At 64.9% G+C, this 57671-nt stretch carries 45 protein-coding genes and 3 tRNA genes (1 of these 48 running past the window's edge); 21 read left to right on the forward strand and 27 right to left on the reverse strand.

Annotated features, from left to right (window positions below; translation table 11 throughout):
* The 3 genes from VJV41_RS00850 to VJV41_RS00860 form a co-directional block, all read right to left on the reverse strand.
* Positions 1-580, reverse strand: a 580-nt coding sequence (locus tag VJV41_RS00850) for an FkbM family methyltransferase (RefSeq protein WP_325330123.1), incomplete at its 3' end; no start/stop codon positions are given.
* 81 nt (positions 581-661) lie between these two features.
* Positions 662-1795: a glycosyltransferase gene (locus VJV41_RS00855; protein WP_325330125.1), complete on the reverse strand. Its 1134-nt coding sequence runs from the start codon at positions 1793-1795 to the stop codon at positions 662-664.
* 67 nt (positions 1796-1862) lie between these two features.
* The gene (locus VJV41_RS00860; protein WP_325330126.1) at positions 1863-3416 is read right to left on the reverse strand and encodes a sugar transferase; all 1554 of its coding nucleotides are present in this window, start codon (positions 3414-3416) and stop codon (positions 1863-1865) included.
* Positions 3417-4259: 843 nt separating this feature from the next.
* Here VJV41_RS00860 and VJV41_RS00865 point away from each other — a divergent pair.
* Positions 4260-4925, forward strand: coding sequence for a low molecular weight phosphatase family protein (locus tag VJV41_RS00865; protein WP_325330299.1), 666 nt, complete (start codon positions 4260-4262; stop codon positions 4923-4925).
* A gap of 86 nt (positions 4926-5011) precedes the next feature.
* On the opposite strand, the gene VJV41_RS00870 is transcribed toward VJV41_RS00865, so the two are convergent.
* Both VJV41_RS00870 and VJV41_RS00875 read right to left on the reverse strand, forming a co-directional pair.
* Positions 5012-6328, reverse strand: a complete 1317-nt coding sequence (locus VJV41_RS00870; protein WP_325330128.1) for a UDP-glucose/GDP-mannose dehydrogenase family protein — start codon at positions 6326-6328, stop codon at positions 5012-5014.
* 38 nt (positions 6329-6366) lie between these two features.
* Complete coding sequence (locus VJV41_RS00875; protein ID WP_325330130.1) at positions 6367-6840, reverse strand: hypothetical protein; 474 nt, start codon at positions 6838-6840, stop codon at positions 6367-6369.
* A gap of 472 nt (positions 6841-7312) precedes the next feature.
* Between VJV41_RS00875 and VJV41_RS00880 the strand changes: the two genes are divergently transcribed.
* Together VJV41_RS00880 and VJV41_RS00885 are read left to right on the forward strand one after the other, a co-directional pair.
* On the forward strand, positions 7313-10111 hold the full coding sequence (locus VJV41_RS00880) for an ATP-binding protein (protein ID WP_325330132.1): 2799 nt from the start codon (positions 7313-7315) through the stop codon (positions 10109-10111).
* Positions 10112-10347: 236 nt separating this feature from the next.
* Complete coding sequence (locus tag VJV41_RS00885; RefSeq protein ID WP_414684847.1) at positions 10348-13041, forward strand: helix-turn-helix transcriptional regulator; 2694 nt, start codon at positions 10348-10350, stop codon at positions 13039-13041.
* A gap of 54 nt (positions 13042-13095) precedes the next feature.
* Here the strand turns inward: VJV41_RS00885 and VJV41_RS00890 are convergent, their stop codons facing one another.
* Complete coding sequence (locus VJV41_RS00890; RefSeq protein WP_325330136.1) at positions 13096-13998, reverse strand: NAD(P)H nitroreductase; 903 nt, start codon at positions 13996-13998, stop codon at positions 13096-13098.
* Between the two features lie 392 nt (positions 13999-14390).
* On the opposite strand from VJV41_RS00890, the gene VJV41_RS00895 reads away from it, so the two are divergent.
* Positions 14391-17216: an ATP-binding protein gene (locus tag VJV41_RS00895; protein ID WP_325330138.1), complete on the forward strand. Its 2826-nt coding sequence runs from the start codon at positions 14391-14393 to the stop codon at positions 17214-17216.
* An 8-nt stretch (positions 17217-17224) separates the two neighbouring features.
* Here the strand turns inward: VJV41_RS00895 and rplA are convergent, their stop codons facing one another.
* The 11 genes from rplA to VJV41_RS00950 all read right to left on the reverse strand — a co-directional run bounded on the left by rplA (position 17225) and on the right by VJV41_RS00950 (position 22020).
* Positions 17225-17932 carry a 50S ribosomal protein L1 gene (rplA, locus tag VJV41_RS00900; RefSeq protein WP_325330140.1) on the reverse strand — a complete coding sequence of 236 codons (708 nt, stop codon included), beginning with the start codon at positions 17930-17932 and terminating at the stop codon, positions 17225-17227.
* A gap of 96 nt (positions 17933-18028) precedes the next feature.
* A complete protein-coding gene (gene rplK, locus VJV41_RS00905) occupies positions 18029-18457 on the reverse strand; it encodes a 50S ribosomal protein L11 (protein WP_325330142.1) in 429 nt (142 codons plus the stop codon).
* A gap of 82 nt (positions 18458-18539) precedes the next feature.
* Entirely contained in the window at positions 18540-19358 is an 819-nt protein-coding gene (nusG, locus tag VJV41_RS00910; protein ID WP_325330144.1) for a transcription termination/antitermination protein NusG, read from the reverse strand.
* A gap of 30 nt (positions 19359-19388) precedes the next feature.
* Positions 19389-19835: a preprotein translocase subunit SecE gene (secE, locus tag VJV41_RS00915; protein ID WP_422656553.1), complete on the reverse strand. Its 447-nt coding sequence runs from the start codon at positions 19833-19835 to the stop codon at positions 19389-19391.
* A 68-nt stretch (positions 19836-19903) separates the two neighbouring features.
* Positions 19904-19976: transfer RNA gene (locus tag VJV41_RS00920), tRNA-Trp, on the reverse strand.
* A gap of 154 nt (positions 19977-20130) precedes the next feature.
* Positions 20131-20658, reverse strand: coding sequence for a (3R)-hydroxyacyl-ACP dehydratase subunit HadC (hadC, locus tag VJV41_RS00925; RefSeq protein ID WP_325330148.1), 528 nt, complete (start codon positions 20656-20658; stop codon positions 20131-20133).
* 2 nt (positions 20659-20660) lie between these two features.
* A complete protein-coding gene (gene hadB / locus VJV41_RS00930; protein ID WP_325330150.1) occupies positions 20661-21089 on the reverse strand; it encodes a (3R)-hydroxyacyl-ACP dehydratase subunit HadB in 429 nt (142 codons plus the stop codon).
* Positions 21076-21552: a (3R)-hydroxyacyl-ACP dehydratase subunit HadA gene (gene hadA / locus VJV41_RS00935; protein WP_325330152.1), complete on the reverse strand. Its 477-nt coding sequence runs from the start codon at positions 21550-21552 to the stop codon at positions 21076-21078. Before hadA ends, hadB begins: the two co-directional genes overlap by 14 nt.
* A gap of 55 nt (positions 21553-21607) precedes the next feature.
* On the reverse strand, positions 21608-21775 hold the full coding sequence (gene rpmG / locus VJV41_RS00940; protein ID WP_003887980.1) for a 50S ribosomal protein L33: 168 nt from the start codon (positions 21773-21775) through the stop codon (positions 21608-21610).
* Positions 21776-21812: 37 nt separating this feature from the next.
* Positions 21813-21886, reverse strand: a tRNA-Met gene (locus VJV41_RS00945).
* 61 nt (positions 21887-21947) lie between these two features.
* Positions 21948-22020 (reverse strand) — tRNA-Thr (locus tag VJV41_RS00950).
* A gap of 166 nt (positions 22021-22186) precedes the next feature.
* Between VJV41_RS00950 and VJV41_RS00955 the strand changes: the two genes are divergently transcribed.
* The 6 genes from VJV41_RS00955 to VJV41_RS00980 all read left to right on the forward strand — a co-directional run bounded on the left by VJV41_RS00955 (position 22187) and on the right by VJV41_RS00980 (position 29405).
* Entirely contained in the window at positions 22187-23050 is an 864-nt protein-coding gene (locus tag VJV41_RS00955; protein WP_325330158.1) for an NYN domain-containing protein, read from the forward strand.
* 9 nt (positions 23051-23059) lie between these two features.
* Positions 23060-23770: an MBL fold metallo-hydrolase gene (locus tag VJV41_RS00960; RefSeq protein ID WP_325330160.1), complete on the forward strand. Its 711-nt coding sequence runs from the start codon at positions 23060-23062 to the stop codon at positions 23768-23770.
* 114 nt (positions 23771-23884) lie between these two features.
* Positions 23885-24880 carry a DUF4352 domain-containing protein gene (locus tag VJV41_RS00965; RefSeq protein ID WP_325330162.1) on the forward strand — a complete coding sequence of 332 codons (996 nt, stop codon included), beginning with the start codon at positions 23885-23887 and terminating at the stop codon, positions 24878-24880.
* A 20-nt stretch (positions 24881-24900) separates the two neighbouring features.
* Positions 24901-25581 (forward strand): hypothetical protein, encoded by a 681-nt coding sequence (locus VJV41_RS00970; protein WP_325330164.1) that lies wholly within the window; start codon positions 24901-24903, stop codon positions 25579-25581.
* 79 nt (positions 25582-25660) lie between these two features.
* Entirely contained in the window at positions 25661-26674 is a 1014-nt protein-coding gene (locus VJV41_RS00975) for a DUF2235 domain-containing protein (protein ID WP_325330166.1), read from the forward strand.
* Positions 26675-26801: 127 nt separating this feature from the next.
* On the forward strand, positions 26802-29405 hold the full coding sequence (locus VJV41_RS00980; protein WP_325330168.1) for a helix-turn-helix transcriptional regulator: 2604 nt from the start codon (positions 26802-26804) through the stop codon (positions 29403-29405).
* An 89-nt stretch (positions 29406-29494) separates the two neighbouring features.
* On the opposite strand, the gene VJV41_RS00985 is transcribed toward VJV41_RS00980, so the two are convergent.
* From VJV41_RS00985 to VJV41_RS00995, 3 genes are read right to left on the reverse strand one after another with little or no spacing between them, the layout of a single operon-like run.
* Positions 29495-30586 (reverse strand): DUF2235 domain-containing protein, encoded by a 1092-nt coding sequence (locus VJV41_RS00985; RefSeq protein WP_325330170.1) that lies wholly within the window; start codon positions 30584-30586, stop codon positions 29495-29497.
* Positions 30583-31860 carry a hypothetical protein gene (locus VJV41_RS00990; protein WP_325330172.1) on the reverse strand — a complete coding sequence of 426 codons (1278 nt, stop codon included), beginning with the start codon at positions 31858-31860 and terminating at the stop codon, positions 30583-30585. The genes VJV41_RS00985 and VJV41_RS00990 overlap by 4 nt, the downstream gene beginning before the upstream one ends.
* Positions 31860-33671, reverse strand: coding sequence for a hypothetical protein (locus VJV41_RS00995; protein ID WP_325330174.1), 1812 nt, complete (start codon positions 33669-33671; stop codon positions 31860-31862). Before VJV41_RS00995 ends, VJV41_RS00990 begins: the two co-directional genes overlap by 1 nt.
* A gap of 352 nt (positions 33672-34023) precedes the next feature.
* Between VJV41_RS00995 and VJV41_RS01000 the strand changes: the two genes are divergently transcribed.
* The 5 genes from VJV41_RS01000 to VJV41_RS01020 all read left to right on the forward strand — a co-directional run bounded on the left by VJV41_RS01000 (position 34024) and on the right by VJV41_RS01020 (position 37923).
* Positions 34024-34857, forward strand: coding sequence for a hypothetical protein (locus tag VJV41_RS01000; RefSeq protein ID WP_325330176.1), 834 nt, complete (start codon positions 34024-34026; stop codon positions 34855-34857).
* Between the two features lie 103 nt (positions 34858-34960).
* Positions 34961-35656 carry a crotonase/enoyl-CoA hydratase family protein gene (locus tag VJV41_RS01005; protein ID WP_325330178.1) on the forward strand — a complete coding sequence of 232 codons (696 nt, stop codon included), beginning with the start codon at positions 34961-34963 and terminating at the stop codon, positions 35654-35656.
* On the forward strand, positions 35656-36240 hold the full coding sequence (locus tag VJV41_RS01010; protein WP_325330180.1) for a TetR/AcrR family transcriptional regulator: 585 nt from the start codon (positions 35656-35658) through the stop codon (positions 36238-36240). The genes VJV41_RS01005 and VJV41_RS01010 overlap by 1 nt, the downstream gene beginning before the upstream one ends.
* 85 nt (positions 36241-36325) lie before the next feature.
* Complete coding sequence (locus tag VJV41_RS01015; RefSeq protein WP_325330182.1) at positions 36326-37312, forward strand: magnesium transporter CorA family protein; 987 nt, start codon at positions 36326-36328, stop codon at positions 37310-37312.
* 263 nt (positions 37313-37575) lie between these two features.
* A complete protein-coding gene (locus tag VJV41_RS01020; RefSeq protein ID WP_325330184.1) occupies positions 37576-37923 on the forward strand; it encodes an STAS domain-containing protein in 348 nt (115 codons plus the stop codon).
* A 3-nt stretch (positions 37924-37926) separates the two neighbouring features.
* On the opposite strand, the gene VJV41_RS01025 is transcribed toward VJV41_RS01020, so the two are convergent.
* Positions 37927-39075: an FAD/NAD(P)-binding oxidoreductase gene (locus tag VJV41_RS01025; protein WP_325330186.1), complete on the reverse strand. Its 1149-nt coding sequence runs from the start codon at positions 39073-39075 to the stop codon at positions 37927-37929.
* A 176-nt stretch (positions 39076-39251) separates the two neighbouring features.
* Here VJV41_RS01025 and VJV41_RS01030 point away from each other — a divergent pair, with 176 nt between their 5' ends.
* Complete coding sequence (locus tag VJV41_RS01030) at positions 39252-39989, forward strand: DUF3060 domain-containing protein (protein WP_325330188.1); 738 nt, start codon at positions 39252-39254, stop codon at positions 39987-39989.
* An 8-nt stretch (positions 39990-39997) separates the two neighbouring features.
* Here the strand turns inward: VJV41_RS01030 and VJV41_RS01035 are convergent, their stop codons facing one another.
* From VJV41_RS01035 to VJV41_RS01050, 4 genes are all read right to left on the reverse strand, one after another.
* Positions 39998-40600 carry an HD domain-containing protein gene (locus tag VJV41_RS01035; RefSeq protein WP_325330190.1) on the reverse strand — a complete coding sequence of 201 codons (603 nt, stop codon included), beginning with the start codon at positions 40598-40600 and terminating at the stop codon, positions 39998-40000.
* A complete protein-coding gene (locus tag VJV41_RS01040) occupies positions 40597-41496 on the reverse strand; it encodes a haloalkane dehalogenase (RefSeq protein ID WP_325330301.1) in 900 nt (299 codons plus the stop codon). The genes VJV41_RS01035 and VJV41_RS01040 overlap by 4 nt, the downstream gene beginning before the upstream one ends.
* Before the next feature lie 2 nt (positions 41497-41498).
* The gene (locus tag VJV41_RS01045; protein ID WP_325330192.1) at positions 41499-42662 is read right to left on the reverse strand and encodes a zinc-binding dehydrogenase; all 1164 of its coding nucleotides are present in this window, start codon (positions 42660-42662) and stop codon (positions 41499-41501) included.
* A 177-nt stretch (positions 42663-42839) separates the two neighbouring features.
* Positions 42840-45893 carry a hypothetical protein gene (locus VJV41_RS01050; protein WP_325330194.1) on the reverse strand — a complete coding sequence of 1018 codons (3054 nt, stop codon included), beginning with the start codon at positions 45891-45893 and terminating at the stop codon, positions 42840-42842.
* A gap of 127 nt (positions 45894-46020) precedes the next feature.
* Between VJV41_RS01050 and recC the strand changes: the two genes are divergently transcribed.
* From recC to recD, 3 genes are read left to right on the forward strand one after another with little or no spacing between them, the layout of a single operon-like run.
* A complete protein-coding gene (gene recC, locus VJV41_RS01055) occupies positions 46021-49269 on the forward strand; it encodes an exodeoxyribonuclease V subunit gamma (RefSeq protein ID WP_325330196.1) in 3249 nt (1082 codons plus the stop codon).
* Positions 49269-52556, forward strand: a complete 3288-nt coding sequence (gene recB / locus VJV41_RS01060; protein ID WP_325330197.1) for an exodeoxyribonuclease V subunit beta — start codon at positions 49269-49271, stop codon at positions 52554-52556. Before recC ends, recB begins: the two co-directional genes overlap by 1 nt.
* A complete protein-coding gene (recD, locus tag VJV41_RS01065) occupies positions 52553-54160 on the forward strand; it encodes an exodeoxyribonuclease V subunit alpha (protein WP_325330199.1) in 1608 nt (535 codons plus the stop codon). The genes recB and recD overlap by 4 nt, the downstream gene beginning before the upstream one ends.
* Here the strand turns inward: recD and VJV41_RS01070 are convergent.
* On the reverse strand, positions 54157-54381 hold the full coding sequence (locus tag VJV41_RS01070; RefSeq protein ID WP_325330201.1) for a hypothetical protein: 225 nt from the start codon (positions 54379-54381) through the stop codon (positions 54157-54159). The two genes, recD and VJV41_RS01070, sit on opposite strands and share 4 nt — an antisense overlap.
* 668 nt (positions 54382-55049) lie before the next feature.
* Here VJV41_RS01070 and VJV41_RS01075 point away from each other — a divergent pair.
* Both VJV41_RS01075 and VJV41_RS01080 read left to right on the forward strand, forming a co-directional pair.
* Entirely contained in the window at positions 55050-56684 is a 1635-nt protein-coding gene (locus tag VJV41_RS01075) for a fatty acyl-AMP ligase (protein WP_325330203.1), read from the forward strand.
* A gap of 43 nt (positions 56685-56727) precedes the next feature.
* Positions 56728-57534 (forward strand): GAF and ANTAR domain-containing protein, encoded by an 807-nt coding sequence (locus VJV41_RS01080; RefSeq protein WP_325330205.1) that lies wholly within the window; start codon positions 56728-56730, stop codon positions 57532-57534.
* Here the strand turns inward: VJV41_RS01080 and VJV41_RS01085 are convergent.
* Positions 57531-57671: the final stretch of a GAF and ANTAR domain-containing protein gene (locus VJV41_RS01085; RefSeq protein ID WP_325330207.1), read on the reverse strand. 615 nt of this gene lie beyond the right edge of the window; only the last 141 of its 756 coding nucleotides appear in the window; the start codon falls outside the window, past its right edge; it ends in the stop codon at positions 57531-57533. The two genes, VJV41_RS01080 and VJV41_RS01085, sit on opposite strands and share 4 nt — an antisense overlap.

Genomic DNA, 57671 nt, shown 5'->3' on the forward strand with positions numbered 1-57671 from the left:
GGCCGTGTCGGCCGACGACATCCTCGAGGACCTCGCGTGTTCTGCGGCACTGGACAGTGATGTAGTTGCCGGTTGGTTGCCCGACTCCGCCGTAGCGTCCTGTCGGCTCCCAGCCGAACCGCACTTCGCCTTCCTCCGTTCCTACCGCGGCCCGATCAAGGGCGTAGCGACCTTCGAAAGGGCGCAGATTATGTTGGAGCCGCTCAATGTTGGCGGGAAGTGGCTCGAACAGGTAAGTGAAGGTATCGGCTCCCCGAGACAGAAAGTACGCGGCTGAGATACCGATATTGGAACCGAAGTCCACGACGACCTTGTCGCTGTCATCGGCGAGATAGTCGACTCGGCAGAAGATCTCGTTAACGGTGAGGACGTCGTGGTGGGTATACAACTCGAGGTCGATCGGACCGATCGGGCTGGAGACGCGCACACTGCACGGGTACTCCCCCATGCCCGTCAAGTACCGGCGATACATCTCGAAGGGATGTTCGTACAGCCTCAGCATGTTGCTGGCTGCGACATAGTGTTGTCGCTCGAATACCGCTTTGGCAATCGTGCGGGTATCACGCCCAGCGATCCGCACGGACTGCAGCCCCTCTCTGGCCCATGCCATTTGGCGTCAACGGACCGCAACACACGGCTACTGGAGGCAGTTTGTACGCGCTCAGGCCCGGCACGCTTCATACCCTAACTCGATGGCGACCCAGCCCTGTACGCGTTCGATGAACCGCGCTTCGGAGAACTCCGCTACGTCATCAGTCGTCGGCCGAATGCCGCGATCTATGAGTTCGCGGGTACGGTCGGCAACACTCCTGACGTCGGCGAAATCCGCTACTACGCCAGCCGCTGATTTTCGAGCGCTCTCCTGTGCGCCACCCACGGCGTTAACCACCACCGGTGCCCCTGCCGCCATCGCCTCAACCGGCATCATGCCGAAATCCTCCACAGGGGGGAACACATAGGCGGCGCTACGCGCGTACAGCGCGTGCAGCAACGCATCCGATGGGGAGATGACAAACGTCGCAGGCACCGACGCGCTCGCTGCGATGTCGCGAAGGCGCTGTTCCTCGGGGCCTCGGCCGGCGATCACCACCGGGATATCCAGGAGGGCACCGATAGATATCACCTTGTCGAGTTGTTTGTACGACACAAACCGTGAGGCTCCAAGGATGAATATTGCTGGCAGACCATCGATTACGCGCAGATCGGCGTCGCTGAGGCCGTTGCCTGTTCGCGCCGACTCCGCGATCGCTTCAACCGGAACGGGTGGGTAGATGACCGTTGCGTCGCGGTCCCAGAACCGCCTGATGCGGTCCTGGACGCATGCGCTGTTGGCTGCGATCGCGACATGTTCGGTTGCCCGTCTCTTGTCCATCGATTTGTAGTACGGCGAGACAGCTCGCACGGCAGGATTGCCGCCGCGGAAATCGAGTTCCGGTGTCCATATGTAGCGAGCCGGGGTGTGCGCGTACACGAACTTGGGGATGCCTCGGTTCGCACCCTGGAATCGGGCATGGTGGGCGAACAGATGCGAACTCACAAGCATCCAGTCGTAGCGGTGGCCGCTGCGGAGCGTTCGCCATGTATGGGGCATCAATGGCAGCGCGACCGCTTTGGACCGTCGCAATGGAGTGCGCGAGAACCAGGACTCCGTGATCTTGCGGTCGGCCATCACGGCGCCAGGATCGCGCCACAGCGTCCACAGGTCGGCGTCGGGAAAGGCATGACTCATCGCCTCAAAGACCTTCTCAGACCCGCCATGTGCTGACATCCACTCGTGGACTACGACGCCCGCCACTGTCGGCTTCCCCTCCGGTCGAGACTAGCCCGGTTCAGTACGCACCCCTACGGCTTCACCACCGAGCTCACCTTCCGCGGTAGAACAAGACCTCGCGGAACGTCCGCAAAATGATCTTTATGTCCAGCCAGAGCGACCAGTTTTCTATGTAGAAGTTGTCGTGTCGGGCGCGGTCGGCGATGGACGTGTCCCCCCTGAGCCCACTGACCTGAGCGAAACCGGTGAGCCCGACCTGTACGCGGTGACGGTGGGCATATCTGTCGAACTGTGTCGAGAATTGCTCGACAAAGTGCGGCCGTTCCGGTCTCGGCCCCACCAGCGTCATATCGCCTCGAAGTATGTTCCAGAGCTGAGGCAGCTCGTCGATTGAGGTGCAGCGCAGGAACCGTCCGACTCGACCGACGCGGTTGTCGGCGGCCACACACCAATTCGTCTGCGACTCAATTTCATTGGCCGGCCGCATCGAACGGTACTTCAAAAGCTCGAAGTGCTTGCCGTCGCGTCCCACCCTGACTTGCCGGAAGATGACGCCGGGTCCACCCTCGATCCGCACCGCCAGCGCAGCTGCAGCCAACACGGGCAGCAAGAGGATCAGTGCCATCACCGCGACTGCGATGTCGAACCCACGCTTGATCACCCGCGTCGGCCCGTGAAGGTTGGGATTGCGGATTCGCATGATCGGAATGGAGCCAATGTGGTCAGCCATGCCGGTCTGGGTGTGGAAGTGATGTATTCGCGGAACAACGAATAGGTCTGTGTGTTGACACACCTCTGTACGCACCGCATCGATCAACGCGCGTTCCTCGAAGCTTCCATCAGCCACCAGCAAGGTGTCCGCACCGGTCCTCAACACCGCAATGTCTAGATCGGCAAGGCGACCTAGTCGTGGCAGGTACTCCTCGGCCGGACAGTCGTCACCATCATCGACGAAGCCATCCAATGCGATTCCGTACTCGCGATGCTGGGCAAGGATTCTGGCCAATTCTGTGGCCAGCGGTCCGCCGCCGATCAGCACGGTGTGGTGCTTTGCAATTCCGCTTCGACGACCTATGGCGATGAGCCGTGTGGTGATGACGCGGCCAACAATGACCAGCGCCACGGCCTGGCAAGCGGTTTGGAAGAAGATCAGTACCTCCACCTTGTGATACAGGTAGAGGATCGCGGCGGAAACCGCGGCCACGGCGGCCAGCAGGCGAGTAACGATAGACGGCAGCTCGTCCAAGACACTGAGGTGCAACGGTGCGACGTATCGGCCGCCGTCGGTCAGGAGAAGTGTCGCAAGGATGGCCATCAGCACCATTGCGTGGATCTGAGGTGGCCGCCATGCAAGTGGAGCCAGCATCAGTGCGAAGTCGACGACCGGGACGACCATCCACGCCCGGATGCGGCTGAGGAACCGCATGTCGACGCGCTCACGATCGCCGACCGGACGAAGGACATCTTTGGCGACTTCGAGAACCGGTGGCCGCCCAGCGTCAGCGTTCGCCGTAAGCGGCGCCACCTGTGTTCGACGGCTGTCCAGGAGCCGGACATTATGCGGAATACCGCTCCCAATTTCGAGATCGCGAGCCCGAGATTTCTCAGTGACAGCCGCTGCGGTCGGCTCGAGGACTTCGGTCATGACTGGACACCCGACGCGCCCAATGAATTTCCATTCAGGTGAGTCGGCAATATCCTCGATGAACCGCTAAACGGAAACAACATCGGACGGCCCCCGCGTCCAACCCACGTTGCCCACGCGCGTATGCGCGGGTCGCAATACCGACATCACTTACCCCCTGTAGCCGTCGGTGACGACTTTGCCGGTGAGAATGGCGGTCCCAACGCCAACCAACGGCGAGTGTTGTGGCTATCCACACCCCGCAGCCACGACAATCGTTACCGTTCTTGTCACCCGGTGACCAGCATATTCACAGCGGGGTGCCTGACGGAATGAGGTGTTTCCCTATGATTTCACTGCGCCTACCCTAGGAACCGCTGGTAGATCTGACTTTTCATGTCAGGGGACCCGGTTTCCCTGAATGCTTGACTGCGGTTGCTGTGGTTGCACGGTCAGCCGGACACCCACGACAGTTCCTGCGCCAGACACAGATTCCGCGGCACTTGACTGGCATGCATGGACCGCCGGCCAAGATGCATTCGCTATCTAGGCGAGATTAGCTGATCGGAGAACCGCACCACGGATTGAACCGTCCGGAGATTCCCGACCTTAAGTCAATTCGATGTTAACTAGTCGTGTGACCGAAATTTCCAACGATTTCTACAACCAGATCCAAGACTCGACACCTATTCGTGGTCGATTTCGCGGCTGTTCGGCGCGGTGACCACAGCTGGGAAATTGTACTAATTCTGCGCGAACCGCTATCGCGACACCTTGGATGTAGAGATCGATAACCAGCTACGACACGCGCCGGCACGCTATCGGGCAAATTGGGACCTTCCGACAGCTCCAGTCGCGGAGTCATTGGACTGCACACCCGGTGGCGGCCAGCATCGACAGAGGGAGGCTCAAGGCAGTTCCAGTACGGTTGTACGCGGCCCGATACCGTTCAGGCCGGCGTCGGAGATTCACTGTCGAAGTGAGGAGTTTGCTCTGCACGTCCTGTTTGTTTGCACCGGAAACATCTGTCGGTCGCCAATTGCGGAGCGACTCGCCTCGGCGTATTCCACTCGGATTCGGGTTCCGGACTTCAGAGCTTCCAGCGCGGGTACCCGCGCAGTGACTGCGCATCCGATTCACCCCGACGCGGCGCTCGTTCTTGAAAAACTGGGTGGAGACGCATCCAACTTCGCAGCGCGACAGCTCACATCGCGCATTGCTTCAGATGCCGATCTTGTTCTCACGATGACGAGGGCGCATCGCGATACTGTCCTGGAACTTGCCCCGCGCCAACTCCACAGAACCTTCACCCTGAGTGAAGCCGCCCGACTCGCATCAGATTGCAACGCACGAAACATCGCAGATCTCGCGGCGCTCCGCCCGCACTTGGCAACGCACGAACTTGCGGACATTCCTGACCCGATTGGCCGCGCCGCGGATTTCTTTGCGACGGTGGGTTCACAGATTGCCGAACTCCTGCCGCCAATAGTCGAACTTTGTCAGCGCTCCTCCCCTCTCGCCGCCGATTAGCGGTGCACGCCTGCACAGCGGTGCTGAAATATATCTGAAACCAACGCAATTCGAGCCGCCAGATGGCGACGTCATCTCAAGTGGGGTCAGGTATTCAGTGCGCCCCGCCCGAGCGCGTACACCTGCCAGCCAGCGTCCGACCAGAAGTCATAGTCGACCGCGTTTCTGGCGTCGAGTAGCCGCGGCTCGCGAACAACGGACAGGAACGAGCGGGGATCGATGCTGCGGTACTCGTCCCATTCCGTGGCCAGCACGATCAAATCTGTATTGCGGCACGCGTCTTCGATGATCGGGCAGTACGTCAACGTGGGGAACCGCCTGCGCGCGTTGGGGATGGCTTTCGGGTCGTGCACCCGGACAGCAGCCCCCTTCAGATGCATCGCGGCGGCAACGTTGAGGGCCGGGGAGTCGCGCACGTCATCGCTGTTGGGCTTGAACGCCGCGCCCAGCACGGCGACATTTTTGCTCAGGAAGTCACCTCCGAGCATGGCACCGGCGATAGCGACGACCTTGTCGCGACGGCGCATGTTGATCTTGTCGATCTCACGCAGGAACGTCAGCGCGTCAGACGCCCCCAGCTCGCCCGCCCGAGCGCTGAAAGCGCGGATGTCCTTGGGCAGGCATCCGCCGCCAAATCCGAGGCCGGCGTTGAGGAAACGACTACCGATCCGCTCGTCGTAGCCCAGCGCCCGGCTGAGCGTGACGACGTCGGCGTTGGCCACCTCGCACACCTCGGCCATCGCGTTGATGAACGAGATCTTAGTGGCGAGAAAGGAATTCGCGGCGACCTTGACCATCTCGGCCGTCGCCAAGTCCGTCGTGATGTAAGGCGTGCCGCGATCGATGATCTTCCCGTAGACCTCCAGCAGCGACTTCTCGGCATACTCCGACGTCACCCCGAACACCAGCCGATCGGGGTGCAGGGTGTCCGGCACGGCCTTACCCTCGCGAAGAAACTCGGGATTCCAGGCCAATTCGAGCCGAGAGCCGTCACCGCCCAGGCTGTCGGCCAGCCGTTGGGCGGTTCCGACTGGCACGGTCGACTTCCCGACAATCAGCCCGTCGCAATCTGCGAGGTCGGCGACGGTCTGCACCGCGGCGTCGACGAAGCGCAGATCGGCGGCATCAGACCCCGATTGCTGCGGCGTCCCGACACAGATGAAATGCAGTTTCGCGCCCCGAACGGCCTCCTCGGCGCTGGTGGTGAATCGCAACTGGCCCGTCGCGAGCGCCGATTCCAATAGCACCTCGAACTCCGGCTCGAAGAACGGCGAGACCCCGCGCGATAACGCCTCCACCTTCGCCGAGTCGGTGTCGTATCCGACGACCTCGTGCCCCAGGCTCGACATGCATGCAGCGTGGACGGCGCCCAGATAACCGGTTCCGATCACACTGATTCGCATTGCAACACCTCGGCCCGGGCTACGCGGACGATCGTCGGTCAGATTTCACATAGACCTGTGCGCTTGCAGATTGCCTGGCAATACGTCAAGTTCGAGTCGGACGTTTGACACCACGACGGATTCTTGTTGATCCTTGCCGCCGTTAGTTGGTCCTTTTTCGCCGCCACACCTGCCGGACTCATCACCGAGTTGCCGGGGTTCCCTGGCGAGGCAAGGGGATTATTGCAGTTCAAGTCAAACACGTATTCTTTTTTGTTGTCGTTCCTGCCGCTGGAATCCAGGAATATCGACTTGTGCCAACTGGCGACAGTGCAGGCGCCCGTCTTGACCTGATCGCCGGTCACCGTACCGACGACGGCGGTGCCACCTTTGGAAGAAATCGCCGCTGAAGCCTCGTCGTAGGAAATTCCAATCAACCCGTCCTTAGCCAAGGCGACACCGGACCCGAACATCGTCACCGAAAGTGCCGCAGCACCAACGGAACCCAGGATCCGCACGGCCAAACTGCCCATCAGAAACCCCTCCCTAGCGAAGAATTCTTGCCGATCTCGCACCCGTTGGCTGCATACCGCTCGGCCTGCGCAGCGTCGTCAGCTCGGGGCTGCGACGCCACGAAACTTGCGGGGCCCCCCGACCACCGCGGCACTCTCATGCTCGGCGCCCACCCCCGCAAGCTCTGCCCCCTCGCTCGGCTGAAATCTGCGGCAGGACCCCTCCGATGCCGCATCCTTCGTTGCGAAGTGAATTTAGCTCGGTACCGGTACCCCAGGAATCGGGTGTTTCCCTAAGGTTGCCCCCCACCCCCCCTTCCGATTGGGCGCCGGCGCACCGACTCAGCTACCGGGACCAGGGCGGGCGGTCGTCTTTCTGCGGCCGTTGGCCCCTCCCCGGCCGGGGCGCGCAAGCAGGATTCGACGGTGCAGATAATTTCGATATCACAGGTTTGACCACGAAAAGGGTTTGCCGGATGCGACGATTGTCCCGATGGTCGGGGGGCTCATCGACCGTTCGGTCGAGTGGGGGTTAGTTGTCGACTTCTTGATGTCGACAACTAGGGAGCCGTCTGCCCTCGTGATCGAGGGGGAGGCCGGCATCGGCAAGACCACCCTGTGGTCGGCTGCAGTACAGCAGGCGCGGGAGCGTGGGTTCCAGGTCCTGTCGGCCCGCGCCAGCCAAGCCGAGTCGGTGCTGGCTTATACGGTGGTTGCCGATCTGATCAGCCACGCGGACTCGGCAGCCCTGGGCGGCTTGCCCGAAGTCCAGCGCGCTGCGGTGGATCACGTACTACTGCAGGCCGACAGCGGGGACCCCCCGAGCGACCATCGGGTCGTCGGTACGGCCTTCCTTTCCATCCTCGAATGCCTGGCCGCCAAGTCGCCGGTGCTGGTTGCCATCGACGATGTGCAGTGGGTGGACGCGTCCAGCAAGAGTGTCGTCAACTTCGTTGCGCGCCGGCTTGACCGACGGATTGGCATGCTGGTCACTGAGCGTTCCGGACCCTACACGAGCGGAACAACTGCTTCCTGGCTACAGCTGCCCAGACAGACCGACATTGAGCGAATCTGTCTGGGGCCGTTGAGCGTTAGCGTGCTACACACGTTGATCTGCAACCGATTGGGTCACTCACTTCCTCGCCCGACGACGGTCCGGATCGCCGAGATATCTCATGGCAACCCGTTCTATGCGCTCGAGCTCGCATACGCGGCAAGCATCCAGTCTCCGACCGCCGAACCAGTGCTGCCAGGCACGCTCGCCGAGCTCATGCACGAGCGGATAGGTCATCTGGAAGAGGATGTCGAGGACGTGTTGCTCGCCGCGGCATGCGCCTCCGATCCGACCGTCGACCTGCTCGCTAGCGCCACCGGAACCACCACTGCGCGCACTGTCGAGCTGCTCGAACCGGTCGAAGACAAGGGCCTCATCAGCATTCACGGTAACCGGGTGAGGTTCAGTCACCCGCTGCTGGCGCGAGGTGTCTATACCGACGCCAGTCCGGCACGGCGGCGCCGAATACATCGGGCCCTGGCCGACATTGAGTCGCTACCCGAACTGAGGGCCCGACATCTCGCACTGGCGACCGTCAGCTCGGACCCCGCGACGCTGCACGCCCTCGACGCCGCGGCAGACGCGGCGCGTACCCGCGGTGCTCCGGCCGCCGCCGCCGAGCTCGTCGATCTGGCGATCCGGCTCGGCGGTGACACGCCCCAACGTCAGATCCGTGCCGCCACGCACCATTTCCAGGCTGGCTGCCCCGAACACGCCCGAGCGCTACTCGAACCCGTGATCATCCAGCTGCCCCCGGGCCCACTCCGAGCGACAGCAGTCAACCTGCTTGGGGAAATGCGCATGTACGACAACAGTTTTGCGCACGCCACTGAACTCCTTCGAGGCGCGGTAGACGACGCCGCGACCGAACCCACGGTGCTGGTGCAGAGCTTGCTTCTGCTGGCGCTTGCTCTTGTCAGTACCGGTGGGTACGACGAGTCATTGACCTACGTGCGGCAAGCAGTGACGTTGGCCGAGGAACTCGACTTACCTGCGTTGACCAGTCAAGTATTCGCGATGTGGGTGACTGTCGCCGCTGTGTGCGGGCAGGGCGTCGACGAGCCCAGGCTGCGGCGCGCGCTGGACCTCGAAGACCTCGACGTCGACGTGGCACTTCCGTTCAGTGCCAGCGCCGTCAACACGCTGGCTCTGGCCTGGGCCGGACAGCTGGACGAAGCCCGAGCTCAACTTATGGTTGTGCGGAAGCGCCGCATCGAGCGCGGAGCCAACAGCCACATCATCTACATCGACCTCCATGCCATCTTGATCGACGTCTGGCGGGCCGACTTCGCCGCAGCCGCACTCACAGCCGAAGAAGCGATGGAGCGCGCCGCGCAGCTCGGTGGTGATCACCTGGCGGTCATCGCCAAAGACGCCCGGGCTGTCGTTGCCTCCTACACCGGTCGCGAGGAGGAAGCCCGCGCGGATGCTCACGCCGCGATCGACGGAGCTCGCCGATGCGGCTCGCCACGCCTCGCGGACCGGCCGATCATGACCCTCGGGTTCTTGGATGTTTCACTGGGCAAATATGCCGAGGCCTTGACGACCTTGCAGCCGCTGCTCGCAGACTTCGATAACCTGCCCGGCACGGAGATTGTCACTGCGGCTTTTGTCCCCGATGCCGTCGAGGCAATGATCGCACTTGGGCGCATTTCCGAAGCCGGCCCATTGATCGAAGCACTGGAGCACAACGGCCGCCGCCTCGACCGCCCGTGGATGCTGGCAATCGGCGCCCGCTGCCGCAGCATGTGGTTGGCCGCCCAGGGTGACGTAGAAGCGGCCACCCGCACGGCGCACCGAGCGATGAGCGAGCACGACAGGCTGCCCATGCCGTTCGAACGCGCCCGCACCCAATTGCTGCTCGGCCAGCTTCAACGCCGCCAGCGCCTCAAGGAGGCGGCCACAGTAACCCTCTGGGATGCGTTGCGCGCGTTCGAGGACATGGGAACGCCGCTGTGGGCCAACCGCGTCCGCGACGAACTGGCCCGCACCAAGGTCGGCCCAACTCCGCACCTGCAACTGACCCCGTCCGAACAACGTGTCGCCGAACTCGCCGCCTCCGGTAGGACCAACCGCGACATCGCTGCCACGTTATTCATCAGCCCCAAAACCGTCGAAGCCAACTTGGCTCGCATCTACCGCAAACTCGGCATCCATTCGCGGGCCGAGCTCGGCCATCGGATGAGCCACCTGACCGGTGCGGAAGTATCCGACGCCAGCCGCACTGCGCTCCCCTAGCGTTTCGGGCGCTGGGCGACCCGCCCTGCATCTCTCGCCAAAGTTGCCGGTCAACGATCGTCGAATCCAGGTACGGATCATCACAACCCTGGTCTAGCTGGCGAGTGCGACGCCGATGGTGTCGCACTGGCCACTGGTGGCCAGGTAGTCTACGTTTGCTGTCGGCTTTGGGTGGGGATGTCGTGAATGCCGGGCTCGTTGATCGTCCGACCGAATTCAGAGCGATTGCTGCGTTCTTGCAATCGGCCGCTGAGCGAACCTCCGGCCTCGTCATCGAGGGCGAAGCCGGCATCGGCAAGACCACGCTATGGCTCGCGGCGACGGACCAGGCGCGCGAACGCGGATTCCAGGTGCTGTTGGCGCGTGTCGGCGAAGCGGAATCGATGCTGGCCTACGCGGCGGTGGCCGACCTGCTGGGCGGCGTGGATCCGGACATCCTCGACCGCCTCCCCGACGTCCAACGCCTCGCGGTTGATCGAGTGCTGCTGCGAGCCAGCGTCGGCGGTCCCGCCACCGATCAACGCGTGGCCGCCGCGGCGTTGGTTTCCGTCGTCGAACACCTCGCCGCCGACAAGCCGGTAGTGATCGCCGTCGACAATGTGCAGTGGCTCGATTCTTCCAGCCAATCCGTCCTGACGTACGCGGCCCGACGCTTCAGCGGCCGGGTCGGAGTGCTGGTGACCGAGCGGTGCGACCCCAACCGCGGCGAAGCGGTGACTCGGCTGCAGCTGCGCGATCCCGACAGCATCGGGCGGGTCCACGTCGGCCCGCTCAGTCTCGGCGGACTGCATGCACTGATCTCAGCGCGGCTCGGTCGATCGTTCGCCCGCTCAACGATGGTGCGAATCGCCGAAATCTCCTGCGGCAACCCGTTTTACGCACTCGAACTGGCCCGCGCCATTCACGTCGGCTCCGGCAGGGCGCAACCATCGCTGCCGGCGACGCTGGCCGACCTGATGCGTCTTCGCATCGGCACGCTCGAAGGACAGACCGGCGACGTGCTGCTGGCGGCCGCCGCGGCGGCCAATCCGACCGTCGAGTTGCTAGCGCAGGTCGTGCACACCACCGTCGAGGGCGTTGTCGAGCTGCTCGACAACGCCGAAAGCAAAGGCATCATCGCGATCGACGGCAATCACGTCCGGTTTTCCCATCCGTTGTTGGCCCACAGCGTCTACACCGACGCACGTCCGGCCCGGCGTCGGGCCGTCCACCGCGCGCTGGCCGAGGTCGTCGTACTCCCGGAACTCAAGGCGAGGCACATGGCATTGGCGGCTGCGCGCGCGGACCCCAACACGTTGAAGGCGCTCGATACGGCGGCCGACGCCGCCCGCGCCCGCGGTGCACCTGCTGCCGCGGCCGAATTGGTCGAGCTGGCAATAGGACTCGGCCAGGACACTCCATCTCGCCGAATCCGCGCGGCCGAACACCACTTCAAGGCCGGCGATACCGAGCGTGCCCGCGCGCTGCTCGAATCGACCATCGACGAGCTGCGGCCGGGACTGTTGCGCGGAGTCGCCTTGAACCTGTTGGCCGGAATCCGCATGTATGACGACACGTTCATCCAAGCGGCCGCGTACCTGGAGCGCGCACTCGACGACGCCGAAGCGAATCCCGGTCTGTACGTCCAGACGCTGGTGTCGTTGGCGTTCGCACAAGGCATGGCGGGACAGTTCGACGCGTCAGTGCGAAACGCCCGCGAGGCGGTGACACGTGCGGAAGCGTTCGGCTACCCACCGTTGACCAGCCGCGCGCTCGCCATGTTCGTCAACACATCGTTTCTGTACGGCCATGGGCTCGACGAAGCCAGCCTGCGCCACGCAGTGGAGCTCGAAGACCCCGATGCCGATACCCCAATCCCCTTCAGCGCCAGCGCCATCAACGCGTTGATCTGCGCGTGGACCGGTGAGCTGAACATCGCCAGCAGGCAGATGGCCGCGCTGCGTGACCGATGCGTCGACCGCGGGGCCGAGAACGACATGATGGCCGTCAACGGCTACTGCACACTGATCGAGATGTGGCGCGGCAACTACGCTGAAGCCGCTCGATTGGCAGAAGACACCATGCAGCGCGCCGAGCAGAGCGGCGGTTCGCGCACCATTGCGCTGACCGTACGCGCGGCGGTCAACGCCTACATCGGTCAGGAGCGTGAAGCCCGGGCCGACGCCAACGCCGCCACGGCGATCGCCCGCGAGTGCGGGGTACCGCGGTTGGCCGAATGGCCGACCATGACCATGGGATTCCTCGAGGTGTCACTGGGCAACTACGCCCAGGCGTTGACAGCCTTGCAGCCGATGCTGGACGTCTTTGGCTCGCTTCCCGGCAGTGAGATCATGACCGCCACGTTCATCCCTGACGCTGTCGAAGCCATGGTCGCGATGGGTCGGCACGCCGACGCAGTGCCGCTCATCGAGGAGCTTGAGCGGAACGGCAATCGCCTGCGCCGCTCGTGGATGCTCGCCGTCGGCGCGCGCTGCAGGAGCATGTGGCTGGCTGCCACGGGCGACGTCGCTGCGGCAGATCGGCTGGCCCACGATGCCATGACCGAACACGAGCGGCTGCCCATGCCGTTCGAACGCGCACGCACGCTGCTGCTGCTCGGCCAGCTGCAACGGCGTCAACGCCAGAAGGAGGCCGGCGCTGCGACTCTGCACGAAGCGTTGCAGGCTTTCGGAACCATGGGTACGCCGCTGTGGGCCGACCGCGCGCGGGCCGAACTCGCCCGCACCAACATCGGGCCGAGAAGTGAGTTGGCGTTGACGCCATCCGAGCGGCGAGTGGCCCAGTTGGCCGCGTCGGGCATGACCAACCGCGACGTCGCCGCGGCGTTGTTCATCAGCCCAAAAACCGTGGAGGCCAACCTCGGCCGCATCTACCGCAAGCTCGGCATCAAGACTCGGGCGGAACTCGGCCGCGTCATTGACGATCTGTAGGCCGCGATGGAAGCGCGCCACGGCCCCTTCGGCGTCGCCGCCGTGCTGTGGCAGTCAGGCACTGGTAAGCGACTGATGACCCAGCCACTCAGCGACGTCCGTCAATGGGCGACGCGGAGGTGAGGGAAGCGAGTCGGCGTCCACGGGAGGCCACCCTATGCGCAACAACATCTGGGGAAACCCCACGATACTAAACAAGTTGGCTTGCACAGTATCTCGCGCTTCGCTGGTCTCCAGCGGCTCTGCGACAGGGCAACTCGCAAGTCCCAGCGCGGTGGCCGAGAGCAGCACCAGGCTGGTCGCTTCTCCGGCGCGCAGACGGGCGAGCCGGCTGTCGTCTTTGGTGCCTAGAGCCAACACGACAGCGTTGTCGTCTTCCGAGTCGGCGATTGGCGGAGACACCATCGACGCCGTCGAATCGGATTTCGGTGCGTGCCCGTGCGGAGTCGTGTGCCGCCAGACTGCTTGCGCCACAACGTGTTGCAATTCCGCGGTTTCCACTCGCCGTGTCGTCACGCCGGCACGGGCGGCGCGAGCCCCAATCAAAGCCATGTCGGCGGTAGACACTGGCCACGGGCTGTACGGCCGCCAGTCACTGCGCCGCCTCGGTATTGCCGAGGCCAACGCGGCATCGAGTGCGCCGGCGGGGTGCCGCGACAGCTCCAGGGCGGCAACGTGTCCGGGTTCCGCGGGATCGGGCAGCCTCTGGACCTTTGCGCGCCATCCCAGCGCCGCAAGGGCAACGACACAATGGTGCAGCGCAGCACCGCAGCTCAGCAGGACGTCCCGGCTTTGTGGGTCGGTGTCGAGTCCGCCTCGGTCAGGGTCCGCGTAAAGATGCAGACTTTGGGCGCCCACGCGCCACAGCCAAGGTTGGGAGTCATTGATCGACGGTGCGCGCGTCGCAAGCGACAGCGCAGTGTGGATCGTCTCATGATCGGGTCGGCAAGCGATCATTTGCTGGCCTGAATCTCTTGGCCGCCGCGAAGCATCGAAGGGGACCATGGCATTCGCCGACGTTGTTTGCCCTTGGGCTGTCGGTTGGCGGACCGGAAGGCTCCTCGCTTGCTAGATGTGCAAACGCGGTCACCGTGCAATGCCTTAGCTACTGACAGTTTGGCATGTCCAGCTCTCTGTAACTCGTTCCAGTTCGATGGAGTAAATGCACTGGCCACCGGCAATACGGCGCAAAGGCCCGCGATCTGGTTGAGGGTAGCGAGCCGTTGCAAACGCAAAAGCTGGCTACTTGACCTGCGCCCGGGACGCGCCTTTGCCATATTTGCACCTCGATGCGGATTAATTGACTATTTCGTCAATCATACCGATGAACTGCGCCGATTTCGCAGGAAATGCGATTTGCTAGCTGCCATACTCGGGCTGTGTCGGGGGTTGGAGTACACCGCTCTGCCGAAGGGCAAGCGGTTGGGGAATTCTTGTCGGCTGCCGATGCGCAGCCATCGTGTCTCTTGGTTGAGGGCGAGGCCGGCATCGGCAAGACAACGCTGTGGCTAGCCGCGATCAGCCAAGCGCGTGAGCGTGGATTTCACGTGCTGTCCGCCCAAACGGGGCAGGCCGAGTCGATGCTCGCGTATGCGGCGACAGCCGACCTGCTCGCCGATGTCGAAGCGGCCGTTCTTGACCAACTGCCCGACGTGCAGAGCATCGCACTCGACCGGGTTCTATTGCAGACAGACCTCGGCGGTCTCCCCACCGATCAAAGGGTGGTCGCGACTGCGTTTCTGTCCATTGTGGAGGGGCTTGCACGCACTGCGCCGGTGCTGGTTGCGATCGACGACGTTCAGTGGCTAGATCCGTCGAGCAAGGCGGTCGTGGCGTTCGTCGCACGGCGCCTCACGGGCCGCGTCGGCCTGGTTCTCACCGAGCGGTCACAGCGCGGCTCCGAGACCGCGACATCGTGGTTGCGGCTGCGCAGGCCCGACGGCATCGAACGAATTCGCTTGCGTCCGTTGAGTCTCGGCGGCCTACGTCTGCTGTTCGACGCGAAGCTGAGCCGGTCGTTTCCTCGCCCGACAATGACGCGCATCGCCGAGCTCTCTGGCGGCAATCCGTACTTCGCGCTGGAGTTGGCGCGCACAATGGCGAGCGAATCGCCGGGCAGCGAAGTGGCATTACCCGCCACGTTGGCCGAGGTGGTGCGCGCCCGAATCGGACGCCTGGACGACGACGCGCGGGAGATGTTGCTGGCTGCCGCCTGTGCTGCCGAGCCGACGGTGGATCTGCTGGCGCGCGCCACCGGCAACCCTATTGAGCGCACCGCCGAGCTGCTCGCGGAATCAGAGAGTCACGACATCGTCGACATCGACGGAAATCACGTGCGGTTTTCTCACCCCCTGCTGGCTAGGGGTGTCTACGCAGACGCCAATCCGTCGCGCCGCCGAGCAATGCACCGGGCCTTGGCCAAGGTCGAGACGCTGCCCGAGCTGAAAGCCAGGCACCTGGCGCTAGCCACCACCAGTACGGATCCGGCGACGCTTCAGGCGCTCGACGAAGCCGCCACCGCCGCGCGGGCTCGCGGAGCCCCGATGGCGGCGGCTGAGCTGATCGAGTCCGCGATTCGGCTGGGGGGTGACACGCCATCGCGTCGGCTGTCGGCCGCCGAGCATTACTTCCAGGCCGGCGATAACAAGAGGGCCCGTGCCCTACTCGAGCCGACGATTGAACAGCTGGCGCCCGGGACGCAGCGAGCGACCGCCCTCAAGCTGTTTGCCGAAATGCTGGTCGCCGACGGCCGCTTCCAGAAGGCCGTCGATCTGCTGTGGACCGCGCTCGGAGACGCATCGGACGACCACGCATTGCTGGTGCAGACCTTGCTCCTGCTGTCGAATGCTCTGATCAACACCGGCGAGTACGACGAGTGCTTGCATCACACACGGCAGGCAGTGGCGCTCGCAGAAGAACTCGACCGTCCAGTGCTGACGAGTCAGGCACTCGCGATGTGGGTGACGGTGAGCTGCATCTGTGGCCAGGGGGTCGACGAACGCAGTCTCCAGCGTGCGCTGGAGCTGGAAGACCTCGACGTCGACGTGCCGAGCGCCTCGCGCGCCATCTGCACCTCTGCCCTGATTCTGGCCTGGACGGGTCAGCTCGATGAGGCGCGCACGCAGATGCGCGACGTCCGGCGCCGCTGCATCGAACGCGGCGCCGAGAGCCTGATGATATTCGTGTCTCTACACAGTGCCTTGATCGAAATCTGGCGCGGGAGCTTTACCGATGCCGCACAGATCGCCGAGGACGCGATAGAACGGGCCGAGCAGCTCGGCGGTGACCACGTGCTCGCCATCGCCCAGACGGTCCGCGCGGCGGTCGCGGCATACACCGGGTGCGACGATGCAGCGCGCGCCGATGCACGTGGAGCGTTGGAGGCCGCCCAGCGGTGCGCCGCGCCCAGCCTGATACAGCTGCCAACAGCGATCTTGGGGTTCCTCGAAGTTTCGCTGGGCAACTTCGCCGAGGCGCTGGCGACGTTAGAACCGCTGATTTCTGGATTCGACGCAATCCCAGGCACAGAGATCATTACCGCTTCGTTCCTGCCCGATGCGGTCGAGGCGATGGTTGCGGTGGGCCGGCTCGATGATGCCGAGCCGCTCATCGACGCGCTGGAACACAATGGGCGCTGGCTCGACCGCCCGTGGATGCTGGCAGTCGGTGCCCGCTGCCGCAGCATGTGGCTGGCCGCACACGGTGATGTCGTGGGTGCCGATCGGTTGGTCCACCAGGCGCTGCGCGAGCACGAGCGGCTGCCGATGCCGTTCGAACGCGCACGCACGCAGCTGCTGCTCGGCCAATTGCTGCGTCGGCAACGCCGCAAGGATCTGGCGGCCGCGGCCCTGCATGAGGCTCTGCACGCGTTCGAAGAGATGGGCGCGCCGCTGTGGGCCGAGCGTGCCCGCGCCGAGCTCGCACGGATTCGCGTCAGCCCGACCCACGACTTCGGGTTGACCCCCTCTGAACAACGGGTGGCCGAGCTCGCCGCGACGGGCATGACCAACCGCGACGTCGCCGCCACGCTGTTCATCAGCCCAAAAACCGTCGAACACAACCTGGCTCGCGCCTACCGCAAACTCGGCATCCACACACGGGCCGAACTCGGGCAGCGCATCAGTCAACTCAAACTGGGGGAATCAACCGGTTCCCACAGCACCGCGGACCATTAGCCGCGGGCTCAGGCCTCCGCGAAGTTGCGGGTGACCGCCGGGTCGACCGGGATGCCCGGGCCCGTGGTCGTCGAGACGACGACCTTCTTCAGGTACCGGCCCTTTGACGACGACGGCTTGGCGCGCAGGATCTCGTCGAGCGCCGCACCGTAGTTCTCGGCGAGCGCCTTCTCGTCGAATGACGCCTTGCCGATGATGAAGTGCAGGTTGGCCTGCTTGTCGACGCGGAAGTTGATCTTGCCGCCCTTGATGTCGGACACGGCCTTGGCCACGTCCGGGGTGACGGTGCCCGTCTTCGGGTTGGGCATCAGACCACGGGGGCCCAGCACGCGTGCGATGCGGCCGACCTTGGCCATCTGATCCGGCGTCGCGATCGCGGCGTCGAAGTCCAGGTAGCCGCCCTGGATCTTCTCGATCAGGTCGTCGCTACCCACCTCGTCAGCGCCTGCGGCCACCGCCGCCTCGGCCTTGTCACCGACCGCGAACACGATGACGCGGGCGGTCTTGCCGGTGCCGTGCGGAAGGTTGACAGTGCCACGCACCATCTGGTCGGCCTTGCGCGGGTCGACGCCGAGCCGGATCGCGACCTCGACGGTGGCGTCCTGCTTCTTCGACGACGTCTCCTTGGCCAGCTTCGCGGCCTCCAGCGGCGTGTAGAGCCGTTCGCGGTCGATCTTCTCGGCGGCTTCGCGGTATGCCTTGCTGTTCTTGCTCATTCGTATCTCCTGCTTTCAGGGTTGTGGTGCGGTGAGCGCTCGCGCGAAGAGCGTCCATCCAGTCGGGCCGATGCCAGCCCTCCCACGCGTCGAAACTTATTCGACGGTGATGCCCATCGACCGGGCGGTGCCGGCGATGATCTTGGACGCGGCGTCGATGTCGTTCGCGTTCAAGTCTTCCTTCTTGGTCTCGGCGATCTCACGCACCTGATCCCAGGTCACCTTGGCGACCTTGGTGGTGTGCGGGGTACCGGAGCCCTTTTGCACGCCTGCCGCCTTCAGCAGCAGCTTGGCCGCGGGCGGGGTCTTCAGGGCGAAGGTGAAGCTGCGGTCCTCGTAGACGGTGATCTCCACGGGGATGACGTTGCCGCGCTGGCTCTCCGTCGCGGCGTTGTACGCCTTGCAGAACTCCATGATGTTGACGCCGTGCTGGCCGAGGGCCGGACCCACGGGCGGGGCGGGGTTGGCCTGCCCGGCCTGGATCTGCAGCTTGATCAGACCGGCGACTTTCTTCTTCGGGGCCATGGGTGTTGGTGTTCCTCTCTCGTACTCAGTGATTTGTGTGCGTTTTCGAGCGCTCAGCGCTCCTCAACGCACACAAATCGCTCTAGATCTTGGCGACCTGGTTGAAGGTCAGTTCGACAGGTGTTTCGCGGCCGAAGATGGACACCAGCACCTTGAGCTTCTGTTGTTCGGCGTTGACCTCGCTGATCGAGGCGGGCAACGTCGCAAACGGTCCGTCCATGACGGTGACCGACTCCCCGACCTCGAAGTCGACCAGGATCTCCGGACGTTCCAGTCCACCGGCCTCGGCGGCGGCTGCGGTGGTCGATGCGGCCTTGCCGGGCTTCTTCGCGGCGGCGGGCGGAAGCAGGAACTTCACCACGTCGTCGAGCGACAGCGGCGACGGCCGCGACGTCGCGCCGACGAAGCCGGTCACGCCAGGCGTGTTGCGCACCGCGCCCCACGACTCGTCGTTGAGTTCCATGCGCACCAGGATGTAGCCCGGCAACACCTTGCGGTTGACCTGCTTGCGCTGGCCGTTCTTGATCTCGGTGACCTCTTCGGTCGGCACCTCCACCTGGAAGATGTAATCGCCGACGTCGAGGTTCTGCACGCGGGTCTCGAGGTTGGCCTTCACCTTGTTCTCGTAGCCCGCGTAGGAGTGGATGACGTACCAGTCGCCGGGCTGCAGCCGTAGCTCTTTCTTCAGCGCGACGGCCGGGTCCTCGTCCTCTGCCGGAGCCGCGTCGGCGGCGACATCAGACGCAGCCTCAGTGGCCGCCTCACCCTCTGCAACCGCCGGGGCCTCGTCGGCCACGTCGGCGGGCGTCGCGTCGACGTCCTCGGTCACGGCTTCGGGGTTGGCCTCGTCGATCAGGTCGACGCTGTCAGCCGAAGGCGCGTCGCCCTCGAAGCTAGTCACGGTTTCAGTCCTCTTCTCTCAATTCGCTCGTCAGCCGAACACCAGCGTGACGAGCTTGGCCAGGCCCAGATCGACCCCGCCGATCAGCGCCACCATGAATGCCAGGAAAACCAGCACCACGGCGGTGTAGTTGATCATCTGCTTACGGTTCGGCCAGATCACCTTCCGCAGCTCGGCGACTACCTGCTTGAGGTAGTTCCAGACGAATGCGAACGGATTGCGCGACGGCCGGTCGGCCGACTTCTTGGCGGTCTTCGTCGCAGTGCCCGCACCGTTCTTGGTGGGGCCGGCCTTGGTGCCGGTCGCCAAATCGACGGCCTCGCTGTCGACGTCGACACCGCTGCGCCGCGACCGCTTGCCCGTCGGTCGCGTGGGACGGGTCACCACCGCGGTCTGACCGCGGGTGTCACCGGTGCTGTCGGTGACGCTGTCCGTGCCGTCGCCTGGGGAGCCGGCACTATCGCGCTCGTCGCTCACCGCATGCCTTTCGTCTGGTTCTTGTGGGTCACCTTCCAGTGTCCACACTTGTCGAGTATTCAGTTGAGCAGGGGCGACAGGACTTGAACCTGCAACCTGCGGTTTTGGAGACCGCTGCTCTGCCAGTTGAGCTACGCCCCTTTAGCAATGACACAGCTGGCACTGTCGTCACAGTCGCGTCCGGGGCTTACACAATTCGCGCGCTCCCCGATCGGTCGATCTTCAAACCGACGGACAGCGCGCTGGACTGGGAAAACCCCGAGGTCCGAGTGTAGCGCGCGATCCGTCCCAGTTACTAATCCGATCCTTGGCCGTTCTCGCTGACCGCCGTCCGCACGACCTGCCCCGTCTCCGGGTCCCACTTGGCCGAAATCGAGTTGTCACCCTCGTGTCCCATCAGCGTGGTGAAGGACTCCATCACCACTTCGCCGCTCGGGTCGGTGAGCACATTGCGGGTCGTGACGATGTCGGCGCCGAATCGCTCGTCGACGGACTCGATGTACATCGTCCCGGTCAGCGCGTCGCCGTCCTTGATGGGCCGGTGGAAGAGGAACTTCTGGTCGACCTGAACGATCTGCAAAGTTTCCATGCCGAGATCGACGTGCTGGAAGAAGTGCCGCTGGATCAAAATCGCGAAGATCGACATGAAGGTCGGCGGCGCGATCAGCGCGTCGTGGCCCGCTTCGGCCGCGGCGGCCTCGTCGAGAGATACAGGGTCGTGGGCCTTGACGGCGTTGGCGTACTGGCGGATCTGTTCACGCCCCACCACGAACGTGTCGGGGTACTTCCAGACCATCCCCCGGATGTCTGTCTTTAGCGCCATGGCTAGGCCAACTTCGCGGTCGCGATGGCGCGGCCGAAGATCTTCTTCCCCCCGGAGGTGGCCGTCAGCGCGATGGTGATCGACTTCGTCTCCGGCTCAACGGATTTCACACGCCCATTGAACACGATTTCGGCACCCACGCCGTCGTTGGGTACCGGCACCACCGCGGTGAAGCGCACGTTGTACTCGGTGACGGCAGCGGGATCGCCGACCCACGACGTGACGTAGCCGCCGCCCAGACCCATCGTGAGCATGCCGTGCGCGATCGCGGTGTCCAGACCGACCTGCTTGGCGATGTCGTCGTCCCAATGGATGGGGTTCAGGTCACCGGAGACGCCGGCGTAGTTGACCAGGTCCTGCCGCGTCAGTGGGATCACCTGCTCGGGAAGCTCGTCGCCCTTCTTCACCGAATCGAACTCACGCAGTGGCATCTGAAAAACCCTCTTCTCCCTCACCAGTTCGACCCGCCAGGGTCGTGTACGTCTCCTGCACGACGTCACCGGCCTCGTTGGTAACGATGTTCTTGGTCACGATGATGTCGGCGCCGTGAGACTGCCGGACGGAGTCCACGTAGACGTCGCAGTAGAGCTTGTCGCCCGCATGAATCGGCTTGAGGAACTTCAACACCTGGTCGACCTGGATGATCTTCATGTCGGTGACGCCGATGTTCGCGGCCTCGAAGAACGCAGTCTGCGCCTGGTATCCGAACACGCAGATGAACGTCAACGGCGCAGGCAGCGACTTGTGACCGAGCTCGGCGGCCGCCGTCTCGTCGTGGTACGCGGGATCGTCGTTCTTCACGGCGACGGCGTACTCGCGCAGCTTCTCGCGACCGACGACGTAGTGGTCGGGATAGCGATAGTGCATCCCGACGATCTGCGCTGACAACGACACGGTTAGTGAACCTACCTAGTCAACCCTTGGGCAAACGCCCACGGGTTGGCGCGCGCTAGCGCGATTCCTTGTGGGGCTGGTGCTTCCCGCAGTTCGGGCAGAACTTCTTGAGCTCGAGCCGGTCAGGATCGTTGCGACGATTCTTCTTCGTGATGTAGTTGCGGTGCTTGCACACCTCGCACGCCAAAGTGATCTTTGGCCGTACGTCGGTACTGGACGCCACGTCAGCTGCCTCTTCCTGAATGTCTTTATTCGTCTTGTAGCGATGGCCGGACTCGAACCGGCGACCTAACGATTATGAGTCGTTCGCTCTAACCGACTGAGCTACACCGCCATGGTCGGGCGCCGTCGAGCCTCCGCGCTTTCCCTTCGCTTCGCTCGCCCGGTGTCCATCGAGCCCCCTAACGGAATCGAACCGTTGACCTTTTCCTTACCATGGAAACGCTCTACCGACTGAGCTAAGGGGGCCAAACCCGCGCAGCCGTGGCGTGGGCCTTAAAGAGGGTACATTCTCGCGGATATCCGCGCCAAACCGCTGGTCACCGCGGGACACGTCGAGGCTGCGGTGAGATCACGAAATTGCCAAGAATTGCGATCTGTCCGCAGCCCGGACGCCAGGTGATAGGACGGAACCGTGACCGAACCCGGCACGCCACGCGTGGCGGTGTACCTCGACTTCGACAACATCGTCATCTCGCGCTACGACCAAGTGCACGGTCGCAACTCGTTTCAGCGGGACAAATCGGCCGGCTTCCACAAGGTGCCGGGCCGGCTGGCCGCAGCGACTGTCGACGTCGGCGCCATCATCGACTTCGCCTCGTCGTTCGGCACCCTAGTGTTGACGAAGGCCTATGCCGACTGGTCGGCCGACGTCAACGCCGATTACCGCGGCCAACTGGTCGGCCGCGCGGTCGACCTCGTGCAACTCTTCCCAGCCGCCGCATACGCCAAGAACGGTGCCGACATCCGCTTGGCCGTCGATGCCGTCGAGGACATGTTCCGATTGCCCGACCTGACGCACGTAGTCATCGTCGCCGGTGACTCCGACTACATCGCACTGGCTCAGCGCTGCAAGCGCCTCGGTCGTTACGTCGTCGGCATCGGCATCACCGGCTCGATCAGCAAGGCGCTGACGGCCGCCTGCGACGAGTTCGTCACGTACGACGCGCTGCCCGGCGTGCCCGCCGTCGCGCCGGCACCCGCCAAGAAGACGCGCCGCACGAAGGATGAAGAGCCCGACGAGGAGCCCGAGGGACCCGACCCACAGTCCGCAGCCACCGGCCTTCTCGAGCGGGCGCTGCGAATCGGCCACGAGAAGGATGACGCCGAGTGGCTGCACAATTCGGCCGTCAAGGCGCAGATGAAGCGGATGGACCCGTCATTCAGTGAAAAGTCGCTCGGATTCCGCTCGTTTACCGACTTCCTCCGTTCGCGCAGCGACCTGGTGAATCTCGACGAGAGCACCACCACGCGCATGGTGCGACTCAAGCCCTCATAGGGTGGAGCGATGACCGATCGCCTGTACTTTCGGCAGTTGCTGTCCGGTCGCGATTTCGCGACGACCGACATGATCGCGGCGCAGATGCGCAACTTCGCCTACCTCATCGGCGACCGCGAGACCGGCGACTGCGTCGTCGTCGACCCGGCCTACGCCGCACAGGACCTCGTCGACACGCTCGAATCCGACGGCATGCATCTGTCGGGTGTGCTGGTCACCCACCACCATCCCGATCACGTCGGCGGGTCGATGATGGGCTTCGAGTTGAAGGGCCTCGCCGAGCTGCTGGAGCGGGTAAGTGTTCCTGTTCACGTCAATTCGCTTGAAGCAGAATGGGTTTCACGCGTCACGGGCATCGCGCGCAGCGAGCTGACAGCGCACGAACACGGGGATGTGGTCAGCGTCGGAGACATCGACATCGAGCTGCTGCACACCCCGGGCCACACGCCGGGCAGCCAGTGCTTCCTGCTCGACGGCCGCCTGGTCGCCGGCGACACGCTGTTCCTCGAGGGCTGCGGCCGCACCGATTTTCCTGGCGGCGACGTCGACGAGATGTATCGGAGTCTGCAGGCGCTTGCGCAGCTGCCTGGCGATCCCACGGTCTTTCCCGGGCACTGGTATTCGGCGGAACCGAGCGCCTCGCTGTCAGAGGTTCGTCGGACCAATTACGTCTACCGGGCAAGCAATCTCGACCAGTGGCGCATGCTGATGGGCGGCTGACCAGCGCGCGACACGGTCTTTGCGTGAGCAAAAGTCGCGCCACCCCCGGGCGACCTGCGTTATTCTCCCGTTGCTCGGCGCCCTTGCGGCGCGTGACGGGGAGGACCCTCTGCAATGACGACACCCGCTGGCTGGTACCCCGATCCCGACGGCTCTGGCGGCCAGCGCTATTGGGACGGGTCAATCTGGACCGAACACCGCTCCCCCGCCATACCCGAGTCGACCGAGCAACCCACAAGCCATGAGGTAGCCGCCGGCGAGCAGCCGACCGTGGTCGTCCCAACGCGCCCTGCCGAGGCCAGCGGTGGCGGCGCACACCGGGCGCCCGAACCGGACGCGCAGCCCGATCCAGGGGCGACGACCCCGGTGACCTGGCCTCCTTCGCAGGCCGAGCCGACGGCACCTTCGGCCGAGACGACCGCACCGGTGTTCACGGGTGAACCCACGCCTACGGCCACCGGCGCGCCACCCGAACCGCCAGACTCTGGCTTCCCACCGGCGGCAGAACAGCCCGTATCGAATGGCAATCGGCAGCTCATCATCAAGTTCGGTGCCGCCTGCGCGGCTCTGCTCGTGGTGCTAGTGGTTGTGCTCGTCTACGCGTTCTTCATTCACAAGAACGACACCACCCAGATCGGCGCATCGGGTAACACCACGACGTCCAAGTCGGCGTCGCCCACCACGTCGGCCACCAAGACCCAGACACAGAGCGAATCACCCACGGCAGCACCAGGTTCCGAACAAGCGACCGACAGCGGTATCACGTTCGCAGTCGACAGCGTCGAGACCGCCCCGAGCGTGAAGTATCAGGACGCGCCGGTCGAGAAGACGGCGCAGGGCGAATTCGTCATCGTGCACATGACGGTGTTGAACTCCGGCGACGCGCCCGTGACGTTCCTTGGCACGCTGCAGAAGCTCAAGGCCGCCGGCACCACGTATTCCATTGACGACGAAGCGACGTTCTATCTCAATGGCGGTCTGGCAGAACTGAATCCGGGCGATTCGGCCGACGTCGGCCTGGCCTTCGACGTGCCACCGGGGACCGTGCCCGAGACGCTCGAGGTGCACGGCGACCCGATGGGCGCGGGCGTCGATCTGCCGTTGTCGTAGCTTCACGTAAGACTGGAGGCGTGGCAGACACGCTTTATGCCGACGTGTCCGAGTGGCAGGTCGGCGTCAACGACAGTTATCCCTATCCCGTCTTGTGCATCCGGTCCAACGACGGCACGCATCGAGATCGCCGGTGGGTCAACAACTATGACTGGTGCCTGCGCAACGCCGACAGCGGGCACCTGACGTTCTTCATCGTCTACTTCGTCTGGCGGCCGAACTGGCAGCAAACCGTCGACACATTCAAGGACCTGGTTCGCACCCCTCACCCGAAGATGGCGGTGATGCTCGACGTCGAGTCGTGGGGTGGGCAGATCCGTGGCGATCGCTCGGCCGACATCAACGCCGCCTACGAGGCCGTCGGCGCGTTCGTCGGGTCGACGGCGAAGGTGATCGGTTACGGCAACGTCGGCGACCTGAACAACTTGTGGCCACGCAAGCCGCCGGGCATTCGACTGGTCGTCGCCGCCTATGGCTACAACCCGGCATACCCGGGGAAGATCGCCCATCAATACACCGACGGCCAGGGCTACGGAGGCGGCCTGCCTGAGGGTGCACCGCCGTTCGGCCGCTGCGACATGAACTCTGCGGACGGGCTGGCGGCAGACGAGTTCGCACGTGCATGTGGCGTTACACCCACCGATCCCGCAGCCGCCCAGCTTGCGCACTCAAGAATTCGTAGGAAACCTCGAATCGAGTAGTGCAATACGCAGGACACAGCGACTTTCGCCCGGCAAACTATTTCGCAGCAACGTCAATTAATCTTGTCGGGGGTTTGCCGTGAAGAACATCGTGCTGTGCTTCGACAACGCACGAGCGCATCTCGGGTCTTCTGTTGCGACAAATGCCGAGGCACTGCTGGGTCTGCTCGACGAAACGGACGACCAGATCACGTGGTACCACCCGGGTCCGCGATCGGCAAACACTCGGCGGCTGGGCGGTCTGCGCCGGCGGCATGCGCTTGACGACGCACAGGCAGCGATCTCCGAGGCCTACGAGTTCCTGATCGACTCTTGGGAGCCCGGAGACCGCATCTACCTGTTCGGCGTCGGGCGAGGCGCGTATTGCGCACAGTCACTGACCCGGCTGCTCGGAACAGTGGGCTTGTTCCCCCAGCTGATGGACTACGTGCTCGACGCCTATGCGCTGCCTCGCACGCGACGCACCCCGCAGGACTGGAATCGTGTCAGGCGATTGGCGGCGCGGTTGACCGGACGACGCGATATCGGGGTTCCCGTCGAGTATTTGGGGCTGTGGGACACGGCGAAATTGCCGGGGCTGCCGCGAGATTCGGAGCCGCTGACCAACGTCGCCGCCGGTCGGCACGCCGTCGCGATCGACGGTGGCTACGGTCCGTTCGGCGAGCACTTGGTGGCGTCCGGATCCGACCGGGTGGAGGAAGCCTGGTTTCGGGGCGCGCATTGCGACGTCGCCGGGGGCCCGGCGGCGTGCCGGCCGCTGGCCCAGATCGCGCTGGACTGGGTGCTCGACGGCGCCATTCGGGCCGGAGTCGCGGTGCGGCCGGGCAGCAGGCACCTAGGTCCGGCGCCGAGCGAGTTCGACGCGCTCTCCGGAAGCGCGCACACGATTTCGATCCGCAAGCTGCCCGCCAACGCACTGGTGCACGCGAGTGTCGACATCTATCTGCGCGCACATCCGGAGTACTGGCGGCGATTGCCGGCTCACGTCATCTGGGCCGATATGGATTGGCTCGCCCGCAGCGAGCGGCTGGTGCGTGCCGAACCGACGACCGCGCCGGTCCTACCCGAGCTGCTGACGGCCGCCGCGTCGTGAACTAAGTAGCGAATCCCCAGCTACGCGAGAATTTGCGTAGTGCACTACTCATGACCGCTGTGCATCCGCGCAGCAGACTTTGCCTATGACCGCTGCGCTACCGCACAAGGTAGTACCGTCCGAGGTTATGGCCCAAAACTGGCCTGTGGTCCGTCGCGACAACGAATACGCGACGATCCACAACGCGCTGGTCGACAAAAACGGCGGGTGCGGGATCGTCCTGATCGGCGACGCGGGTGTGGGCAAGACGACGCTGGCGCGTCTGGTGACGCAATCGCTGCCCTCGCGCGTGCAATGGGTGGCAGGCACGGAGTCGGCACGCAGCATCCCACTCGGTGTGTTCGCCCATCTGGTGGGGGCCGCGACGTCGCGGGATCCGGTGGCCTTCCTGTCGGCGGCGCGCGAAACGATTATCGCCGAAGGGCATTCGGTGATCGGTGTTGACGACGCCCACCTGCTCGATCAGCTTTCGGCGACGCTGCTGCACCAGCTGGCGCTGGACGGCTCGGTGCGCATCGTCGCGACAGTGCGTGCCGGAGAGGCGGTGCCCGACGCGATCACGTCGTTGTGGAAGGACGGGTACCTGCAGCGGCTGCATCTGCTGCCGTTCACCAGGGATCAGTGCGTCTCGCTGATCGAGGAGGCGCTTGGCGGCCGCGTCGAGGGGTTGTCGGCCGACTTGATGTGGGAGGCGTCCGGGGGCAACGCGTTGTTCGTCCGGCACCTTGTCGAGGGCGCGCTGGAGGCGGGCACGCTGCGCCAGGTCCGCGGGGTGTGGCAGCTTCGCGGCCGTACGGCGGTCACCTCCGAACTGGCGTCGCTGTTGGATTCGCGCGTGGACCAGTTGCCCGATAACGTGCTGCACACATTGCGGTTGCTGACGTTCTGCGAGCCGCTTGCGCTCGACACGCTGTGCGACATCGTCGGAGCCGACGCAGTCGAGGAGGCCGAGAGCCGCGGCCTGATCCGGGTGGTCGAAGACCACTCCACAGTGGACGTACGCTTCAACCACCCGCTGTTCGGTGAGGTGATCCGCCGGCGGCTGGGCATGGCCGGGGCGCGGCGGTTGCGCGGCGAGGTCGTCCGCGCGCTGCGGGGTCAGCCGTTGAATTCGGCTGCAGAACGAATTCGGTTGGCGGAGTTGACACTTGACAGTGACCAGCAGCCCGAGCTCGAGCTGCTCGTATCGGCGGCTCGCGACGCGATCGCGCTGACCAACGTCACCCTTGGCGAGCGCCTGGCCCGGGCCGCGGTGAACCGGGGCGGCGGCCTGGTGGCCAGCGAGCTGTTGGCGCGCTCGCTGCTGTGGCAGGGCAAGGCCGCCGAGGCCGAGGAGACGCTGAGCTCGTTTGATCCGGACCAGATGGACGAGCTCGAGCTGGTGCGCTGGGGTGCAGCGCGCATTGCCAACCTGCATTGGTCCATGGGCGACGCCGAAAGCGCCAACGAAGTCCTGGAACTGCTGCGCGAGAAGGTCACTCAAGACGGTCTGCGGCTGCTTGTCGACGGCGTGGCGTCCGCGTCGCGCACATTCGAGAACCAGCTGCAAGAGGCAGTAACCATGTCCGCGCGTGTGCTGTCGGATTCCGCGGCGCCTCCCAGTGCCGTCGAGTGGGCCGCGTTCGGTGGCGGATGGGCCCTGGCGTTGATGGGCCGCGCGGAGGACGTCGCGGCGGCGGCTGCGCGAAGTCATCAGGTGGAAAGCAGAGTCGACGGGCTGCTGCGCTACATGGCGGCGTTCGGCGAGGTGCGCGCGTTGGTGCTACGCGGCGAGTTCGACACTGCCGCACAACGATCCGCCGACATCGTTCGAATCACCGCGGCGGGCCAGTATCTCGCATGGGGCATGGCCAACGTCCTGGTCGGCACCGTCGGCGTGGCTCGCGGGCTGTTTGCCGACACGGTGCCGCGGATGGAGCAGACCGTCGCCGCACTGACCGCGGAGTCGGCCGCATCGTGGAGTTTTCCGGCCCGGCTCATGCTGGCGCAGTCCTATTGCGCGCTCGGCCGTACGGAACCGGGCGCCAGGATGATGGCCGAGGTGAAGACCCGCTACGGCAGGCATGTGGCGGTCTTCGGCCCGCAGCTGAAGATCGCCGAGTCGTGGTTGGCCGCCGCGGAGGGAAACGTCAGCGCCGCAATCGAACTCGCGTTAAACGCGGCGCGCCTGGCGGCCGAATCGGGGCAGCAGGCCATCGAGATGCTGGCGCTGCACGACGCGGTGCGCTTCGGCGACCAGAGCTGTTTGGACCGGCTCGTCGAGGTGTCGGCGGCGACCGGCGGTCGGCTGGCGGCGGTGATAGCTGCGCACGCCGAGGCGGTGCGGGACCGCGACGCCGCGGGAATCGCCGCGGCAGCCCAGCAGTTCGAGGAGCTCGGCGCGCTGTTGTCGGCAGCCGACGCCGCCGCACAGGCTGCCGTGGCGTACGAGGGCGCCGACGATCGCCGCCGCAGCGTGGAGGCCGCCGCGGCGGCCAACCGGCTCGCGGCCGACTGCGGTGGAATCCGAACGCCTGCACTGGATCTGGCAGCCCATCCGCTGCCGCTGACGGTGCGCGAGCGTGAGATCGCCAACCTGGTCGCCGCGGGTCTGAGCAATCGCGACATCGCCGAGCGGCTGACGGTATCGGTACGCACGGTCGAGGGCCATCTCTATCGCGCGTGTATCAAGCTCGACATCTCCGACCGTGAGGAGCTCGCCGCGCTGATCCGCGGCGGCGGCCAGGGTTGACTTTTCCTGCGCGAGCAGACGTAAAGTGCACCATTTCCGCGGCGTGTCGGGGGCTTTTGCGTCTGCTCGCGATGGCCCAACTCGCGATGTCAACGTCTGAGGTCTGGCCGGTAGTCGCTGTGCTCGATCCGGTACCGCACGCTTCGATGCAGCGCATCGTCCGGCAGCACCGCGCGCTTGAGCCAGCCACCTGCCAACCGCCACACCCATTCATTGGCGTGGATTGTGCCCATCGCCTTGTCAGGTGGCAGCTCGTCTTCGTATGCGACGCCGATGAGATCTTTGTACCGCCGTTTGTCGACTGCGAGACCGGCCGCATCGGCTTCCTTGACCATCCAGGACAACGCGATGTCGGACAGGTCGTGATTGTCCGGAAACTGACCGCCGACATCGCTGTGCACGCCCGCGAACCACATCTCCTGGTAGCGGCCCTTGGCATCCGCGACGGCCTTGGGATCGAACCGATATACCTCGAACGGGCGGCGGCGTTCGTCGATCGCCATGGCGTGGCGGGCGATGTCGACGTTGGTGATCCGCCGGGTGAACGGCCAGTGTGCCATCTCGATACGCGCCTTGAGGTTCAGCCAGCCCACCGACTTCACGGTGTCCCATACGCCGAGGAAGCGCACTTGGTGCTGGCTGGTGTCGAACGGGCCGGGAAAGTCGGGATGGCCGAACTGCCGGTTGAACTCGTCGCGTAGTTTCCAGAAGTCCCGTTCTGCCGCTTTGGCTTTGGCGTCTCGCTCGGTGCCCGGACGCGGCGGTGGATTGCCGCTCTGCGCGTAGAGCTTCAAAGCGTATGGCACTAGATTCTCCGTGCCACGACGCAGTAGTCCGACAGTGCGCAGCATGCCGGTCAACGCGCGCGCCGTGTAGGCCCCGCGCGAAAACCCGAACACATAGATTTGGTCGCCTGCTTGGTATTGCCGCGACAGCCACGTGTAGGCCTCTTCGATGTTGTCCTTGACGCCGAAACCCGCGACGAGGCCGGCCGCCCTGCTCATCGTCTGGCCCAGTTGAGTGACGGCGCCGCGGGCACCCATGGTGCCCACGCCGGGGTCGTAGTACACGAGCTGATCGTCGGCCTTCTCGGCGATGTCGTAGATGCGGGCCACATTGGTGACGCCGTGCTCGGGTTCGTTGTTCGTACCGTCAAGGCATACAACAAGATTCCTGGTCATCGCGGCACCTCGAATGTCAGTTGGGACCACCACTGCGTAGTCTTGAGCTTGCTCGATGGGTGCCCTGCTTTCCGTACCTCGGCCGGCAGGATCACGCGATGGTCTTTCTCGGTGAGAGCGTCGAGCAGTTCCTTCTTCGGAATGGTCTTCTTCCATCGTTCGACGAGACCCCAGGGCACCATCGCGTCACCGGGTTTGACCCACTCGTCGAGGATGAACGGCTTCGGCGTCGCATTGTGCGACCCGTGATGACCGACCTTGTAGAAGTCGACGCTTTCGATCAGCGCCAGGGCCTCAGGGTTGGTCCGCACGTGCTCCCAGGCACCAAACTGGGCGTCGCCGGGGAAGAGCATCCGCAGGCCCGCGACTTCGAGGACGAAGAAGACGCTGGTGTTGTTGACCGACTGTTCGAGGACCGACGCGGCGGCCAGAAGGCCCATGTCGTTGGACAGAGCATGTAGCCGAAGACGAGTCTTGGCCTTTGTCAATGCTTCCGGTATCTGGGTCTTGTCGGCGATGACGTAGTTCTCGTTGAACAGCTGCCAGTCGTCGTCGGCGTGCTCGGTCGATTCGTCGTCCAGATTCAGCGTCAGCCAGCCCGCCCGCGCGGGCGGGTCCATCCTCTTGAGCATCTTCGGGTCCCGCGACGGGCCCAGGACATGGGCCCGCACGCCGCACTTGTCGGCTTTGATCGTGTTTTCGTCCGGCGTCTTGCTGGGCAGGAAGCGCACCTCGGGTTCGTTGGCGAAGCGATGACCGTTGCGGCTCAGCAGCCGGTCCGTCGCCTTCTCGTTTCCGCTTGAGTTGACGGCGAATGCCAAAGCCGCGTTGAGCTTTTCGGCCGCGTCTTTGTCACGCCCGGTCAGCCCGGCCAGCCGCGCGCTGATCAGCCCCTGCAGCTTTTGGGCTGCCACCGCCTGCGCACGGCGCAACTTCTTGGCGTCGGCATCCTTGCTGTCTTCGACGAAAGGCACCCAGACCTCGTCGACGTGCACGGCGGTCCAATCATCTTCGGCGAAGCCGCTGATGTGGTCCTGGTGATGGTGAGTGGCGACGACGACGTCGAGGTGGGGCGGTGCGTCGCCGCAGTCGTCGGTCAGGTCGGAGATGATGTTCTGGACCGACTCGCTGATCGGTCTGGCCATTCCCTGCGAATGCACCCCACAGTCGACGAGCATCCGCCACGTCTGCTCACCGCGGCGAACGGTGACGCGGAACGCATCGCCGAAACCCACGTTGTACATGCGAATTTCGACTGTCGTGGCGCCGGCCATCAGACACCTGCCTGTTCGTAGTGCAAGCTTGCGAAGTCGAGGCGATTGACCGCCGGCTCGTCACTCCAGATGCTCAGCGGGTCGTCGTCCTCGACGGTGCCGAACCATTCCTGCATCTTTCTGAGGCGATCCGACCCGAGCTCGTTGACGTACGCGGCGTCCTCATCAGTCGGCACCGGATCGCGCAACGGCAGCGGCTTGGCGACGATGTGTTCGACATCGCCGTTCACCCGGGTGATCAACGTGGTGCCCGCGCGTAGTGGGGTGCGCTCTTTCTCCGGCACGTCCGGCTGGCATTTCTCTTCGAGGTCGGGCCGACGCTGGGTGTACTGCACGACGACCTCGGGCCTGGGCTGGCGGTCGTCGGCCAACCGGTATGTGACGTGGACGCTGCTCAGCGCAATCGGCATCTTCTCGTCGGGTTCCAATCCGATCGCGATGGCATGCGTTCTGGCCCAACGAGTCAGCGCGCTGTATACCCGCATCGGTTTCTCGCCCGGGTCCCCCATCGGATCGAGGTTCATGGTGGCCTCGAGAATGAGCTCCTCCAGCGGGATCGCGGGATTGCCGTCGCGCAGGCTCAGACCGCGGCCCTCCGGCCATCTCAATGCGTTGTCGGTGAGCGAGCCGACCTTCTCCGGGATGATGCCGCGGCGGCGCAGCGCTTCGATCAGCCCGCCGCGCAGCCCGGCGGCATCCTCGGGATACAGCGCGCAGTCGGCAGTGACGATCGCGCGGATGACGTCGCTGAACGTGACGTCGACCGGTGGCAGGTAGTCGAATGCGCGGACGACCATGGCCAGGAAGCGGTCGGCGGTCAATACCGCCTCCGTCGCGATGCGGCTCACCAGATCGGGAAGCAACCTGCCCTCGGGAAGTACGCCCGTGCCGCTGGTCGCGATCCGCGTGAGATCCGCGATCATCGATTGGAACTTGTCCAGGTATGCGTCGAAGACGGCGGCGACGAAGCAGGCGCCACGCTCGTGTGGTTCGGTGGCGGCCTGGAACCGGTCGGGTGTGCGCTTACGGTCGGCGATCGCGGAGCGCAGCGCAGCGCCCCGGCCGGTGGACTCGCCGAATTCGACGGCCAGGTCGAAAAGCGCGGTGCCGTCGTCGATTCGGCCCGACGACGCCGTGACCGCGTCGAACACGATGTCGCGATAGGAGAAGTGCTGGAACAGTGCGATCAGGTCGGCGAAGCCTTCGTGCCAGGCGAACACATCGCGGTTCGTCGCCTCGGAGTAGTACGGGCGAAGACGGTGCACGATCGCGTGCGTGAGCTCGTGGGCGATGATGTCGGAGGACAGGCAGGTGAAGATCATCTGGCCGGGAAGATTGGCTCCCGGGTCCTTGTCGTCGGCGTGGTAGTAGCCGAACAGCACTGCCTTGCGGCTCGGGTCGAAGAAGGCGTTGCGACCCTCGAACGCGTGGGGAACCATCGCGAGCTTGTCGTCGCCTTTCCACCGGAAACGGCGACCGAGATACCGTTCGAATCGTTCGAGCACGCTCATACCGACGGCGTAGACGATCTGCTGATGCGAGCGCGGATCGCCTTCCGAGGGCTTCAGCCCGTCCTGGGCGAGGATGAACGGGTCGTCGAGATCGACCAGCGCATACCAGTTTTGCCGCATCGGGTCGTAGTCGACGATCTGAAGCAGCTCGCCCTGCGGTCCGGGCGCAAGCTCGGGTTCGTATGGCACGTTGACGGTAAGCAGCCGCCCCGACAGTCGGCTGGACATCGGGTCAAACGCGAAGGTGCGCAAGCGTCGTCGTCGCGGGGTCCGGAGCGCCGGACCTGTCGTCATCCCCATGGGAATGACGCTAAGACAGTACGAGCCTCATTGAACGAGTAATTGACTACGCGTTTTTGCCAACGGTGCTACTCACGGGTTGACATGAATCTTTGTCGAGGTTTTACGGTCGGACGTCGCAATCGCCCATGTGCGTCGCGTCGCGTTGAACGCCGATGGGGAACCGATTCCGATCGACGATGCGTCCGCCTCCGAGCGACAACCTAGCGACGTCAGCGGCAATCTGTCGCAACCGTCCCTTGAAGCACTTCAGTCTCTAATTTCCCACTGGGCAGTGACGCCCCAGCAAATACCGGCCGACATGGCTCGGCGAATGCTGTCGGCACGGACGACCCATGGTTTACTGCGGGGCGTGGACTGGTTCGAAGACCGGGCGCGCGACCTGGCCGACGTATCCGCCGGTGCATGGACCGCGCTCGCGGCCTGGCTGGCAGTCATGGTGGGAGTCGCCGCGCTGCTGTACGCCTGGCGCCAGTATCAGCGGGTCAAACACCAGACCGATGAGCTGATGCAGCCCAACGTGGCGATGTTCATGGAGCCCAGCGCAACGGACTGGCATCTTGTCGAGCTGGTGGTCAAGAACTTCGGCCGCACCCCGGCCTACGGAATCCGGTTCGAATTCGCCAACCCACCCACCGTCGGCAAGTACGAGAACGCCTACGAGGACCGCTACATCGACATCGCGCCGCTGAACCTGCCCGCGGAGATCCCCTACCTGGCGCCTTCGCAGGAATGGCGCATCGTCTGGGATTCGGCGCTGGATCGCCGGGAGCTGGGCGAGGCCATCGCCTCGCGCTTCGACGGCTCCGTCACCTACTACGACCAGGCCACCAACGGCCGCAGCGCCAAGACCGGCCGGCAGCAGTTCCGGTCCACAGCCGTCCTGGACTGGGCGACGCTACATCCCGTCGAGCGGCTCGAGCTGCTGACCACCCACGACCTCGCCCGTCAGGAGAAGCAGAAGCTCGAATTGCTGCGCAGCCTGCTGACCTACTTTCACTACGCGGCGAGCGAGAGCCGTGAGGAAGTCCTACGCAGCGAGATCAATCGCGTCCGCTCGGCCGCCGACGAACTGCGCGAGCGCTACCGCGCGCAATACAACGCGCCCGTCGACAACAACAGCTTCGCCTTCCAGGAGGCGCACACCACCGTGATCAACGGCAGACATCGCCGCGACCTCGCCTAGCACCGATCCGCGGATTTGTATCCCGGTAAGCGATTTCGAGTTTCCGCTCGGGCGTTAGCGCCGTTCTTGGCTTTCGTAACGCTGTTACGTAACATCGCTACGCATGACCGTGAACTATGAACTGAACGAATCCGTCGCCACGATCACACTCGACGACGGCAAGGTCAACGTGCTCGGCCCGGCGATGCAGGCCGCGATCAACGAGGCACTCGACCGCGCTGAGAAGGACTCGGCGAAGGCGGTCGTGCTTGCGGGCAACGGCCGGGTGTTCTGCGGCGGGTTCGACCTGGCCGTGTTCCAGTCCGGCGACGCCAAGGCGGTGCTCGGGATGCTGGCGGGCGGCTTCGAGCTGTCGGTCCGCTGCCTGACCTTCCCCAAGCCGGTGATCATGGCGGCGACGGGCCCGGCGATCGCGATGGGTTCGTTCCTGCTCCTGTCCGGCGACCATCGGATCGGTCAGCCCAAGTCGCGCTGCCAGGCGATCGAGGTGGCGATCGGAATGACGATTCCGATCTCGGCGATCGAGATCATGCGGCTTCGGTTGACGCCGGCGGCATTCCAGCGAGGAGTGTCATTGGCCGCGACGTTCGTCGGCGACGAGGCGATCGCGGGCGGTTGGCTCGACGAGATCGTCGAGGCGGATCAGGTGCTGGCGCGGGCTCAACAGGTGGCGGCCGAGGCGGCGACGACACTGCACGCGGGCGCGCACCTGGCGAGCAAGCTCAAGGCTCGCGAACCCGCATTGAAGGTCATCCAGGCCGGCATCGACGGTCTGGCAACGGAATTCACGCTGGACTGATGCCAAGGATCAAGCAGCGAACGCCCGAACTTCGGGACCGGCTGCTCGAAGTGGCGATCGCGACGCTATCCGAGGAGGGCATCGCGCGGTTCACGACGCGACGCGTGGCCGAGCGGGCGGGCACATCGGTGCCCGCGGTCTACGAGCTGTTCGACGACAAGGCCGGCTTGGTGCGGGCGATGTTCTTCGAGGGCTTCCGGCTACTGGGCCGTGAGCTGGCCAAGGTTCCGGTGACCGACGATCCGCTCGACGATCTCGAGCGGCTGGTACCCGTCTTCCGACTGTTCTGCCGCGCGTATCCGCGCCTGGCCCAGGTGATGTTTTCGCGCCCGTTCGCCGATTTCGAGCCGGGGCCCGACGAGCTGGCCGCGGGAGCGTCCGTGCGGGAGGTGTTTGTCGGCCGCATTCAACGGTGCATCGATGCGGACCAGTTGTCGGGAGATCCGACGGACATCGCGCACGTATTGCTTGCTCTGGCACAGGGTTTGGCGGTGCAGGAGGCCGGGCGGTGGCTGGGCGATGGCCCGTCGATCGAGCGGCGATGGCGGCTGGGGGTGCGGTCTCTCCTGACGGGGTTGCGCTGACGTAGAGCGCCCGTCAAACAGTTGTTGACGCCTCAAAACGACATACACCGCAGTCATTCGCCGGCGCCGCTGACATGATGGTGGAATGACGCACGTCCGCGGTCGGGTGTGGCGGGCCGGAAAGCCGCAGGACGACTTCGACTTCCCTGCGATCTCGGACTACCTCACCGAGGACGACACGTTGGTGTGGTGCGACATCTACGACCCCAACCACGCGATCCTCGCCGACCTGGCGCAGGAGTTGGGGCTCAATACGTGGGCGGTGGAGGATGCCGTCGCCGAAGCGGAGCGCACCAAGGCCAACGTCTACAGCACCCATACGTTCTTCACGGTCTACAGCGTGACCGTCAGGGAACCGGCCGACGAATCCGAGTCGATGCTCGACATCCACCGCATCTCCGCATTCGTGCTGCCGCGGGGGCTGATCACCGTGCGGTTGTCGCCGCATTTCGACATGGATGCGGTGTCGCGACGCTTCGACGAGCTCGACGGCCAGGAGTATGGCGTGGGCTCCCTGGTGCACGGGCTACTCGATGTCGTGGTCGACGGGCACTTCGAAGCGGTCCAGGCGCTCGACGAGGGCATCGAGGGCCTGGAAGACGCCCTGTTCACCAACAGCGGTCCGAAGGGCGGTCTGCAGCGGCACACCTTCCGGCTGCGAAAGGACCTCGTCGAACTGCGCCGGGTGGTTCTGCCGATGCGCGAAGTCGTCAACACCATTCAGCACCGCCGGCTGGACGCCAAGACGGCCCCGCAGCTGGATCCGCTGTTTGCCGATCTGTACGACCATGTTCTGCGCGTGTCCGAATGGACGGAATCGCTGCGCGACATGGTGACAACGGTTTTCGAGACGCACCTATCGCTGCAGGATGCACGGCTGAACATCGTGATGAAAAAGTTGACCGGCTGGGCGGCGATCATCGCGGTGCCCACAGCGATTACCGGGTTCTACGGCCAGAACGTCGAGTATCCCGGGATCAACACAGTCGGCGGTTTCGTGGCGAGCACCTCGATCATCGTGCTGCTGGTGCTCGGGCTGTATTGGATGTTCAAGAGGCGAGATTGGTTGTAATGCAACGGCTTTGAGTGCCACCGCAGTGCGGGCCGGGTTCCGATACCGACAGCGGCGCCCCGAAAGGGGAATGTTTGGCGGTTCGGTGAGAATCTTCTTCGAAATTGTCGCGGGAGGCGCCAACTGACGTAGGCTGTTCACAGGTTGAGTTCCCAGCCGCAGGAAACGTCGCAGAACTGCAGGAAGACTCCCTGATCAGCCCTCTGGACGCGACCTCCTATTTTCATCCGGACGTCACTTTGGAGCCGACCTCAATGACCGCAATGACCACATCAGACCCATTCACGGCAACGAGCCGGGCTGGGCTGAAACTGTCCACCGAATGGCTCAATACCTCCGTCGTGCGCATCAGCGCCTACGGTGATATCGACGCGTCCAATTCCGCCGAAGTGCTGGAGTATGTGTTCCGTCGCGGAGCCAACTGCCGCAGCATGATTCTCGATTTGAAGGACGTCACTTTCTTTGCGACAGCGGGCTTTTCGGCGCTGCAGACCATCGACATGCGGTGCACACGCGCATCGGTCAGCTGGATGCTGATTCCCAGCGCGGCGGTCTCGCGAGTGCTCTCCGTCTGCGACGCGCGACGCAGTCTCCCGTGCGGGCTCGCCTGAGTCCTACACCGTCATCGGGGTGTGGCGGCGCACCAGTTCGTCGGCGTGGCGATAGTCGTCGTCGGCATTCAGGCTCAGCACCCCGACGACTTCGCCGCCGGCTTCGTACCAGGCGGTGAACCCGTTGCGATGCTCGACGAGTCGGCTGTGCTCGTATCCGGTCCCCCAGCCACGGTACTTCAGCGTGGATTCGCCTATGGTGCATGAGAATCCGGGCACCTTGTCCCAACCGGCGTCGTAGCCGGCGGCGGATAGCCCGGCGACGAGCCCCTGTTGGGCGGCGTCGCGCCAGTGCTCGGCGCGGATGCGTCGCCTCGCGGTGACGTTGTACGCCAGCGCGACGTCGCCTGCGGCGTACACGTTGCGTGCAGAGGTGTGCATGCGCTCATTGACGACGATGCGATCGTCTTGCGTTTCCAGTCCCGCTTGGGCGGCCAGATGGGGATCGGGGCGTACACCAGTCGCCGAGACCACGACGTCGGCTTCGATGGCTGCGCCGGTGTCGAGGTGCACTGTGGTGTCGTCGATGGCCGCGACGCTCGTCGAGCCCAGGAAGCGAACACCGCTGTCCGACAAGATCTTTGCGACCCGGTCACCGACGTCAACGCCGAAACGCCGTTGTAGCGGTACGGGTTCGGCGGCAACCATGGTGGTGAGCACGCCGCGAGTGGCCATGCACGCGGCGGCCTCGCAGCCGATCAGCCCGGCACCGATGACGACGGCGGATTCGGCGCTGCGCGCAGCCATTCGGAGGATGACGGCGTCGGCGAAGGACCGCAGGCTCAGCGCGGTATGCGCGCCGGGGATAGTCAGCGGAACAGGTGTCGCGCCGCACGCCAGGACGAGGTGCCAGTAGGGGTAGCGCATGCCGCCGGTGGTGACGACTTCCTGGTTGGCGAGGTCGAGGTGGTCGACGGTGATGCCGCGGATCAGGTCGACGTTGTGGCGGACGAACCAGCCGGGGCTGTGCAGGTCGAGTTTGGTATCGCGGCCGCAGAGGTAGGCCTTGCTCAGCGGTGGCTTGGCATAGGGCAACGCCGGGTCGGAGGTCAGCATTCGCACCGGGATGTGGGGGTGCTTGCTGCGGAACGTCTCCGCCGCGCTCAACCCTGCTGGACCACTGCCGATGGCGATGAAACCCGGTGCCACCACACTTCCTGAGTACCACTTCCGGGGGCCGGCCGTGCCCGTTGTCAGGCTTTGGTCATACTTTCGCGAGCAACCCTGTGGGGGGTTGCTTCAAATGCCGTAGACGAAGTTCTCCGATCATCAAGCCCGGAGTTTCCGCAATGTCGGCGTCGCAAACGGTCATATGGGACTATCTGCGCATGGATCCACAGGACGACCCCGAGGCCCGCATCAGGCAGCTCGAGCAACCGCTCGCCGACGTTGCCAATGCGAGCGAACTGGGTACGAGTCCGTCGGGCGGCACCGGCGCCACGAGACCGATGCCTCCACCGACGTACATTCCCCCGCCGTCGGGAAGCACGACGCCGACGTATGTGCCGCCGCCAACCGGCTATGGCCCACCGCCGGTGGATCCGTATGCGGCGCCGCCGTTCTCGTATCCGCAGGTGCAGCGGAGGGTGTCGGTGTCGACGGGTTTCGGCGCGTTGCCGTTGGTGATCGCGGGCGTCGTACTCGCCCTGATGGTCGGCATTGGTGCATTCGTGTTCTTCACCATCAAGTCGGCGGTGCCCAACGGCATCCCCACGATTCCGAGCATGCCGAGCATCCCCAGCTTCCCTAGCATCCCCAGCGTCGAGCCGCCGAGCACCGCCGCCGGGCCGACGACCCCGCCTCCGGGTGGCTCACAGAGCGTGTCCGGCATGGGCAAGAACGAAGAGCTGGTATGCAACGACAGCCCGGTGAGCGTCAGCGGTGTCTCCAACACCGTCACGATCACAGGACACTGCACGAAGGTGACGGTGTCCGGTATGCAGAATCAGGTCATCCTCGAGACGGCCGACTCGATTGGCGCATCCGGCTTCAAGAACCAGGTCACCTATCACTCCGGTTCACCGGATATCGACGCAGGCGGCGACAACGTAGTACAACAGGGCTGAGCGGCGCGTTAGACCGTGGCGGCGATGGGCGGTCCGATCTCCTCTTCGAGCGTGCGGACCACCCGTCCTAGCTCGTCCACCATCCAGCTGTCGCTTCTGCGGCGGTACACCTCCAGCAGTGAGCGGTAGTACCAGAGATGCTCGTACGGATCGTCGGTGTTGAACCGCTGCCATAGCGACGGCCCGTGCCGGCGCAGGTCCCGCAGGATGGCCCTGGCGTTGTCGAGCTTGTCGGCGATCGATACCAGAATCGCGCTGTCGGACGCCTCGTCCAGATGGGCGATGTACTGCTCTTTGCGCTGGCGCCACGGCGGTTTCGGCGTCACGACGGTGTCGCTGCACTCCTCGACGATCGACGCGACCGTGGCGCCGAACCGCTCCTCGATGTCGGCCAATGTCACGTCGCCGCCTTGGTCTTCGGCGGCATCATGCAGCAGCGCGGCGATCGCCTCGGTTTCGGTGCCGTCCGCCTCGATGACCAGTCCGGCCACGGACAGTAAGTGGCCCACGTACGGGACATCGCTGGCCTTGCGGGTCTGTGTGTTGTGCAGTTCGGCCGCGTAGGCCAGCGCCTCTTGGAATTTCGGTCCCAGACGGGGAGACGCGGTCATGGTGTCTTCCACGCCAAGATCCGTTGAGCCAGCTCTGGACCGCAGTCCTCCTGCACGAAGTGACTGCCGTTGATGCGCGCATGCGGTTGGCCCGCGGCCCCGGGAACGTGCTGCATCAGCGGACGGTCCGCGCGCCCGAGGATCGGATCCTTCGCACCGAAGACACACAGGAACGGTTTGTCCCACTGGCCGAGCTTCTCCCACGCGGCGCGGTTGGCGGGAACGGCCGGATCGTCGGGCGACGTCGGCACGAGTTGGGGAAAGGCGCGGGCACCGGCTTGAAATCGCTTGCCCGGGAACGGCGCATCGTATCCGGCGCGCACGTCGGCTCCCACCTTGGTGACGGTGCCGAAAGAGACAATGCGTCCGCAGGAGAACACGGGTGTGTAGCGCGCGAAGGCGCGCCAGATGCGAAACGCCGGGGGTGTCGGCCGGTCAGCGGTCGGGAGGAATCCGTTCGCGACGACGATGCGGGCGATGCGCTCGCTCTGTTCGGCGGCAATGCGTAAGCCGATCAACGATCCCCAGTCCTGGACGACGATGGTGACGTCGCGTAGGTCGAGGCCGTCGAACCACGCCGTTACCCACTCGACGTGGCGCAGGTAGGTGTAGTCGTCGATGCGGGTGGGCTTGTCTGAGCGGCCGAAGCCGATGAGGTCGGGCGCGAGCACACGATGCCCGCCGTCGACGAGCGGCGGAATCATGGTGCGGTACAGGTAACTCCACGTCGGCTCGCCGTGCAGCAGCACGATCGACGGGGCGTCGGCGGAGCCCTCGTCGACGTAGTGCATGCGCAGCGTGTCGGTATCGCTGGCCTTCACGTCGAGGTAGTGCGGGGCGAACGGGTAGCCGGAAAGATTTTCGAATCGTGAGTCGGGAGTGCGCAGGATCTCCATGGTCACCTCGGGCTCGCAGCGTCGCTCTTGGGGTCGATCAGGATCTTCGCGTGTGTTTCGGGGTCGACCAGCGCATCGAACGCAGCCTCGACGCCGGGGAGACCGACAGTCCCGGTGATGAGCGGCGTGACATCGACCTTGCCGTCGGCCAGCATGTGCAGTGTGTCGCGGAATTCCATTGGCGTGTAACCGAGTACGAATCGCAGGTCGATCTCTTTGTTGATGGCCATCGACGGCCGGAGCCGGTCGGCGCCCATACAGACACCGACCACGACGACGCGTGAGAACAGCGGCGCGCTGGTGATGATTCCGTCGATGATGCCGGGAACACCGACGCATTCAAAGATGACGGGGCGCTTGGGGGTTGCCGCACCGACGGCTTCGGCGGCACGCCAGACGTGCCACCACGGCAGCCGCAACTTGTGCAGAGTGTCGAGGGTGTTGACGGCGAGACCCAGTGCGTCGGGGGCGGTTTCGAGGTGTCCGTGACCCGAGGCGGCTTTGTAGGGTGAGTCCTGCGCGGGGTCGACGACGACGTCGGCGCCGCATCTCATCGCGAGAGCGCGGCGGCCGGCGGAAAAGTCGCTGGCGATCACGGTGCGCACGCCGTGGGCTTTGAGCATGAGGATGACGGCGAGCCCGATCGGCCCGCAGCCGATGACGATGGCCACCTGGCGCTTGCCCACTTCGCCGCGCTGGACGGCATGCCATCCGACGGCCATCGGCTCGGTCAGCGCGGCCTTCTCGGGCGGTAATCCGTTGGGCACGGGCAGCGCGAGTGACTGTTCGACGACGAGTCGTTCGGCGTAAGCACCCGGCGCGGCTGTCGAGAGACCGATCGGGTGGACGTCCTTGCCGCGCCGCGCCAGGGGTAAGGCGACGACGGGTGTGCCTGCGCGGGGTGCTTTGCGGGTGCCGGGGCCGTGGTCGAGGACCTCGCCACAGAACTCGTGGCCGAAGACGACGGACTGGTTCGAGCGCATGAAGTCCGGGTAGCCGGTCTCGGCCATCACGTCGGCGAGCTCGTCGCAGTGAATGCGGGCGTGCAGGTCCGAACCACAGATACCGCAGCGCTGGACGTCGATGAGCAGCTGGCCCTTCGCCGGTGTCGGGGTCGGCTGCTCGACGACCTCGAGTTTGGCGTTGGTGCACGTGATCGTCTTCACGGTGTCGAGCCTAGGGAAGGTGGCGGCGCCAGCCCTGCGCTATGTCGTTTTTGACCCACCACGCGGCCCACGACCGTCCCAATTGGGGACTACCGGCAAGCCGAATGAGCCATTCTGAGGCAGGAGGCTCTCGTGATGCTGCGGCCCCGGTTGTTGCGAGCGTCAGAAGTGGTGGCGCTAGTAGCACGCCGCCGGTCGTGCGGTATCGCCCGTGAACCAGGCAGCGACGATTGCGGCCGAGCACAAGTTGTCGGCGTTTCCGAGCTGTTGTTCGAGGGACTGTTGCGAGTACTTGGACAAAGTCCACCCCAGCGGCGCCTCTACTCCGGGCCGCGCGACCGGATAGAAGTCCACGACATTCGGCATAGTCCATGCGTCGGAATTCGGGGCATCGCCAGTCTTACATCCCCCGGGCGGAAATGACTTTTGGAAATCGAGCGCCGCCGCCTGCCTGGCTTCGGGCGACTGCGCGTCACGCACAGCACCGGTCGCGGTGAGAGGGGCGCTGAGCTCGTCCGGTCGAGCAGGGGGCTGCGACTTTGTCTGCGACAGATAACCGTTCTCGATGAAAATCAGCTTGGGTGCGAAACACCTTCCACCGCTGCGTTTTTCGATCCAACTGATAACATCTGGCCAAGTCAGAGCCAGCGGTGAGGCCCCGGACGAATCAATCAGGCCCCCGTCGAGATCGAAGGTTCGGTCATTAGGGTTCTGGCAGGAATTCAGTGTGCCCGTTGGCGACACATACGGAAACCGTGCGCTCAGCAATGCCGCCGTCGACAGACGCAGGTCCTGCGGGTCGACGCCTTCGTTCTTGCGACACGTGTTGTCGAATCCGTCCTTGGTACCTGCCAACGTCTGCAGAACCACATCAGCGGTCTTGGGCAGCAATGGATCTAGTGCGAGGCAGTCCCGGGTCCCAGTCTCGGCGGCATCGTTCCCTGTCTTGCTCACAACCCCAGGGCCCGCGAGGTAGAGCGGTGAAACGCTTAGTCGGCAGCCGTCGGTCACCGACGTTCCGTTCAACATCAGCATCGGGAACGCGGGATCTTTGCCGTCGGGCAAGGCGGCGGCCATGAAACCTTCTTCTAAGTCACCACCGCTCTGTTGTACCGCTGTTTCCCATGAACGCTCCAGGGCCGCGGCCCTGTCTTGATCGTGAACGTTGATCCGCAGCAACGCATTCGGAATGTCCCGGAACGCGAATGCCGCGATGGTGGGGCCAAGGAAGTCCCGTCGCAGCGGTTTCCACCAGTCATTACGGTTGGCGATCGCCTGTGTGACCGCCAGTCCGACGCTGCCACCGGATATTCCGCTCGCAAGAAACATCGACTCCATGGGCATCCGCGCATTCCGGCACTGTTTGTCGTCGGCTAAGCGCGGTGGCGCCTCGAATGGTTGGTTGCCCCGGACGAGGCACGCGAGCACCAGCGTCGTCCAGTACGCCGCTCGGATACCGCCGCCCGATGATGCGACGAAAACGAGCGGGATCTCCGGTTTGTTCGGCTGCCTTGCCGCCCAGGCGTCGAGCGCCTGACTGAATGACATCCGGTTCTGCGGCTTGGCCTCGGCGCTCGGAAGGAGCCGTGTGGAGTGATACACCGACTGGTCATCGACGATCGACGTACCCAAGAATGACACTGCCACGATGGCGATCACCGGCAAGCGTTTGACGCCGCATGCGGCAAGGGCACTGCCCGGATAAATCGAGTCGCCGAGGAGCAGTAACGCAGTCAACCCAAGAACCATGGCGAAGGCAAAGGCGAAAAGCGCTGCCCAGGGAGCAAGTAACGTCCCCGTGACCTGAGGCGACCAGGCGAGGATGCCGAACAGAGCGACCGACGACAACCCGAGGGCGGGAAGCCACCGTCGCGAAGGTTCAGTCGCCGCCAATTTGGTCCACTTATAGGCGATCAGACAAGCGGCAACCGCCAACACCAACATCACCACTCCGACCACGAGGGCACCGGTGCCGTTGCGAATTGTGAGGAGGCGTAGGCCGTTGCGCAAGGACAGGGCGATCAGAACCGCGATGGGAGTCGCCGCCAGCGCACTGGCAACGTGGCCCCCACGCAGAGCTTGAACTGATCCTGAAGTGGCGACCTCCGGCATCACCATGGCCGGAACCGTCTCGTCGGCTTCGACGGTCGTCAAACTGAATAACGATATGAGGACGACGATCGCCCCGGGTACCAAAAGCGCCTGGCCGAAGACCCAGCCGCGATAGATCGCGACAGCACCAATGATGACGGCGACTGCGCCAGCGACCAGTATCAGCCAGTTGATCAGTTGCTTCTTGCCGGGTTCTGAGGGGATGTCGACGTACGACATCAAGCACAACCTGCCTGTCAGCCGCAGCACCACCGCGAGGAACAGAGCAACAGCAACCGTGACGACAAGCCGCCCCCACTGTTCGAACAGCAGCATGAAGGCGTCGTCCAACTGGCGTCCAAGATCGCCTTGCAGACCGGCCATCACGAGCAAGAAGCCCGCTACAGCGATGTGGATGCGTAGCGCAAGGGCTACGCGCCACCACTGTCCGAGGATGGTCAGGAAGCCGTTCGGGGACGGCTGCGACAGTCGCAAACTGATGAGAAGCCCTACGCCGGAAGCGATCACGGCCATCAGAAGAGCGATCAATTTGGCGGCTGATATGAGCCCGACGCCGATCAGCACGTTCGCCGACGCTGAGCGGAAGGCCACAAAACCCAACAGCGACAGATCTTCGACGATGTCGACTAGGACGAAGCCAACTGTCATCCACAGCGCCATGTCGAGGATGGATACGAGTGTTCTTTTCTGCGCATCCCCAACACCAGTGCTCGCCTTGATTCGATCGCGAGCGTATTGATTGGCCTTGCCAAGGAGCAGCGCGACAGGCACGGCGACGAGCAGGATGTCGACCAGCAAGTAGATGACCAGCAAGCCGACCGGCGAAAGGACCCGGTCACCTTTCGAGGCGTCGAAAGTGACGACCCACTCCTGCCATTGTTGAATGGCCACAAAATGCGCCTGGCTGCTGCCAATCGTGGACGGCGAAAGAATCGCCGTTGCGCTTGCCGACGCGCCACCGGGTGGATGCATTCGCGCCAGCGTCCCGTCGACAACAGCCAAACCGCCGACCCCGGCATAAACAGCGAAGACAAAACTCCATGGGAACCGCAACAGCCACCGCAATGCGCTCATCGGGCGACGGTAGCAAAGGGCACGCGCGGCAGGCAGCGGTTCCACAAACTGAGCCTTAGCACGCTCCTACCTGGGCATATCCCACGCCTGTCATATTGCTCCTTGCGCAGGAAGCAAACGTTGATGCCAATCTTCGTCACCGCTTCTGCGCAACCTCCTATGGTTACCTTCAATGGCTTTGCACCTTCACCGCGCCGAGCGCACCGATCTCCTTGCCGACGGCCTGGGCCGACTGCTGTCCGCTCCCCTGCCCGACCCGTTCGCCGAGGAGCTGATCATCGTCCCGGCCAAGGGCGTCGAGCGATGGCTGAGTCAGCGGCTCTCGCACATCCTCGGCCGCGGCGGCGGACAGGACGGCGTCTGCGCCGGCATCGCGTTCCGTAACCCGCGCTCACTGATCGCCGAGATCACCGGCACCGTCGACGACGATCCATGGTCGCCCGACGCGATGGTGTGGCCACTACTCGAGGTCATCGACCGCAGCCTCGACGAGCCCTGGTGCCGCACACTCGCGACTCATCTCGGGCACTTCGAAGCGGGCGAGGAAAAGGAACTGCGACAGGGCCGCCGCTACGCCGTAGCTCGGCGGCTGGCCGGGTTGTTCGCGTCCTACGCTCGGCAGCGGCCGCGGCTGCTCATCGACTGGGAACGTGATATCGCCGGCGATATCGATTCCGACCTGGACTGGCAGCCACCTCTCTGGCGCGCCCTGCTCGACCGGGTCGACGCCGATCCGCCTCACATCCGACACGCCAAAACCCTTGCCCGCCTCCACGAATCACCGACCGATCTGCCCGAGCGGCTGTCGCTGTTCGGGCACACCCGGCTGCCCGCTACCGAGATCGAGTTGCTGCAGACCCTGTCCACCCACCACGATCTTCATCTGTGGCTGCCCCATCCCAGCGACCACTTGTGGACGTCGCTCACCGGTCAACACGGACCCGTCCCCCGCCGCGACGACACCAGCCACCGCGAGGTCGGGCATTCGCTGCTCGCCACGCTCGGCCGCGACCTGCGCGAGCTTCAGCGCAGCCTGCCCGCCGATCCCGACACTGACGAATATCTCGGTGGCCGTGAGCATCCCGACACGCTGCTCGGGTGGCTGCAGTCCGACATCACGGCCAACGCAATCCGTCCAGACGGCAGGAGGCTGCGCGACGACGACCGCTCCGTGCAAGTTCACAGCTGCCACGGGCCGGCCCGCCAGATCGACGTCCTGCGCGAGGTCCTGCTCGGCCTTCTCGCCGACGACCCAACGCTCGAGCCGCGCGACATCTTGGTGATGTGCCCGGACATCGAGACCTATGCACCGTTGATCAACGCGGACTTTGGCCTCGGCGACGTCGTGCAGGGAGCGCATCCGGCGCATCGGCTCAGAGTCCGCCTGGCCGACCGCTCGCTCATCCAGACCAACCCGTTGCTCGGTGTAGCCAGCCAGCTGCTGACCCTGGCCGGCAGCCGAGTCACCGCCAGCGAGGTGCTCAACCTCGCGCAGGCGCCGCCGGTTCGGGCGCGGTTCGGGTTCACCGACGACGACCTCGACAGCATCACCCGCTGGGTCCGCCAGGCGAATATCCGCTGGGGATTCGACCAAGACCATCGCAAGCCGTTCGGCGTCGACTTCGTCCACAACACTTGGCGTTTCGGTATCGACCGGGTGCTGGCTGGTGTAGCGCTAAGCGATGATTCGCACGCATGGATCGGTTCGACGCTGCCGCTCGACGACGTAAGCAGCAACCGCGTCGAGCTGGCCGGCAAACTGGCCGAGTACGTCGACCGACTACAGCGAACTGTCTACGAGCTCAACGGCGCACGGCCGCTTGGCGATTGGCTCACCGCTCTGGCCGACGGCATCACGCTGCTCGCCAAAGTCGACGACAACGACGCCTGGCAGACCAGCCAGATGCAACGTGAATTCGCCGACGTGCTCGCGACGGCAGGGCCGCGCTCCGACACGATCATGCGGCTACCCGACATTCGCGCGCTGCTCGGACGGCACCTCGCCGGACGACCTACCCGCGCGAACTTCCGCACCGGCACGCTGACGGTGTGCACGATGGTGCCGATGCGCTCGGTGCCACACCGGGTGGTCTGCCTTGTCGGTCTGGACGACGGCGTCTTCCCGCGGCTGGGCATCGTCGACGGCGACGACGTGCTCGCCCGCAACCCGATGACCGGCGAACGCGACATCCGTTCTGAAGATCGGCAATTGCTGCTCGATGCGATCGGCGCGGCCACCGAGAAACTCGTCATCACCTACACCGGCGCCAACGAGTACTCCGGTCAGGACCGGCCGCCGGCAGTACCGCTCGCCGAACTGCTGGACACCCTGGATATGACCACGACCGATAAGGTACGCGACCGCATCGTCGTCAAACACCCGTTGCAGCCCTTCGACATTCGCAACGTCATCCCGGGCGAGCTGATACCAGACGATCCGTTCACGTTCGACCCGACGGCGTTGCGGGCCGCCACGGCCAGCACCGGCAAGCGCAAAGAACAGCCGCCGTTCATCTCCGGCCCGCTGCCGCCGGCTGCACACGACGACGTCGTGCTCGAAGACCTCGTCGCGTTCTACAAAGACCCGGTAAAGGGTTTCTTCCGCGCACTCGACTACACGCTGCCATGGGACGTCGACGGCGTGGAGGACGCCATGCCGGTCGACATCAATGCGCTGGAGGAGTGGACCGTCGGTGACCGCATGCTGAACGACATGCTGCGCGGCATGACGCCCGACGAAGCGCGCCAAGCCGAATGGCGGCGCGGCACACTGCCACCAGGGCAACTGGGTTGGCGCAAGGCCACCGAGATCAAGGATCAGGCCGCCCTGCTCGCCACCGCCGCACTGCATCACCGGCACACGGATCTGCGGGCCCTCGACGTCGACATCGACCTCGGCGCGGGCCGGCGGTTGACCGGCACCGTATCGCCGGTCTTTGGCGACCGTCTGGTGTCGGTGACGTATTCCAAGCTCGACGGCAAGCACCTGCTCGAATCGTGGATTCCATTGCTGGCCTTGCTCGCTCGCGATCCCGCGCTCGACTGGCACGCCGTGTGCATCGGCCGCCCGAAGAAGGGCAGCACTCCGCGCGAGGAAGGACTCGGACGTCCCGACGCGGATGCGGTCGAGGTCTTGCGCGAGCTGGTGGCTGTGTACGACGCGGGACGTCGCGAGCCGATTCCGTTGCCCATCAAGACGTCCTACGCGTGGGCGGTGGCGCGGCACTGCGGCGACGTTCCCGAACAGGCAGCCAGATACCGGTGGAAGTCGAGCGATCGCTACCCGGCCGAGGACCAGGCGCCGGCCCACGTTCGTGCGTGGGGTCCCGGTGCGTATCTGTCGGTCCTCGTCGATGCGGGCTTGGGTGACTACTCCGAGCGGGTGTGGCTGCCGATGCTGCGCGCTGAGAGGCCGGTGTGATGGACCGCTTCGACCTGCTGGGCCCGCTGCCCGCCGAAAAGTCGACGACCGTGCTGGAGGCGAGTGCCGGGACAGGCAAGACGTTCGCGTTGGCGGGTTTGGTGACGCGGTATGTCGCCGAGGGCGAGGCGACGCTCGACCAGATGCTGCTGATCACCTTCGGCCGCGCCGCGAGCCAGGAGCTGCGGGAGCGGGTCCGCGATCAGATCGTCCACGCGCTCAAGGCTTTCGACGACCCATCCCTGGTTGGCGACAACCAGGTGGTCGAGCACCTCGTCGAAGGGTCCGACGGCGAGCGGGCGGTCCGGCAGCGCAATCTGCGTGACGCGCTGGCGAGCTTCGACGCGGCGACGATCGCGACCACTCACCAGTTCTGCCAGCTGGTGCTGAAATCGCTGGGCGTGGCCGGCGATAGCGATTCCGGCGTCGTATTGGTCGAGAGCCTCGACGAACTGGTCACCGAGATCGTCGACGACTTGTACCTCGCACACTTCGGGCAGGAACGCGACGATCCCGTCCTGACGTACAAGGACGCGCTGCGGCTGGCCCGCGAAGTGGTCAACCACCCGTCGACGGAGCTGCGGCCGCTGGATACCGAGCCGGACTCGCGGGCCGCGGTGTGCATCGGGTTCGCGAAAGACGTTCTGGTCGAGCTGGAAACCCGCAAGCGACGGCTTGGGATCCTCGGCTACGACGACCTGCTCATCCGGCTGGCCACCGCGCTGGAAGCCGACGAGTCCCCCGCGCAGGTACGCATGCACCGGCGTTGGCCTATCGTGATGGTCGACGAGTTCCAGGACACCGATCCGGTGCAGTGGCGGGTCATCGACCGCGCGTTCAGCGGGCGCTCCACGGTGATCCTGATCGGTGATCCGAAGCAGGCCATCTACGCGTTCCGTGGCGGCGATATCGTCACCTACCTGAAGGCCGCGGAGACGGCGGGCGAAAAGATGACGCTCGGCACGAACTGGCGCAGCGACGGCGCACTCGTCGACCGCCTGCAGGCCGTGCTGCGCGGCGCCGAACTCGGCGATCCGAGGATCGTCGTGCACGACGTCGACGCGTATCACCAAGGCAGCCGGCTCGCCGGTGCACCCAGCTGTGACCCGTTCCGGCTAAGGGTGGTCAAACGGGAGACGTTCGGCCGCAGCGGCATTCAGAATCTCGCGATCGACGACCTGCGCGGGCACATCGGCAAGGACCTCGCCGCCGACATCCGCGTGCTACTCAACAGCAACGCCACGTTCGACGGCGACAAGCTGCAAGCCCACGACATCGCGGTGATCGTCGAGAGCCACAAGGACGCCCGAGCGTGCCACCGCGCGCTGGCCGACGCCGGTGTGCCGTCGGTGTACACCGGTGACTCGGACGTGTTCGGCTCGAAGGCCGCCGAGGACTGGCTCGCGCTGTTGGAGGCATTCGACCAGCCGCACCGCTCGGGTGTGGTGCGGGCCGCGGCGTCGACGATGTTCTTCGGCGAGACAGCCGAAACGCTGTCGGCGGGCGGTGATGCGCTGACCGATCGCGTCGCCGAGACGCTGCGGGAGTGGGCCGGTCACGCGCGCGAGCGCGGGGTGGCCGCGATCTTCGAGGCCGCGCAGTTGAGCGGCGTGAGCGACAGGGTGCTGTCGTGGCAGGGCGGCGAACGTCACATGACCGACCTCGCGCACATGACGCAGCTGCTGCAGGAGGCCGCGCACCGCGAGCACTACAACCTGCCCGCGCTGCGTGACTGGCTGCGCACCCAACGCGAAGAACGCAGTGGCGCAACGGAACGCAACCGCCGCCTGGACAGCGACACGGCGGCGGTGCAGATCATGACGGTGTGGGTGAGCAAGGGTTTGCAGTTCCCGGTGGTGTATCTGCCGTTCGCGTTCAACCGCAATGTCCAAGAGCGGGAACTGGTGTTGTTCCACGACGGGGACACGCGATGCCTGCACATCGCTGGCAAGGAGAGCCCCGACTACGACGTCGTCGCGGCGCAAGGCCGCAAAGAGGCGGCCAGCGACGACAGCCGGCTGACGTACGTCGCGATGACGCGCGCGCAGTCGCAAGTGGTGGCGTGGTGGTCACCGGCCTACGACGAGCCCAACGGCGGCTTGTCGCGGCTGCTGCGGGGACGCCGGCCGGGAGAGTCGACGGTTCCCGATCGCTGTGTGCCCGCGAAGATCTCCGACGCCGACGCGATGGCGCGCCTGCGGGAGTGGGAAGCCGAGGGCGGGCCGGTGATCGAGGAGTCCCTCGTCGCATCGCCTGCGACGGTCGCCCATGATGCCGGCCACGTCGAATTCGACGTTCGGCATTTCCACCGCACGATCGACACCACGTGGCGACGCACGTCGTACTCGGGCCTGATCCGGGCTGCGGAAGCAAGCGGTGTCAGCAGTGAACCCGAAGTCGTCGAGCTGGACGACGAGGTCGCCGAGATTCCGGTCGTTCAGGCGGCGTCCGGACCGAGCGTGCCGTCGCCGATGGCGGATCTGCCGACGGGCGCCACGTTCGGGACGTTGGTGCATGCGGTGTTGGAGACGGCGGACCCGTTCGCGGCGAACTTGCGCGCGGAGCTCGAGTCGCAGATACGCGAGCACTCGGTGTGGTGGCCGGTGGACGCAGAGCCTGCGGAGGTGGCGGCGGCGATGGTGCCGATGCATGACACCCCGTTGGGGCCGTTGGCAGACGGGGTGACGCTGCGGCAGATCGGACTGCGGGATCGGTTGCGGGAGCTGGATTTCGAGTTTCCGCTCGCTGGTGGTGACCTGCGCGCCGCGGCACCAGACATCAGGCTGACCGACGTCGGGTCACTGCTGCGCCAACACCTTCCCGCAGACGACGCGTTGGCGAGCTATGCCGACCGGCTGACGGGCGACGCATTGGGCAGTCAGTCGCTGCGGGGATATCTGAGCGGTTCGGTCGACGCGGTGCTGCGGGTCGATGGGCGTTATCTGGTGGTCGACTACAAGACGAACTGGCTAGGCGACGGCGACCGTCCGTTGACGTCGGCAGACTACGACCGCGCGCGGATGACCGAGGCGATGCTGCACTCCGACTATCCGCTACAGGCGCTGCTGTATTCGATGGTGCTGCATCGTTTTCTGCGGTGGCGGCAGCAGGACTATGACCCGTCGCGGCATCTGGGTGGCGTGCTGTATCTGTTCGTGCGTGGAATGTGCGGCGCGGACACGCCGGTGGTCGACGGCCATCCCGCCGGGGTCTTCAGCTGGCAGCCACCGGCCGCACTGATCACCGCGCTGTCGGATCTGCTCGATACGGGGAGGGCGGTGGCGTGACCATCGAGCTGGCGGTCGACGACAATGGGGTGTTCGACTACGCCGATGTGCATGTCGCGCAACGACTGACTGCCCTTCGCGAAGACACCGATGAACGCGTGGCGCTCGCCGTTGCGTTCGTGGTGCGAGCACTGCGCGGCGGGTCGGTGTGCGTGGATCTGGGTTCGCCCGACTTGGCGGACTTGGCGACGGCGGTGAAAGCCAGCCCGCTACTCGCTGAGCCACCGATCCTGCGACTCAACGGGGACCTGCTCTATCTGGACCGGTATTGGCTGGAGGAGCAGCAAGTGTGTGACGACATACTCGCGATGGTCCAGGCAAGACCGACGCCGGTGTCGGCAGACGTCGACCGGCTGTTCCCGAAGGGATTCGAGGAGCAGCGTGCCGCCGCGAAAATCGCGCTGTCGCAGGGACTCACGGTGTTGACCGGCGGTCCAGGAACGGGAAAGACGACAACCGTGGCGAGGCTCCTGGCGCTGTTGGCCAGCGGCAGGCGCCTGCGCATCGCGCTGGCGGCGCCGACGGGTAAGGCGGCAGCACGGCTGCAGGAGGCGGTGCAGCTGGAGGTGGCGAAGCTGGACCCGTCGCACGGAGAGGCGTTGATCGGGTTGCACGCCACGACGTTGCATCGACTGCTGGGAAGCAAGCCGGATACGTCGGCACGGTTCCGGCATCATCGCGGGAATCGGTTGCCGCACGACGTGATCGTGGTGGACGAGACGTCGATGGTGTCGTTGACGATGATGGCCAGGCTGTTGGAGGCGGTACGGCCGGAGACGCGTCTGGTGTTGGTCGGAGACCCGGATCAGTTGGCGTCGGTGGAGGCTGGTGCGGTGCTGGCGGATCTGGTCGACGGGTTGGGCGAGGCGAAGGTCGCGGCGCTGAAGACATCGCACCGATTCGGAAAATCGATCGGCGAGTTGGCGACCGCGATCCGAGTTGGTGATGCTGACCGGGCGACCGAGGTGCTGCGTGAAGGCGGCGACCACATCGAGTGGATCGAGGCGGGCGACCCGCGCGAGCGACTGCGCAAAGTGCTTGTGCCACATGCCCTTGCGCTGAGGACCGCGGCGATTCTCGGCGACGAGCACGCAGCGCTGGCGACGCTGGACGAGCACCGGCTGCTGTGTGCGCATCGCCGGGGCCCGTTCGGCGTGCAGCATTGGAACCGGCAAGTGGAACGATGGCTGACTGAGGCGACGGGCGAGCCGATCTGGTCGTCGTGGTACACGGGGCGGCCAGTGTTGGTGACGGCCAACGACTATGGGCTGGGGCTGTACAACGGCGACACGGGCGTGACCGTGGCCAAGGATCAAACGCTGAGGGCGGTCATCGGAGGCGTGAGCTTCGCGACAAGTCGGCTGGCAGACGTGGAGACGATGCATGCGATGACGATCCACAAGAGCCAGGGAAGCCAGGCGGACGAGGTCACGGTGCTGTTGCCTCCGGAGGACTCGCGGCTGCTGACTCGCGAGCTGTTCTACACCGCAGTGACGCGAGCAAAGGAGCGGGTGCGCGTGGTGGGGTCTGAGACAGCGCTTAGGGCCGCGATCGAGCGGCGTGCGGTTCGCGCGTCAGGGTTGGCGCAGCGGCTGCGCGGTTAGCAGGCGACGCGCGAGAAGAACGCTCCGGCGAAGAGCGCAATGATCAGGGCCACGGTTGTCTGTCCGGAAACCGCGGCGACGATGACGCCGACGATGGCCGAGATGGCGATGAGTAACAGCAGCGTCCCGAGCAGCCAGGTGCGGGTGCTGATCGCAGCGCGATGAGGCAGCGGCGCAGCAGGCTGAGGCCGACCAACCGGGTTGCCGTTCACTCCAACCATCGACGACCCCTTCTGCCTGTGATAGCGGACACAATGTAGCGCATAAGTGATCGGACTCACAGCACGAAGAGATCTCGATTCAGATAGCCGCTGGCAGAACCGGCTCATTAGTACGGCTAGCGGTGTCGGATCCGTGCGCGAAAGCGCCCGCCTGGCACACAACTGGTTTGCGGTCGCCGGCAAGAAAAACTTTCTCGCGCAAGCGCTAATCGATGAGGACGAGCGGCCAACGCGGTACGGTCTACGCGGGTTGGTTCGACAGCCCCACGGAAACGTCACGGCGGCGATCTGACTTCCCCGCCGATTGGGTGCGAATCCCGACGTCAGCCGCCATTCACGGTTGTGCGTCCGGGGGGTTTCGTGCCGACGGGAACTTACGCGATGGTCACAATCCGCACCGATCGTGGCGTGCTGCCGTGGTCTGACACGAGCGACTCTGTACAGTCAGGCCGTCTGAAATGCTCGACTCCCCGCTCTGAACGGAGCGACGGATCATCTGAGGTGAACACGAGAGGGTCTCGCTCTTCACAAGTCACCGTCGGCCCCGGCAGGGGCGGACGACGGTCGTACCTCAGCGGCTCCAACCGTGCCTTGCGCGCGCAATCGCGCGGGAGGCCACCGGCACAACGCAAACGCGGCGCCCTCGCGCCGGAGCCAAAAGGATTGTCGTGAGCCAATTTACCGAGACGATGTATACCAATGCCCGCTGGAGTTTCAAGGGCATGGTCACCGGTGAACCAGACTTCCCCATCCGGCATACCTGGGCCGAGGTGCACGAGCGCGCGAGCCGGGTGGCGGGCGGACTCGCTGCGGCCGGCGTCGGACGCGGCGATGCCGTCGCGGTGCTGGCCGGAGCGCCGGTTCAAATCGCCCCCACGGCGCAGGGCATTTGGATGCGCGGCGCCAGTCTGACCATGCTGCACCAACCCACACCCCGCACCGATCTTCAGCGCTGGGCCGAGGAGACCACTTCGGTCATCAAAATGATCGAAGCCGCAGCGGTCGTGGTCTCGGATCCGTTCATGCCCGCGGCGCCACTGCTCACCGAGCTGGGGATGCGGGTGCTGACCATCGCAGACCTGCTCGACGGTCCATCGATCCCACCCGTCGACACCGACGACGACGACGTCGCTCTCATGCAATTGACAAGCGGCTCGACGGGATCGCCCAAAGCAGTCCAGATCACCCACCGCAACTTCGTCGCCAATGCCGAGGCGATGATCGTCGGCTGCAACTTCGACATCGACACCGACGTGATCGTGAGCTGGCTGCCGTGCTTTCACGACATGGGCATGACGGGTTATCTGACCGTGCCGATGTATTACGGCGCCGAGCTCATCAAGATCACGCCAATGGACTTTCTGCGCGATACGTTGTTGTGGGCCAAGCTGATTGACAAATACAAGGGCACCATGACGGCCGCGCCGAACTTTGCCTACAACCTGTTCGCCAAGCGGTTGCGCAGGCAGGCCACACCCGGTCAGTACGACCTGTCGTCGCTGCGGTGGGCCCTGTCGGGCGCCGAGCAGGTCGATCCACTCGACGTCGAGGATCTGTGCGACGCCGGCAAGCCGTTCGGGCTGCGGCCCGAGGCGATCATCCCCGCCTACGGCATGGCCGAGACGACGGTGGCGGTGTCGTTCTCCGAATGTGGCGGCGGCATGGTCGTCGACGAGGTCGATGCCGACCTGCTGGCTGTACTGCATCGTGCCGTCCCGGCGACCAAGGGGCATACCCGACGACTGGTATCGCTCGGCCCGCCGCTGGACGGCCTGGAGGTGCGCATCGTCGACGAGGACGGCAGCGTCCTGCCGCCGCGGGGTGTCGGCGTCATCGAGGTGCGCGGTGAACCGGTGACCAAGGGCTACACCACAGAGGTCGGATTCATCGCCGCGCAGGACGAGCGGGGCTGGTATGACACCGGTGACCTGGGCTATCTCACCGAAACGGGCAACGTGGTGGTGTGCGGCCGGCTCAAGGACGTCATCATCATGGCCGGCAAGAACATCTACCCGACCGACATCGAGCGCGCCGCCGCCCGCGTCGAGGGAGTGCGGCCGGGCTGTTCGGTGGCGGTACGCCTGGACGCCGGGCACTCGCGGGAGACGTTCGCCGTCGCGGTGGAGTCCAAGGAGTACGACGACCCAGCCGAGGTGCGGCGCATCCAGCATCAGGTGGCACATGAGGTGTTCGCGGAGGTCGATGTGCGGCCGCGCAATGTGGTGGTCCTGCAGCCGGGCATGATCCCCAAGACTCCGTCGGGCAAGCTGCGACGCGCCCACGCCCTCGCACTCGTCAACTGAAAGGGCGTAATCACGCCGCGCGGCGAGTAACTTGTCGCTCACGATGGCCGACTACGACGCGCAGCCCGGTCGCCCGACACAGGCGCAGGCCGACCTGTCCCAAGCACAGTTGGACGCCGACGACATCGACTTGTCTGCCGGACTGAAGGGTGTGGCCGGGCTGGTGGCCGGCGCCCGCGGGGTGATCGATCTGCTCGGCGATGTCGCGGAATTCGCGGCGCAGGCCATCCCCGGTGTCGACGGTGTGGGCGTCGCCCTGGTCGAGCCGCACCACGGCAAACCGCGCATCCAAACATGGGCTGCCACAGCGGTATTCGTGCATGACATCGACACCGTTCAATACGAGGAGCTCCACGAGGGCCCGTGCATCACGTGTATGGAGTCGCGCCGGCCGTGCGTCAGCGGTTCGCTGGGCAGTGACAGCCGGTGGCCACGTTTCGGCGGGCGGGTAGCCAGGATGGGCGTTCATTCGACGCTGTCGCTGCCGCTGATCGTGGGGGATCAGGTGATCGGCGCGATCAACACCTATGCCCGCGGCCGCGACGCGTTCGGCGAACACGCCGTGCAGTTGGGTTCACAGTTCGCCGGGCCTACGGCGGTGTCGGTGCACAACGCGCAGCTGCTGGCGCGGGCTCAGGAGCGGACGAGCGCGCTGCAACGTGCGCTCGAAAGCCGGGCGGTGATCGACCAGGCGATCGGCATCATTCGCAGCCGATCGGGTGCCAGCCCGGAGGAGGCCTTCGACCGGCTCATCCGACTCAGCCAGACCGAGAACGTCAAACTGCATCTCGTCGCCGAGCAACTGGTGACGGAGGCGGTGCGCCGAGCACAGGCGCGGCATAGTCCTTAAGACTGTGCGGAGTCGAATGCGGCGATGGCCGCCAGCAGCGTCGGGCGGGCCTGCCGATCGCTCATGAGACGCCGGGCCACGTCGGTCAAATGGTCGCCGTGGGTGTGCGCGTAGCTGCGCAGCAGCTGGAATGCCTG

Source organism: Mycobacterium sp., from assembly GCF_035274705.1.
Lineage (GTDB): Bacteria > Actinomycetota > Actinomycetes > Mycobacteriales > Mycobacteriaceae > Mycobacterium.

Bases quoted from the DNA above. Each gene is read 5' to 3' on its own strand.
- VJV41_RS00860 (WP_325330126.1), bottom strand. From the start codon at position 3,416: ATGACCGAAGTCCTCGAGCCGACCGCAGCGGCTGTCACTGAGAAATCT.
- VJV41_RS00870 (WP_325330128.1), bottom strand. From the start codon at position 6,328: ATGCGAATCAGTGTGATCGGAACCGGTTATCTGGGCGCCGTCCACGCT.
- VJV41_RS00875 (WP_325330130.1), bottom strand. From the start codon at position 6,840: ATGGGCAGTTTGGCCGTGCGGATCCTGGGTTCCGTTGGTGCTGCGGCA.
- VJV41_RS00880 (WP_325330132.1), top strand. From the start codon at position 7,313: ATGGTCGGGGGGCTCATCGACCGTTCGGTCGAGTGGGGGTTAGTTGTC.
- VJV41_RS00890 (WP_325330136.1), bottom strand. From the start codon at position 13,998: ATGATCGCTTGCCGACCCGATCATGAGACGATCCACACTGCGCTGTCG.
- VJV41_RS00895 (WP_325330138.1), top strand. From the start codon at position 14,391: ATGCGATTTGCTAGCTGCCATACTCGGGCTGTGTCGGGGGTTGGAGTA.
- rplA (WP_325330140.1), bottom strand. From the start codon at position 17,932: ATGAGCAAGAACAGCAAGGCATACCGCGAAGCCGCCGAGAAGATCGAC.
- rplK (WP_325330142.1), bottom strand. From the start codon at position 18,457: ATGGCCCCGAAGAAGAAAGTCGCCGGTCTGATCAAGCTGCAGATCCAG.
- hadC (WP_325330148.1), bottom strand. From the start codon at position 20,658: ATGGCGCTAAAGACAGACATCCGGGGGATGGTCTGGAAGTACCCCGAC.
- hadB (WP_325330150.1), bottom strand. From the start codon at position 21,089: ATGCCACTGCGTGAGTTCGATTCGGTGAAGAAGGGCGACGAGCTTCCC.
- VJV41_RS00960 (WP_325330160.1), top strand. From the start codon at position 23,060: ATGACCGATCGCCTGTACTTTCGGCAGTTGCTGTCCGGTCGCGATTTC.
- VJV41_RS00965 (WP_325330162.1), top strand. From the start codon at position 23,885: ATGACGACACCCGCTGGCTGGTACCCCGATCCCGACGGCTCTGGCGGC.
- VJV41_RS00980 (WP_325330168.1), top strand. From the start codon at position 26,802: ATGGCCCAAAACTGGCCTGTGGTCCGTCGCGACAACGAATACGCGACG.
- VJV41_RS00985 (WP_325330170.1), bottom strand. From the start codon at position 30,586: ATGACCAGGAATCTTGTTGTATGCCTTGACGGTACGAACAACGAACCC.
- VJV41_RS00990 (WP_325330172.1), bottom strand. From the start codon at position 31,860: ATGGCCGGCGCCACGACAGTCGAAATTCGCATGTACAACGTGGGTTTC.
- VJV41_RS00995 (WP_325330174.1), bottom strand. From the start codon at position 33,671: ATGGGGATGACGACAGGTCCGGCGCTCCGGACCCCGCGACGACGACGC.
- VJV41_RS01005 (WP_325330178.1), top strand. From the start codon at position 34,961: ATGACCGTGAACTATGAACTGAACGAATCCGTCGCCACGATCACACTC.
- VJV41_RS01010 (WP_325330180.1), top strand. From the start codon at position 35,656: ATGCCAAGGATCAAGCAGCGAACGCCCGAACTTCGGGACCGGCTGCTC.
- VJV41_RS01015 (WP_325330182.1), top strand. From the start codon at position 36,326: ATGACGCACGTCCGCGGTCGGGTGTGGCGGGCCGGAAAGCCGCAGGAC.
- VJV41_RS01020 (WP_325330184.1), top strand. From the start codon at position 37,576: ATGACCACATCAGACCCATTCACGGCAACGAGCCGGGCTGGGCTGAAA.
- VJV41_RS01030 (WP_325330188.1), top strand. From the start codon at position 39,252: ATGGATCCACAGGACGACCCCGAGGCCCGCATCAGGCAGCTCGAGCAA.
- VJV41_RS01035 (WP_325330190.1), bottom strand. From the start codon at position 40,600: ATGACCGCGTCTCCCCGTCTGGGACCGAAATTCCAAGAGGCGCTGGCC.
- VJV41_RS01040 (WP_325330301.1), bottom strand. From the start codon at position 41,496: ATGGAGATCCTGCGCACTCCCGACTCACGATTCGAAAATCTTTCCGGC.
- recC (WP_325330196.1), top strand. From the start codon at position 46,021: ATGGCTTTGCACCTTCACCGCGCCGAGCGCACCGATCTCCTTGCCGAC.
- recB (WP_325330197.1), top strand. From the start codon at position 49,269: ATGGACCGCTTCGACCTGCTGGGCCCGCTGCCCGCCGAAAAGTCGACG.
- VJV41_RS01070 (WP_325330201.1), bottom strand. From the start codon at position 54,381: ATGGTTGGAGTGAACGGCAACCCGGTTGGTCGGCCTCAGCCTGCTGCG.
- VJV41_RS01080 (WP_325330205.1), top strand. From the start codon at position 56,728: ATGGCCGACTACGACGCGCAGCCCGGTCGCCCGACACAGGCGCAGGCC.